General features: G+C 75.5%; 61 protein-coding genes, 1 pseudogene and 1 riboswitch (2 of these 63 cut by a window edge). Of the genes and pseudogenes, 25 read left to right on the top strand and 37 right to left on the bottom strand.

Going from position 1 to position 53,688, the window contains the following annotated elements; all coding sequences use genetic code 11:
* Positions 1-366 carry the final stretch of an oxidoreductase gene (locus AB0J00_RS01740; RefSeq protein WP_357739231.1) on the top strand. It extends 477 nt beyond the left edge of the window, so 366 of the gene's 843 nt are visible here — the last part of the coding sequence; its start codon lies off the left edge, out of view; it ends in the stop codon at positions 364-366.
* A gap of 81 nt (positions 367-447) precedes the next feature.
* A complete protein-coding gene (locus tag AB0J00_RS01735) occupies positions 448-1,410 on the top strand; it encodes a hypothetical protein (protein WP_357739229.1) in 963 nt (320 codons plus the stop codon).
* An 18-nt stretch (positions 1,411-1,428) separates the two neighbouring features.
* On the opposite strand, the gene AB0J00_RS01730 is transcribed toward AB0J00_RS01735, so the two are convergent.
* The 11 genes from AB0J00_RS01730 to AB0J00_RS01680 all read right to left on the bottom strand — a co-directional run bounded on the left by AB0J00_RS01730 (position 1,429) and on the right by AB0J00_RS01680 (position 11,820).
* Entirely contained in the window at positions 1,429-2,463 is a 1,035-nt protein-coding gene (locus tag AB0J00_RS01730; RefSeq protein WP_357739226.1) for an alpha/beta fold hydrolase, read from the bottom strand.
* Between the two features lie 143 nt (positions 2,464-2,606).
* Positions 2,607-3,668 carry a DNA polymerase domain-containing protein gene (locus AB0J00_RS01725; RefSeq protein ID WP_357739223.1) on the bottom strand — a complete coding sequence of 354 codons (1,062 nt, stop codon included), beginning with the start codon at positions 3,666-3,668 and terminating at the stop codon, positions 2,607-2,609.
* Positions 3,669-3,699: 31 nt separating this feature from the next.
* On the bottom strand, positions 3,700-5,241 hold the full coding sequence (locus AB0J00_RS01720; RefSeq protein WP_357739220.1) for an alpha/beta hydrolase: 1,542 nt from the start codon (positions 5,239-5,241) through the stop codon (positions 3,700-3,702).
* A gap of 67 nt (positions 5,242-5,308) precedes the next feature.
* The gene (locus tag AB0J00_RS01715) at positions 5,309-6,394 is read right to left on the bottom strand and encodes an ATP-dependent DNA ligase (RefSeq protein ID WP_357739217.1); all 1,086 of its coding nucleotides are present in this window, start codon (positions 6,392-6,394) and stop codon (positions 5,309-5,311) included.
* Positions 6,395-6,696: 302 nt separating this feature from the next.
* On the bottom strand, positions 6,697-8,208 hold the full coding sequence (locus AB0J00_RS01710) for a DUF222 domain-containing protein (RefSeq protein ID WP_357739214.1): 1,512 nt from the start codon (positions 8,206-8,208) through the stop codon (positions 6,697-6,699).
* Positions 8,209-8,267: 59 nt separating this feature from the next.
* Positions 8,268-8,426, bottom strand: coding sequence for a hypothetical protein (locus tag AB0J00_RS01705; protein ID WP_357739211.1), 159 nt, complete (start codon positions 8,424-8,426; stop codon positions 8,268-8,270).
* Positions 8,427-8,453: 27 nt separating this feature from the next.
* Positions 8,454-9,278 (bottom strand): class E sortase, encoded by an 825-nt coding sequence (locus tag AB0J00_RS01700; RefSeq protein ID WP_357739209.1) that lies wholly within the window; start codon positions 9,276-9,278, stop codon positions 8,454-8,456.
* Positions 9,279-9,363: 85 nt separating this feature from the next.
* Positions 9,364-9,738, bottom strand: a complete 375-nt coding sequence (locus AB0J00_RS01695; protein ID WP_357740121.1) for an FBP domain-containing protein — start codon at positions 9,736-9,738, stop codon at positions 9,364-9,366.
* Between the two features lie 180 nt (positions 9,739-9,918).
* Complete coding sequence (locus tag AB0J00_RS01690; RefSeq protein ID WP_357739206.1) at positions 9,919-10,161, bottom strand: acyl carrier protein; 243 nt, start codon at positions 10,159-10,161, stop codon at positions 9,919-9,921.
* Positions 10,162-10,271: 110 nt separating this feature from the next.
* Positions 10,272-10,541 carry a hypothetical protein gene (locus AB0J00_RS01685; RefSeq protein WP_357739203.1) on the bottom strand — a complete coding sequence of 90 codons (270 nt, stop codon included), beginning with the start codon at positions 10,539-10,541 and terminating at the stop codon, positions 10,272-10,274.
* 91 nt (positions 10,542-10,632) lie between these two features.
* Positions 10,633-11,820, bottom strand: coding sequence for an NADH:flavin oxidoreductase/NADH oxidase (locus AB0J00_RS01680; RefSeq protein ID WP_357739200.1), 1,188 nt, complete (start codon positions 11,818-11,820; stop codon positions 10,633-10,635).
* Between the two features lie 152 nt (positions 11,821-11,972).
* Here AB0J00_RS01680 and AB0J00_RS01675 point away from each other — a divergent pair, with 152 nt between their 5' ends.
* The 6 genes from AB0J00_RS01675 (at position 11,973) to AB0J00_RS01650 (ending at position 18,306) form a co-directional block, all read left to right on the top strand.
* Positions 11,973-13,799 (top strand): phosphoenolpyruvate carboxykinase (GTP), encoded by a 1,827-nt coding sequence (locus AB0J00_RS01675; RefSeq protein WP_357739198.1) that lies wholly within the window; start codon positions 11,973-11,975, stop codon positions 13,797-13,799.
* A 169-nt stretch (positions 13,800-13,968) separates the two neighbouring features.
* A complete protein-coding gene (locus AB0J00_RS01670) occupies positions 13,969-15,183 on the top strand; it encodes an MFS transporter (protein WP_357739195.1) in 1,215 nt (404 codons plus the stop codon).
* On the top strand, positions 15,180-16,433 hold the full coding sequence (locus AB0J00_RS01665; RefSeq protein WP_357739192.1) for an alpha/beta fold hydrolase: 1,254 nt from the start codon (positions 15,180-15,182) through the stop codon (positions 16,431-16,433). The genes AB0J00_RS01670 and AB0J00_RS01665 overlap by 4 nt, the downstream gene beginning before the upstream one ends.
* Positions 16,434-16,661: 228 nt before the next feature.
* On the top strand, positions 16,662-17,219 hold the full coding sequence (locus AB0J00_RS01660) for a cysteine dioxygenase family protein (protein WP_357739189.1): 558 nt from the start codon (positions 16,662-16,664) through the stop codon (positions 17,217-17,219).
* On the top strand, positions 17,216-17,641 hold the full coding sequence (locus AB0J00_RS01655) for a rhodanese-like domain-containing protein (protein ID WP_357739187.1): 426 nt from the start codon (positions 17,216-17,218) through the stop codon (positions 17,639-17,641). The genes AB0J00_RS01660 and AB0J00_RS01655 overlap by 4 nt, the downstream gene beginning before the upstream one ends.
* On the top strand, positions 17,638-18,306 hold the full coding sequence (locus tag AB0J00_RS01650) for an acVLRF1 family peptidyl-tRNA hydrolase (RefSeq protein WP_357739184.1): 669 nt from the start codon (positions 17,638-17,640) through the stop codon (positions 18,304-18,306). Before AB0J00_RS01655 ends, AB0J00_RS01650 begins: the two co-directional genes overlap by 4 nt.
* Before the next feature lie 2 nt (positions 18,307-18,308).
* Here the strand turns inward: AB0J00_RS01650 and AB0J00_RS01645 are convergent, their stop codons facing one another.
* The 3 genes from AB0J00_RS01645 to AB0J00_RS01635 all read right to left on the bottom strand — a co-directional run bounded on the left by AB0J00_RS01645 (position 18,309) and on the right by AB0J00_RS01635 (position 20,210).
* Positions 18,309-18,635 (bottom strand): hypothetical protein, encoded by a 327-nt coding sequence (locus AB0J00_RS01645; protein WP_357739181.1) that lies wholly within the window; start codon positions 18,633-18,635, stop codon positions 18,309-18,311.
* Positions 18,636-18,723: 88 nt separating this feature from the next.
* Entirely contained in the window at positions 18,724-19,602 is an 879-nt protein-coding gene (locus AB0J00_RS01640) for a leucine-rich repeat domain-containing protein (RefSeq protein ID WP_357739179.1), read from the bottom strand.
* Positions 19,599-20,210 carry a TetR/AcrR family transcriptional regulator gene (locus AB0J00_RS01635; protein ID WP_357739176.1) on the bottom strand — a complete coding sequence of 204 codons (612 nt, stop codon included), beginning with the start codon at positions 20,208-20,210 and terminating at the stop codon, positions 19,599-19,601. The genes AB0J00_RS01640 and AB0J00_RS01635 overlap by 4 nt, the downstream gene beginning before the upstream one ends.
* A gap of 81 nt (positions 20,211-20,291) precedes the next feature.
* On the opposite strand from AB0J00_RS01635, the gene AB0J00_RS01630 reads away from it, so the two are divergent.
* Positions 20,292-21,185 (top strand): chlorophyllase, encoded by an 894-nt coding sequence (locus AB0J00_RS01630; RefSeq protein ID WP_357739173.1) that lies wholly within the window; start codon positions 20,292-20,294, stop codon positions 21,183-21,185.
* A 15-nt stretch (positions 21,186-21,200) separates the two neighbouring features.
* On the opposite strand, the gene AB0J00_RS01625 is transcribed toward AB0J00_RS01630, so the two are convergent.
* Positions 21,201-22,250: a nitronate monooxygenase gene (locus AB0J00_RS01625; RefSeq protein WP_357739170.1), complete on the bottom strand. Its 1,050-nt coding sequence runs from the start codon at positions 22,248-22,250 to the stop codon at positions 21,201-21,203.
* Positions 22,251-22,276: 26 nt separating this feature from the next.
* On the bottom strand, positions 22,277-23,029 hold the full coding sequence (locus AB0J00_RS01620; RefSeq protein WP_357739167.1) for a YsnF/AvaK domain-containing protein: 753 nt from the start codon (positions 23,027-23,029) through the stop codon (positions 22,277-22,279).
* A 90-nt stretch (positions 23,030-23,119) separates the two neighbouring features.
* Between AB0J00_RS01620 and AB0J00_RS01615 the strand changes: the two genes are divergently transcribed.
* Complete coding sequence (locus tag AB0J00_RS01615; protein WP_357739164.1) at positions 23,120-25,177, top strand: UvrD-helicase domain-containing protein; 2,058 nt, start codon at positions 23,120-23,122, stop codon at positions 25,175-25,177.
* 9 nt (positions 25,178-25,186) lie between these two features.
* The gene (locus AB0J00_RS01610; RefSeq protein WP_357739161.1) at positions 25,187-26,038 is read left to right on the top strand and encodes a PPK2 family polyphosphate kinase; all 852 of its coding nucleotides are present in this window, start codon (positions 25,187-25,189) and stop codon (positions 26,036-26,038) included.
* A gap of 3 nt (positions 26,039-26,041) precedes the next feature.
* Here the strand turns inward: AB0J00_RS01610 and AB0J00_RS01605 are convergent, their stop codons facing one another.
* Genes AB0J00_RS01605 through AB0J00_RS01590 form a run of 4 tightly spaced genes read right to left on the bottom strand, consistent with a single transcriptional unit; the run spans position 26,042 to position 29,487 of the window.
* Positions 26,042-26,878 (bottom strand): YhjD/YihY/BrkB family envelope integrity protein, encoded by an 837-nt coding sequence (locus tag AB0J00_RS01605; RefSeq protein WP_357739158.1) that lies wholly within the window; start codon positions 26,876-26,878, stop codon positions 26,042-26,044.
* A gap of 47 nt (positions 26,879-26,925) precedes the next feature.
* On the bottom strand, positions 26,926-28,485 hold the full coding sequence (locus tag AB0J00_RS01600; RefSeq protein ID WP_357739155.1) for an NAD(P)/FAD-dependent oxidoreductase: 1,560 nt from the start codon (positions 28,483-28,485) through the stop codon (positions 26,926-26,928).
* A complete protein-coding gene (locus tag AB0J00_RS01595; protein ID WP_357739153.1) occupies positions 28,482-28,937 on the bottom strand; it encodes a GNAT family N-acetyltransferase in 456 nt (151 codons plus the stop codon). The genes AB0J00_RS01600 and AB0J00_RS01595 overlap by 4 nt, the downstream gene beginning before the upstream one ends.
* A gap of 4 nt (positions 28,938-28,941) precedes the next feature.
* Positions 28,942-29,487 carry a hypothetical protein gene (locus AB0J00_RS01590; RefSeq protein ID WP_357739150.1) on the bottom strand — a complete coding sequence of 182 codons (546 nt, stop codon included), beginning with the start codon at positions 29,485-29,487 and terminating at the stop codon, positions 28,942-28,944.
* Positions 29,488-29,664: 177 nt separating this feature from the next.
* A riboswitch (cyclic di-AMP (ydaO/yuaA leader) is annotated at positions 29,665-29,822 on the top strand.
* 16 nt (positions 29,823-29,838) lie between these two features.
* On the opposite strand from AB0J00_RS01590, the gene AB0J00_RS01585 reads away from it, so the two are divergent.
* The 3 genes from AB0J00_RS01585 to AB0J00_RS01575 all read left to right on the top strand — a co-directional run bounded on the left by AB0J00_RS01585 (position 29,839) and on the right by AB0J00_RS01575 (position 32,776).
* Positions 29,839-30,969, top strand: coding sequence for a C40 family peptidase (locus tag AB0J00_RS01585; protein WP_357739146.1), 1,131 nt, complete (start codon positions 29,839-29,841; stop codon positions 30,967-30,969).
* A gap of 126 nt (positions 30,970-31,095) precedes the next feature.
* Positions 31,096-31,437: a DUF3817 domain-containing protein gene (locus tag AB0J00_RS01580; RefSeq protein WP_357739143.1), complete on the top strand. Its 342-nt coding sequence runs from the start codon at positions 31,096-31,098 to the stop codon at positions 31,435-31,437.
* A 13-nt stretch (positions 31,438-31,450) separates the two neighbouring features.
* Positions 31,451-32,776: a serine hydrolase domain-containing protein gene (locus AB0J00_RS01575; RefSeq protein ID WP_357739140.1), complete on the top strand. Its 1,326-nt coding sequence runs from the start codon at positions 31,451-31,453 to the stop codon at positions 32,774-32,776.
* A 46-nt stretch (positions 32,777-32,822) separates the two neighbouring features.
* On the opposite strand, the gene AB0J00_RS01570 is transcribed toward AB0J00_RS01575, so the two are convergent.
* The gene (locus AB0J00_RS01570; protein ID WP_357739137.1) at positions 32,823-33,341 is read right to left on the bottom strand and encodes a hypothetical protein; all 519 of its coding nucleotides are present in this window, start codon (positions 33,339-33,341) and stop codon (positions 32,823-32,825) included.
* A gap of 54 nt (positions 33,342-33,395) precedes the next feature.
* On the opposite strand from AB0J00_RS01570, the gene AB0J00_RS01565 reads away from it, so the two are divergent.
* Positions 33,396-33,644: a DUF3253 domain-containing protein gene (locus AB0J00_RS01565; RefSeq protein WP_357739134.1), complete on the top strand. Its 249-nt coding sequence runs from the start codon at positions 33,396-33,398 to the stop codon at positions 33,642-33,644.
* Positions 33,645-33,689: 45 nt separating this feature from the next.
* Here the strand turns inward: AB0J00_RS01565 and AB0J00_RS01560 are convergent, their stop codons facing one another.
* Positions 33,690-34,196: an Lrp/AsnC family transcriptional regulator gene (locus AB0J00_RS01560; protein WP_357739131.1), complete on the bottom strand. Its 507-nt coding sequence runs from the start codon at positions 34,194-34,196 to the stop codon at positions 33,690-33,692.
* 213 nt (positions 34,197-34,409) lie between these two features.
* On the opposite strand from AB0J00_RS01560, the gene pdhA reads away from it, so the two are divergent.
* The 3 genes from pdhA to AB0J00_RS01545 are packed head-to-tail and all read left to right on the top strand — an operon-like array spanning position 34,410 to position 37,950.
* Complete coding sequence (gene pdhA, locus AB0J00_RS01555; protein ID WP_357739129.1) at positions 34,410-35,549, top strand: pyruvate dehydrogenase (acetyl-transferring) E1 component subunit alpha; 1,140 nt, start codon at positions 34,410-34,412, stop codon at positions 35,547-35,549.
* Positions 35,549-36,526, top strand: coding sequence for an alpha-ketoacid dehydrogenase subunit beta (locus AB0J00_RS01550; RefSeq protein WP_357739127.1), 978 nt, complete (start codon positions 35,549-35,551; stop codon positions 36,524-36,526). Before pdhA ends, AB0J00_RS01550 begins: the two co-directional genes overlap by 1 nt.
* A complete protein-coding gene (locus tag AB0J00_RS01545; protein WP_357739124.1) occupies positions 36,526-37,950 on the top strand; it encodes a dihydrolipoamide acetyltransferase family protein in 1,425 nt (474 codons plus the stop codon). Before AB0J00_RS01550 ends, AB0J00_RS01545 begins: the two co-directional genes overlap by 1 nt.
* A 102-nt stretch (positions 37,951-38,052) precedes the next feature.
* On the opposite strand, the pseudogene AB0J00_RS01540 reads toward AB0J00_RS01545, so the two are convergent.
* A pseudogene (locus tag AB0J00_RS01540) lies at positions 38,053-38,394 on the bottom strand (SDR family oxidoreductase); the annotation flags it as partial.
* Positions 38,395-38,417: 23 nt separating this feature from the next.
* On the bottom strand, positions 38,418-38,591 hold the full coding sequence (locus AB0J00_RS01535; protein ID WP_357739121.1) for a hypothetical protein: 174 nt from the start codon (positions 38,589-38,591) through the stop codon (positions 38,418-38,420).
* 158 nt (positions 38,592-38,749) lie between these two features.
* On the opposite strand from AB0J00_RS01535, the gene AB0J00_RS01530 reads away from it, so the two are divergent.
* Positions 38,750-39,208 carry an SRPBCC family protein gene (locus AB0J00_RS01530; protein WP_357739117.1) on the top strand — a complete coding sequence of 153 codons (459 nt, stop codon included), beginning with the start codon at positions 38,750-38,752 and terminating at the stop codon, positions 39,206-39,208.
* A gap of 78 nt (positions 39,209-39,286) precedes the next feature.
* On the opposite strand, the gene AB0J00_RS01525 is transcribed toward AB0J00_RS01530, so the two are convergent.
* The 4 genes from AB0J00_RS01525 to AB0J00_RS01510 are packed head-to-tail and all read right to left on the bottom strand — an operon-like array spanning position 39,287 to position 43,497.
* Positions 39,287-39,547 (bottom strand): HPr family phosphocarrier protein, encoded by a 261-nt coding sequence (locus tag AB0J00_RS01525; protein ID WP_357739114.1) that lies wholly within the window; start codon positions 39,545-39,547, stop codon positions 39,287-39,289.
* A gap of 47 nt (positions 39,548-39,594) precedes the next feature.
* Positions 39,595-41,682 (bottom strand): fructose-specific PTS transporter subunit EIIC, encoded by a 2,088-nt coding sequence (locus AB0J00_RS01520; protein ID WP_357739111.1) that lies wholly within the window; start codon positions 41,680-41,682, stop codon positions 39,595-39,597.
* Positions 41,683-41,737: 55 nt separating this feature from the next.
* Positions 41,738-42,733, bottom strand: coding sequence for a 1-phosphofructokinase family hexose kinase (locus AB0J00_RS01515; protein WP_357739108.1), 996 nt, complete (start codon positions 42,731-42,733; stop codon positions 41,738-41,740).
* Positions 42,730-43,497 (bottom strand): DeoR/GlpR family DNA-binding transcription regulator, encoded by a 768-nt coding sequence (locus AB0J00_RS01510; RefSeq protein WP_357739105.1) that lies wholly within the window; start codon positions 43,495-43,497, stop codon positions 42,730-42,732. Before AB0J00_RS01510 ends, AB0J00_RS01515 begins: the two co-directional genes overlap by 4 nt.
* A gap of 207 nt (positions 43,498-43,704) precedes the next feature.
* Between AB0J00_RS01510 and AB0J00_RS01505 the strand changes: the two genes are divergently transcribed.
* Positions 43,705-45,420, top strand: a complete 1,716-nt coding sequence (locus tag AB0J00_RS01505) for a putative PEP-binding protein (protein WP_357739103.1) — start codon at positions 43,705-43,707, stop codon at positions 45,418-45,420.
* A gap of 316 nt (positions 45,421-45,736) precedes the next feature.
* Positions 45,737-45,886 carry a hypothetical protein gene (locus tag AB0J00_RS01500; protein ID WP_357739100.1) on the top strand — a complete coding sequence of 50 codons (150 nt, stop codon included), beginning with the start codon at positions 45,737-45,739 and terminating at the stop codon, positions 45,884-45,886.
* Between the two features lie 121 nt (positions 45,887-46,007).
* Here AB0J00_RS01500 and AB0J00_RS01495 read toward each other — a convergent pair whose 3' ends face one another.
* Entirely contained in the window at positions 46,008-46,841 is an 834-nt protein-coding gene (locus AB0J00_RS01495) for a tyrosine-protein phosphatase (protein ID WP_357739096.1), read from the bottom strand.
* Complete coding sequence (locus AB0J00_RS01490; RefSeq protein ID WP_357739093.1) at positions 46,838-47,776, bottom strand: 3-methyladenine DNA glycosylase; 939 nt, start codon at positions 47,774-47,776, stop codon at positions 46,838-46,840. Before AB0J00_RS01490 ends, AB0J00_RS01495 begins: the two co-directional genes overlap by 4 nt.
* Positions 47,777-47,837: 61 nt before the next feature.
* On the opposite strand from AB0J00_RS01490, the gene AB0J00_RS01485 reads away from it, so the two are divergent.
* Positions 47,838-48,512, top strand: coding sequence for a DUF881 domain-containing protein (locus tag AB0J00_RS01485; protein ID WP_357739090.1), 675 nt, complete (start codon positions 47,838-47,840; stop codon positions 48,510-48,512).
* A gap of 18 nt (positions 48,513-48,530) precedes the next feature.
* On the opposite strand, the gene AB0J00_RS01480 is transcribed toward AB0J00_RS01485, so the two are convergent.
* The 4 genes from AB0J00_RS01480 to AB0J00_RS01465 all read right to left on the bottom strand — a co-directional run bounded on the left by AB0J00_RS01480 (position 48,531) and on the right by AB0J00_RS01465 (position 50,167).
* The gene (locus tag AB0J00_RS01480) at positions 48,531-48,716 is read right to left on the bottom strand and encodes a hypothetical protein (protein WP_357739087.1); all 186 of its coding nucleotides are present in this window, start codon (positions 48,714-48,716) and stop codon (positions 48,531-48,533) included.
* A 70-nt stretch (positions 48,717-48,786) separates the two neighbouring features.
* Positions 48,787-49,218, bottom strand: coding sequence for a hypothetical protein (locus tag AB0J00_RS01475; RefSeq protein ID WP_357739084.1), 432 nt, complete (start codon positions 49,216-49,218; stop codon positions 48,787-48,789).
* A gap of 40 nt (positions 49,219-49,258) precedes the next feature.
* On the bottom strand, positions 49,259-49,888 hold the full coding sequence (locus AB0J00_RS01470) for a TetR/AcrR family transcriptional regulator (RefSeq protein ID WP_357739081.1): 630 nt from the start codon (positions 49,886-49,888) through the stop codon (positions 49,259-49,261).
* 153 nt (positions 49,889-50,041) lie between these two features.
* A complete protein-coding gene (locus tag AB0J00_RS01465; protein WP_357739079.1) occupies positions 50,042-50,167 on the bottom strand; it encodes a hypothetical protein in 126 nt (41 codons plus the stop codon).
* A gap of 207 nt (positions 50,168-50,374) precedes the next feature.
* On the opposite strand from AB0J00_RS01465, the gene AB0J00_RS01460 reads away from it, so the two are divergent.
* The gene (locus tag AB0J00_RS01460) at positions 50,375-51,175 is read left to right on the top strand and encodes an ABC transporter ATP-binding protein (RefSeq protein WP_357739076.1); all 801 of its coding nucleotides are present in this window, start codon (positions 50,375-50,377) and stop codon (positions 51,173-51,175) included.
* Positions 51,175-52,056 (top strand): metal ABC transporter permease, encoded by an 882-nt coding sequence (locus AB0J00_RS01455; protein ID WP_357739073.1) that lies wholly within the window; start codon positions 51,175-51,177, stop codon positions 52,054-52,056. The genes AB0J00_RS01460 and AB0J00_RS01455 overlap by 1 nt, the downstream gene beginning before the upstream one ends.
* A gap of 4 nt (positions 52,057-52,060) precedes the next feature.
* Here the strand turns inward: AB0J00_RS01455 and AB0J00_RS01450 are convergent, their stop codons facing one another.
* A complete protein-coding gene (locus tag AB0J00_RS01450) occupies positions 52,061-53,077 on the bottom strand; it encodes a TIGR03617 family F420-dependent LLM class oxidoreductase (protein ID WP_357739070.1) in 1,017 nt (338 codons plus the stop codon).
* A gap of 58 nt (positions 53,078-53,135) precedes the next feature.
* Here AB0J00_RS01450 and AB0J00_RS01445 point away from each other — a divergent pair, with 58 nt between their 5' ends.
* Positions 53,136-53,303, top strand: coding sequence for a hypothetical protein (locus AB0J00_RS01445; RefSeq protein WP_357739067.1), 168 nt, complete (start codon positions 53,136-53,138; stop codon positions 53,301-53,303).
* Positions 53,304-53,306: 3 nt separating this feature from the next.
* On the opposite strand, the gene AB0J00_RS01440 is transcribed toward AB0J00_RS01445, so the two are convergent.
* On the bottom strand, positions 53,307-53,468 hold the full coding sequence (locus AB0J00_RS01440; RefSeq protein WP_357739064.1) for a hypothetical protein: 162 nt from the start codon (positions 53,466-53,468) through the stop codon (positions 53,307-53,309).
* Between the two features lie 36 nt (positions 53,469-53,504).
* Positions 53,505-53,688, bottom strand: the 3' end of a protein-coding gene (locus AB0J00_RS01435; protein ID WP_357739061.1) for a ribokinase. 737 nt of this gene lie beyond the right edge of the window; 184 of the gene's 921 nt are visible here — the last part of the coding sequence; the start codon falls outside the window, past its right edge; its stop codon occupies positions 53,505-53,507.

The following is a 53,688-nucleotide window of genomic DNA, read 5'->3' as shown; positions in this document are numbered from 1 at the left end:
GAGGGCATGTCCGGCTCGCTGCGCGGGGAGCTGCAACCGCTGGGGATCAGCGTGGTCGTGGTCGAGCCGGGGGCGTTCCGCACCGACTTCGCCGGCCGCTCGCTCACCCAGTCGGCCACCCCGATCGCCGACTACGCCGACACCGCGGGCCGCCGCCGCAAGGAGCACGACACGGTGCACGGCACCCAGCCCGGCGACCCCGCGAAGGCCGGGCAGGCGATCATCGCCGCCGTCGGGTCGCCGGAGCCGCCGGCGCTGCTGCTGCTCGGCACGGACGCGCTCACCAGCTACCGCGGGGTGCTCGACGCCCGGCGGGCGGAGGCGGACGCCTGGGCCGAGGTGAGCACCGGCACCGACTTCGGCTGAGCACCGGGAGCGCGCCGGATAAGGAGGCGATAAGCGGGACCCTGACGGCCGGCAGAGGTCCGCTTCCCGACCCTGACCGGCGTGACTGACCCGCAGCCGACCCGCACGCCCCGGTTCCCCCGCCCGCTGCCCGCCCTGCTGGCGGTCCTGCTCGCCGGCTCCGTGATCGCCGGTTCCGCGGTCCTGGTCCGCCCGGCGGCGAACCAGGACCGCGCCGCCGACCGGGTCGCCGCCCCGGCCCCCGCCGCGCGGGTGCCGTCGGTCGACTGGCCGGCGCAGGGGCAGGCCGCCTACACGACCTCGGCCACCGGGGTGCTGCGGCGCAGCGGACCCGAGCAGCCGGTGCCGATCGCCAGCGTGACCAAGGTGATGACCGCCCACGTCGTGCTGCGGGCCGCGCCGCTGCGGCCGGGGGAGTCCGGGCCCGTCATCCGGCTGACCGCGGCGGACGTCGCGGACACCGAACGGCGCCGGGCGGCCGGTGAGTCGGTGGTCCGCGTCGAGGCGGGCGAGGAGCTCACCGAGCTGCAGGCCCTGCAGGCGCTGCTGCTGCCCTCGGCGAACAACATCGCGGTGGTGCTGGCCCGGCACACCGCCGGCTCGGTCGAGGCGTTCGTGCGCCGGATGAACGAGGCCGCGCGGGAGCTGGGCATGTCCGGCACCACCTACCGCGACCCGAGCGGGATCGACGCCGGGACGGTGTCGACGGCGGCCGACCAGGTGCGGCTGTTCGACGCGGCGATGGCCGACCCGGTGTTCGCGGCGGTCGCCGGCAGCCGGACCGCGGAGCTGCCGGTGGCGGGCACGGTGCGCTCCACCAACACCCTGCTGGGGCAGGACGGCTTCGTGGCCGGCAAGACCGGCTCGCACGACGCGGCCGGTGGGTGCCTGGTGTTCCGGGTCGTCCGCGAGGTCGACGGGCGCCGGGTCACCGTCACCGGTGCGGTGCTCGGCCAGCGCGGCGGACCGCTGGTGCCGGCCGCCCTGGCCGCCGCCCGCGACCTCGCCGCGCAGGTGGTGACGGGGCCCGACGCCGCGGGCTGACGGCGGGCGGCGGCCGGCTCAGGCCGGGCGGGCGAGCAGGTCCTTGAGCGCCCGGTCGACGAACTCGTTGTCGGCGGGGTTGTTGCCCAGCCCCGCGAAGTGGCCGTAGATGCTCGGGATGACCCGCACCTCGCCGTCCGCGATGAACTGCGAGGCCCACTCCTCGTCCTCGGGCGGGAAGTACAGGTCGGTCTTCCCGGGCAGGGCGAGCAGCGGGCAGCGGATGGACCGGAGCGCGGCCTCGGTGTCGCCGTCGAAGCCCGGGGTCTGCCCCACGTCGCCGTGCTCCCACGTCCAGAGCATGGCCAGCAGGTTGTTGGGATCGCGGTCGTCGAGCCAGAAGCCCTCCCAGAACCCGACGATGAAGTCCTCGAGGGAGGAGTAGCCGATGTCCCGGTACTCCCGCTGCCGGTAGAAGGCCTGGGACAGGCCCCAGCCGGCGTAGATGCGGGCGAAGGCGCGCAGCCCGACGGTGGGCAGGGCGGTGGGCGAGTAGCGCCCGCTGTCGAAGACGGGGTCGGCGGTCAGGGCGGCCCGGAGGCTCTTCAGGAAGACCTGGTTGTGCTCGCTGGTGATCGACGCGCCGACGATCGGTGCCGCCCGCTTCACCATCTCCGGGTGGCTGACCGCCCACTGGTAGGTCTGCGCGGCACCCATCGAGGAGCCCAGGACGAGCTCGACCGACTCGATGCCCCACTTCTCCGTGAGCAGCCGGTGTTGCACCTCCACCTGGTCGTAGAAGGTGACCGGCGGGAAGTTCGGGCCGTCGTAGGGCGGTGGGGTGTTGCTGGGTGAGGTGGACAGGCCGTTGTTGAGCTGGTTCGGGACGACGATGAAGTACTCGTCCGGATCGCAGGCCATGCCCCGGCCGATCGTCCACTCGTTGGCGTCGTGCCAGGCGCCGAACCAGGTCGGGTGGACGATCACGTTGGACTTGTCCGCGTTCAGCGTCCCGTACGTCTTGTAGGCCAGCGTGGCCCCGCGCAGCGTCGCGCCCCGTTGCAGGACGACGTCGCCGAGGTCGAACACGTCGTGGTCGGTGGGCATCGGCATGTCGGCTCCGGGAGCTCGGGGACGCACGGTCCCGGGGAGCGTCCAGCGGACGCCGCGACGGTCACAGACCGCCGCGCGGGCCGGCGCGTCGTCACCGGCACCGGACGGCGAGCCGTCACGCAGGGCGTGCAGCTGCTCCGCGATCAGCCGGTGGGCGTCTTCTTCGCCCGGCTGGGCTGCACGCGCATCGGCTCGCCGGGCATCTTCGGGTAGTCCGGCGGATAGGGCATCTCGCCGAGCCCCTCGTCGCGCTCCTGCTTGTCGGCGAGCTCGACCAGCGGGGTGAGGTCGAAGGCGTGGTCGGCCAGGCCGGCGTGCTTGTCACCGACCTCGGCGAACCGCTTGGGCATGGTCAGCACGTCGAAGTCGAAGGGGGAGACGTCGGGCAGCTCGTCCCAGTCGACCGGGGCGCTCACCGGGGCGTGCGGCTTGGGCCGGATCGAGTAGGCGCTGGCGATGGTGCGGTCCCGGGCCATCTGGTTGTAGTCGATGAAGATCTTCTCGCCGCGCTCCTCCTTCCACCAGTTCATCGTCACGCGGTCGGGGATGCGCCGCTCCAGCTCGCGGCCGAAGGCGATGACCGCGCGGCGCACCTCGGGGAAGGTCCACCGCGGGAGGATCGGCACGTAGATGTGCACGCCGCGGCCGCCGGAGGTCTTCGGCCAGCCCTCCATGCCGAACTCGTGCAGCAGCTCGCGGACGTGCGGGGCGACCCACACGGCGTCGGAGAAGTCGGTGCCCGGCTGCGGGTCGAGGTCGATGCGGATCTGGTCGGGCTGCTCGACGTCCCCCTTGCTCACCGGCCACGGGTGGAAGGTGAGCGTGCCGAGGTTGGCGCACCAGGCGACCACCGCCACCGAGTCGGGGGCGATCTCGTCCGCCGTCCGCCCGCTGGGGAAGGTGATGTGCGCGGTCTGCACCCACTCGGGCGCGTTCTTGGGCACCCGCTTCTGGTAGAACGCGTCGCCCGTGTTGTCGACCCGGGTGGAGAGCCGGGCGCCCTCGAACACCCCGCCCGGCCACCGCTCCAGGGTGGTGGGGCGGTCCCGCAGGGCGAACAGGATGCCCTCGCCGACGGAGACGAAGTAGTTGACGACGTCGATCTTGCGGACGCCCTTGTCGGCGAAGTACGGCTTCTCCGGGCTGCTCACCCGGACCTCGTGCCCGTCGAGCTCCAGGACGACGGCGTCCTTGCTGCTGGCCACGACGGGCTCCTTCCGGGGTGGGTGGGCGGGCTCAGGCCGCCGGGCAGGTGAGCCCGTCGGTCGGCACGGTCAGGTCGACCAGGTAGGCGTCGACCGCCCGCGTCACGCAGTCGGTCTTGGGGTAGGCAGTGTGCCCGCTGCCCTGCCAGGTCAGCAGCACGCCGCTGCTCAGTTCCTCGGCCATGTCGACCGCGCCGGGCAGCGGGGTGACCGGGTCGCCCTGGGTGCCGATCACCAGCACGGGGGCCGCGCCGGCGGCGTCCTCGTGCGGGAGGGCGGTCTTCGGCGCCTTCCACGAGGTGCAGGTGTAGAGGGACAGCGCGGCGTTGGCGCCGAACAGCGGGTACTTCTGGTTCCAGTCGGTGGCCAGCGCGCTGACCTGCGCGCGGGTGTAGCGGTCCTTGGTGTCGGCGCAGTTGATCGCGGCGTTGGCGTCGGTGATGTTGGTGTAGCTGCCGTCGTCGTTGCGGCCGGAGAAGGTGTCGGCGAGCGTCAGGATGCCGGCGGAGTCGCCGCGCTGGGCGGCGGCCAGCGACTGGGCCAGCTGCGGCCAGGCGTCGGGCTGGTACAGCGCCGCCTGGACGCCGCCGAGGACCAGCCCCGCCGTCGCCGTCCGGGTCTCGCCGGCCTTGCTGCTCGGGATCGGGGTGGCGTCGGCCTGGTCGAGCAGCGCGGTGAGGAAGCCGCGCGGGTCGCCGCCGACCGGGCAGCCGCCGACGAGGGCGGTGCAGTTGGCCGCGAACGCGTCGTAGGCCTGCTCGAAGCCCTGCGCCTGGGTCTCGGCGGACTCCTGCGGGGTGCCGTCGGGGTCGACGGCGCCGTCGAGCACCAGGGCGCGCACCTGCTCCGGGAACAGCTGGGCGTAGGTGGAGCCGAGGGTGGTGCCGTAGCTGTAGCCGAGGTAGGTCAGCTGGTCCTCGCCGAGGGCCTGGCGCACCCGGTCCATGTCGCGGGCGGTGGCCACGGTGTTGAAGGCGCCCAGCGCCGCGCCGTACTTCTTGGTGCAGGCCTTGCCGATCTCGTCGGCGAGGTCGAAGGCCTGGGTCAGCGACGCCTCGTCGACGGCGCGCGGGTCGGCGGCGGCGAAGGCGTCCTTCTGCTGGTCGCTGATGCACTCGACCGGGGTGGACAGGCCGACGCCGCGGGGGTCGACACCGACGATGTCGAACCGGTTGACCACGTCGGCGGGCAGGGTGAGCGCCGACTGGATGGCGGCGTCGGTGGCGGCGCCGCCGGGGCCGCCGGGGTTAACCAGCAGCGAGCCGATGCGGTTGGTCTGGTTGCCGAGCGCGGCGCGCACCATGAACAGCTGCATCGTGTCGCCGCCCGGGTCGGCGTAGCTGACCGGCACCTCCGTCGTGCCGCAGGAGAAGGTGAAGCCGCGGTCGGAGCCGGGCCGGCCGGCGATGATCGGCTGGATCTTCTGCGTGCAGTCCTGCCAGTCGATGGCCGGCTTCGGCGCGCTGCTGCTCGCTGCGGCGGAGTTGCTGCCGCCGTCCTCCGCGTCGCCGGACGTGCAGCCGGTGAGGACGACGAGCAGGGCGAGCAGCAGGCCGCCGAGGACGGACGGCATGCGGTGGTGGTGCGGGCGCATGATCACCCAGGGTAGGGGACGCCGGCCGTCTCGGCAGGCCCGCAGGTCAGCGGGGGCGTTCGCCGCTGAGCACCTCGGCGAGGTCGTAGTGCACCGGGACGTCGAGCTGGTCGTAGGTGCAGGAGCGGGCGTCGCGGTCCGGGCGCCAGCGGAGGAACTGGCCGGTGTGCCGCAGCCGGCTGCCCTCGAGCTGGTCGTACTTGATCTCGACGACGAGCTCCGGGCGCAGCGGGACCCACGAGAGGTCCTTGCCGGCGTTCCACCGGCTGGTTGCGCCGGGCATCCGGTGCTCACCCTCCGTGTCCGTCTGCGCGTTGGCCCAGTCCTGCCACGGGTGGCCGGTGAGGGCGTCGGCGCGGTAGGGGGCCAGCTCCTCGACGAGCTCCGCGCGGCGCTTCATGGTGAAGCTCGCGGCGACGCCGATGTGCTGGAGCGTGCCGGTGTCGTCGTGGAGGCCGAGCAGCAGCGAGCCGACGATGGGGCCGCTCTTGTGCCAGCGGAAGCCCGCCACGACGCAGTCCGCCGTGCGGACGTGCTTGACCTTGGTCATCACCCGCTGGTCGGGGGAGTAGGGCTGGTCGCCGCGCTTGGCGACGACGCCGTCGAGGCCGGCGCCCTCGAACTCGCTGAACCAGCGCTGGGCCAGGTCCGCGTCGGCGGTGAGGGTGGTGACGTAGACCGGGGCCTGCGCGGGGGCGAGGGCGTCGCGGAGCACCTGCTGCCGCTGGGCGAAGGGCTGGTCGACCAGGGACTCGTCGCCGAGGGCGAGCAGGTCGAAGGCGACGAAGGAGGCGGGGGTCTGCTCGGCGAGCATCGCCACCCGGGAGGCGGCCGGGTGGATCCGCTGGAGGAGTGCCTCGAAGTCGAGCCGGTCACCGCGGGGGACGACGATCTCGCCGTCGACGACGCAGCGCTCGGGGAGCTGGGCCTTGACCGCCTCGACGACCTCGGGGAAGTAGCGGGTGAGCGGGCGCTCGTTGCGGCTGCCCAGCTCGACCTCGTCGCCGTCGCGGAAGACGATGCAGCGGAAGCCGTCCCACTTGGGCTCGTAGAACCAGCCGTCGCCGGTGGGGAGCTTCGCCGCGGGCTTGGCGAGCATCGGCTTGACCGGGGGGTTCACGGGCAGGTCCATGCGGTGCAGTCAAGCAGCAGCCGGGCTCCCGCGCCGGGGCTCGACGATCTTCCGGCAGGAGTCCGTGCGGCGGGTGCGCCCGTCGGGGGCCAGGTCGGACAGGTCGCAGCCGCGGACGCGCACCTCCTCGCCGGCGCCGCGGCCCTGCTCCGGCGAGGAGCTGGCCCGCTGACCCGCTGACCCGCTGACCCGCGCCGCGGCGGTCGGTGCGGATGTCGTCCTGTCGCCATGGGGACACAGCGACCTGGCGACACAGCGACATGGCGACACGACGACATCGCGACCTCTCGGCGGGTCAACGGTCAGAACGGTGGTGATTCGTCGTTCGGGTCCGGGACTCTCGGTGGCGGCGGGCCCGGTGCCGCCGACTCGGGTGGTGGGTCGGGTGCCCGGACCCGCATGCCCGGTGGCCGGGTCGTCCGCGTCACCCCGCTCGGGGTCGTCACGGTGAGCGTCCCGTCGGTTGTCATGGTGAACCGCCAGCCGCGGGCGAAGGTCTTCAACCGGTGATGCGACCGGCACAGGCAGCACAGGTTGGTGCAGTCGGTCTTGCCGCCGCAGGAGTGCGCGAGGACGTGGTCCAGGTCCGCCCAGCCGACGCGTTGCCCGCAGTTGGGGAACCGGCACCGGCGGTCGCGGGTGGTGACGAACGCCCGCTGCTTCGCGGTCGGCGCGTAGGCGCTGGTCTCCGGCGGCGGCCCGAGCACCGCGCACCCACAGGCGGCGTCGGGGTGGGTGGCGCATCCTCGCCTGACCAGCCGCTCCAGCTCCGCCGCGGTGACGGTGGCCAGGAGCTCCCCGTTGGGGCCGGTGATGGCGAAGCTCAGGGACCCACCGTCGGGCGCGGTCAGTCCCAGCGCACCCACCCGGGCGAGGAGTTCCCGCAGGTGGGCGGCGGTGATCACCAGGCCGTTCACCTCACCCGGTGCACTGCTGCGGTCCTCCAGGGACGCGAGGTCGACGGTGATGGTGAGGTGCGCGCACACCGGGACCAGCCCGTCGGTGCCCGGGCGCAGCAGCAGCGCGGCGGCGATCTCGGCGCGGATCACCCCGATCGGCCGGTCGTCCCCGGCCCGTTTGGCGGTCTTCGCGAGTTCGTCGATGAAGCTGAACGCGATCGTGGCCTGGTCGCTGGGCAGGTCGATGACGATCGCGGTGTGCCCGGTCAACGCCGAGGGGTAGAGCGTCACGTCCGCGGCCTGCGCGGCCTTCGCGCGCAGTTCCTCCGCCGCGGCCGGGTCGAAGGCCAGCAGCAGCGCGAGGGCCCGCGTCTTGAGCCGGGTCACCGACAGCTGCTCCGCCTGCGGCAGCAGCGCGGCCTCCACCCGCCCGGCGACCTCCGGGCCGGCGGCCTTGAGCACGTCGGCGAGGGCGTCGGCGCGGCGTTCGTCGATCGCGCCGCGGTGCAGCAGCGCGAACGTCGCCGGCAGCTTGTCCCGCCAGGTCAGCGCCCGGGTCAAGCGCACCGCGGCGGTGCCCCGGCCGAGGTTGAGGATCATCGACAGCTCGGCGGGGAAGAACTCGCTGACCTGCTCCCACGCCTCCTCCCGGGTCCAGCCGGGCCGGCGGGCCCCGGCGTGCTCCGGAGGCGGGTCCAGGGCGGCGGCCCGCTGAGCCGCCAGCGCCAGGATCAGGTCCGCTTCCTCCGCGGCGTCGACCGCTCGGCGCCGCTGCGTGCGCTGGATCCGCTCGGCCAGCACCTCACCCGGCGACGCCGACAGCGGCACCCCGCGCCACCGGTCGATCTCCCACGCCAGATCGACCTCCACCCGCGACCCACCCGCAGAACCGGGGAGCGCAGCGGTCGAGGTCATGCCCGCAACCTACGAGCAGGGTCTGACAGTTCCCGCAGCTCAGATGGGTGCTTCGCGGACTACTGGTCGACGGTCACGTCGCTGAACGGCAGGTGCGGCTCGGCCCACGGGAACACGACGAAGAACAGCAGTGCCACGACGGCCAGCACGAGCACCAGCGTCTCGAACGACTTCACGGCGGTGTTGCCCGGCAGGTGCCGCCAGATCCAGGTGTACATCGGGTCTCCTCGACTCTCGGGGCGGGATCAGCGGCCGTCGAGGGCCGGGGGCCCGTCGGGGGAGTCGGCCTTGCTCAGCGGTGCCCCGTCGAGGCGGGCGTGCACCACGAGCCGCTGCCGCGCCGAGTACTTCGGGTGGCAGGTCGTGATCGTCAGGTACGAGCCGGACGCCGCCGCGTCGGCGGGCTGGCCGGGCGTGGGCGAGATGACGTCGACGTTGCTCGGCGTCACGATCTGCTGGCCGGGGATGCCGCTCGGGTCGGTGTCGAAGTTGCCCGTGGCCGCGTCGCCGAGCACCCGGTAGGTGAACCAGGCGTCCGCGGTCTCCAGCACGATGGCGTCGCCGGGGCGCATCTTGTCCAGGTCCAGGAACGGCGAGCCGCGGCCCACCCGGTGCCCGGCGATGCCGACGTTGCCGGGCTGGCCGGGCATCGCGGTGCCGACGTAGTGGCCCGGCCCCTGCTCCAGCTCCTCCTGCCCGGTGCCCTGGACGACGGCGCGGTTCCACTCCTCGCCCAGCCGCGGGATGTGCAGGAAGGCCACGCCGGCCCCGATCTCGGGCTCGGCGACGCCGGCGGTGCCGGGCGCGGCGTTGACGGTGGAGTCGTCCCACGACGTGCGCAGGTCGTCGGCGAGCGCGTGCTGCTCGCGGCCGCTGAGGAAGTCGGTGACGTAGAGCTCGTAGACGACGAACAGCAGCAGCACGAGGCCGAGGGTGACCAGCAGCTGGCCGAAGCCCCGGACGCCGGTGCGCACGACGTCACCGGCGGTCCGCCGCGGCGGGCCGGCGGTGCGGCGGGGGCCGGGTGCACCCGCCATGTCGATCGGCATCGTGTCGCCGCTCAGGGTCATCTGTCCTACTCCAGCCTGTCGGCGTCCGCGGTCCGCCGGTGGCGGGCCCGGCTTCGTCGAGCCGGGACGATGATGCCCCGCCGGATCACCTGGCCGCGGGTGCGCCGCTCCGGAGCCGCCCGTCGGGCACGTCGCCGGAGAATGCGACCAGCCGCTGGCGCAACCCCGCCGCCTGCTCCACCACGGCGAGTTCCTGCAGGTCATCGGGCAGGTGGCGAGCAGCGGCCGGCACCTCCCGCACCCGGCCGGCGCACCGCAGGTCCGCGCAGACGTACGTCCCGATCGTGTTCCCGTTCCGTCCCGCCTCACCCACGCGTCGCGCGGTGAACAACGACACCGCGTCGGCCGGTTGCACCGCGTGGCAGAGCAGGCACGTCGTCGTCCGTCGTCCGGACACCCGCGTCCCGGCCGCGCGGAGGGCGATCCCGACCGGTCCGCCGGTCGGCAGCAGCTCGTGCACCAGGTGGCCGCGCAGCTCCACCCTCGGGTCGCGCCGGCCCAGCACGTCCGCCCCGCCCGGTCGAACCCGACGATGTCGCGGGGCGGCACCATCGCGGCGGCCTCGCTGCGCGAGCAGTTGACCGACGAGCTCCGGACGGCGGCGACCCGTGTCCGGCCGGCCGCCGTCCGGAGCGGGCGGTCAGCTGGTGGCCGGACCGCCGTGCTCGGTGCCGGACAGCTGCCGCAGCATGTCGTGGCAGCGCTGGGCCCGCTGCGAGTCCTGCTCCATCACCTCGCGGAAGAAGGACGCGACGTCGTCCAGGCCGGCGTTCTCGGCGTCCCGGACGTACTGGCCGTACTCGTGCCCGGCCTTGAGCGAGTGGTACTGGACGGAGATGAGGTCGAACGTGACGTCGGCGAAGCCGGTCTCACCGGTGGCCATGGCGAGCTCCTCACGGACAGCCGGCGCCCCTGCGGCCTCGGCTCGGCCCCCGGGCGCGGGCGGGATCGACGTTCCCGCCCGCGGGCCCGGGGAAACAGCCCCGGGATGGCTCAGGTGCGGTCGGCGGTGGGCGCCTCGGCCGGTTCGCCGAACCCGTCGTCGGTCGGCGGCAGCACGCTGACCGGGTCGTTGTCGGGGGTTGCGAAGGCACCGCCGGTCACGTCGCCCCCACCGGCGTCGGCGAGCTCGTCCTCGCCGGTGCTGGTCGCGTCGTCGGCGGTCGAGGCGAGGTCCTCGCCCTCGGCGACGGCGCCGGGGTCGGCCTGCCGGGTGCGGGGGTCGTTGAGCGGGTCGGGGACGTCGGGGTCGGTGACGGTCATGCCCCTGCCCTGCCCCGTGGGCGGCCGGACGACGCATCAGGCCCTGGACGGTTCCCCGTGATCACCGGTGCACCGGTCCCGGCTGCGGCCCTCAGGCCTGGGCGGGCGCCTCCGTCTGCACCGGGTCGGGGCCGGTCCACGGGCCGAGCCGCTCCAGCAGCCGGTCCCGGGCGGCCAGCCGCGGGCCCGCCTGCACCGGGTAGGTCTCGTAGGAGCCCTTGGTCAGCGTGCGGGCGGCGTGCAGCGCGAAGTTCGGGTCGTCCTGCGCCTCGCGGGCGAACGCGACCAGGTCGGCCTGCCCCTCGGCCACCACGGCGTCGGCCTGCTCGGCGTCCACGACGAGGCCCACGGCGATGGTGGGGATGCCGACCTCGGCCTTGATCCGGGCGGCGAAGGGCACCTGGTAGCCGTAGCCGATCGGGTGCTCCCAGCCCGCGCCGATCCCGCCCCCGGACACGTGCACCGCGTCCACCCCGGCGGCCTGCAGCTCGCGGGCGAGGACGACCGTGTCGTCGAGGGCGGTGCCCTCGCGCGACGCGTCGACGGCGGACACCCGGACGACGAGCGGCGCGTCCTCGGGCAGCGCGGCCCGCACCGCGCGGACCACCTCGAGCGGGAAGCGCATCCGGTTCTCCAGCGAGCCGCCGTAGGAGTCGGTGCGCCGGTTGGTCAGCGGGGAGAGGAACTGGTTGAGCAGGTAGCCGTGCGCGGCGTGCACCTCGACCAGCCGGAACCCGGCGGCCACGGCGCGCCGGGTGGCGGCGACGAAGGCGTCCCGGACACCGGCCATCTCCTCGACGGTCAGCACGTGCGGCTCGGGCCAGCCGTCGCCCATCGGCACGCCGCTGGGCGACACCGTCTGCCAGGGCTCGTCGCCGGGGCGCGCGTTCTCCGCGGTCACCGGGCCGTGGCCGTCCCACGGCCGCAGCGTGCTCGCCTTGCCGCCGGCGTGGCCGAGCTGGATGCCGGGGACGCTGCCGTGCTCGGCGAGGAAGGCGGCGACCCGGGCCAGGCCGGGGATCTGGTCGTCCTCCCACAGCCCGACGTCCCCGGGGCTGATCCGCCCGTCGGCGGTCACGCCGGTGGCCTCGACGACGACCAGCCCGAAGCCGCCCAGCGCGAACCGGCCCAGGTGCGCCAGGTGGTAGTCGCCGACGACGCCGTCGCTGACGCAGTACTGGCACATGGGCGCCACCACCATCCGGTTGGCGAAGGTGGTGCCGCGCAGCGTGAACGGCTGGAGGAGGGCGGGGCGGTCGGCGTCCGGGAGCGTGCTCATGCACGGGGCAACCGGTGCGCGCCGGCGTCCCATCCCGCGGGCGCACGACGTCACAGCCCGGGACGTCGGACATCTCACATTCCGGTAAGACGTCTGATACGTCTCCCCGTTGTCCGTTAACCTCGGCCGACCACCCACAGGACGGAGACGCCGTGACTTCCGTGGCCACCCCTGGTCTCGACCACCTCGATGGCACCGCCCCCACCACCCACGCCCGCCTGCTGGCCTGGGTGCGGGAGATGGCGGAGCTGACCACGCCGGACCGGGTGGTGTGGGTGGACGGCAGTGAGGCGGAGCGGGAGCGGCTCACCCAGCAGCTCGTGGACGCGGGCACCTTCACCCGGCTGGAGAAGAAGCCCAACTCCTTCTGGTGCGCCTCGGACCCCTCGGACGTCGCCCGGGTGGAGGACCGCACCTTCATCTGCTCGGTCGACGAGGCCGACGCCGGCCCGACCAACAACTGGATGGAACCCGCCGAGATGAAGGCGGTGATGACGGAGCTGTACCGCGGCTGCATGCGCGGCCGCACGATGTACGTCATCCCGTTCTGCATGGGCCCGGTCGAGGCCGAGAACCCGATGTTCGGCGTCGAGCTGACCGACTCCGAGTACGTCGTCGTCTCGATGCGCGTGATGGCCCGGATCGGCTCGCGCGTGCTGCAGGCGATGGGCGAGGACCGGCCCTTCGTGCCGGCGCTGCACTCCCTCGGGGCGCCGCTCGAGCCCGGGCAGGCCGACGTCCCGTGGCCGTGCAGCCAGACCAAGTACATCGTCCACTTCCCCGAGGAGCGGATGATCTGGTCCTACGGCTCGGGCTACGGCGGCAACGCGCTGCTGGGCAAGAAGTGCTACGCGCTGCGGATCGCCTCGGTGATGGCCCGCGACGAGGGCTGGCTCGCCGAGCACATGCTGATCCTCAAGCTGACCAGCCCCCAGCAGAGGACCTACTACGTCGCGGCCGCGTTCCCCAGCGCCTGCGGCAAGACCAACCTGGCGATGCTCGAGCCGACCATCCCCGGGTGGCGGGTCGAGACCCTCGGCGACGACATCGCCTGGATGCGCTTCGGTGCCGACGGCCGGCTCTACGCGGTCAACCCCGAGTACGGCCTGTTCGGCGTCGCCCCGGGCACCGGCTGGGACACCAACCCGAACGCGATGCGCACCATCGAGGCGGGCAACTCGGTGTTCACCAACGTCGCGCTCACCGACGACGGCGACGTCTGGTGGGAGGGCATGACCGACGAGCCGCCGGCCCACCTGACCAGCTGGAAGGGCCACGACTGGACGCCGGACTCCGACGAGCCCTCCAGCCACCCGAACAGCCGGTTCTGCACCCCGATCGACCAGTGCCCGATCCTGGCGCCGGAGTACGAGGACCCGCAGGGCGTGCCGATCTCGGCGATCCTGTTCGGCGGCCGCCGGAAGACCACGATCCCGCTGGTCACCGAGGCGCGGGACTGGAACCACGGCGTGTTCATGGGCGCGACGCTCTCCTCGGAGACCACTGCCGCGGCCACCGGCCAGGTGGGCGTCGTCCGCCGCGACCCGTTCGCGATGCTGCCGTTCATCGGCTACCACGCCGGGGACTACTTCCGGCACTGGGTGGAGACCGGCAAGCAGCACGACGCCTCGAAGCTGCCGCGCATCTTCTACGTCAACTGGTTCCGCCGGGACGCCGACGGCGGCTTCCTGTGGCCGGGCTTCGGGGAGAACAGCCGGGTGCTCAAGTGGGTGGTCGAGCGCCTCGAGGGCACCGCGGCCGCCGTGGAGACGCCGATCGGCCACGTCCCGACCCCGGACGCGCTCGACGTCTCCGGCCTGGGCATGACGCGCGAGCAGGTCGAGGCCGCGCTCGCGGTCCGGCCGGAGGAGTGGCGCGAGGAGGTCCCGCAGGTCACCGAGTGGTTCGAGAAGTTCGGCGACAAGCTGCCGAGCACCCTCTGGGACGAGCTCGCGATCCTCGAGAGCCGCCTCTCCTGAGACCCCGACGGACCCCGGGCAACGGCGCCCGGGGTCCGCTCGCGGACGAGGTCCCGCCCCCGACAGCGTCGTCGGGAGCGGGACCTCCCTGGTTCGGGCCGCGGCTCCCAGGGAGCTCGGTTAGCGTGGCGAGGGCACATCCACCCCCTTGACGGAGGCAGTCCCGGCCGTGCCCAACCACTACCTGCACGTGCTGCGGACCCCGCACGCCGTGCCGATGGTCGTAGCGGCCTTCATCGGCCGCCTGCCGCTGTCGATGATGGGGCTGGGCAGCGTCCTGCTCGTGCAGGACCAGACCGGCTCCTACGGCCTGGGCGGCGCCGTGGCGGCGGTCGGCGCGGTCACCACCGCCATCTCCGGGCCGCTCATCGGCCGGTACGCCGACACCCACGGGCAGCGGCGCACCCTGCTGCGGCTGGTGGTGCTCTTCGCGGTCGCGGGCGGGCTGTTCGTGGCCTCGGTCCGCGGGGAGTGGCCGCGCTGGACGATGTTCGCCACCGCGGCGATCGCCGGCGGGGCCATCCCGCCGGTCGCCTCGATGATCCGGGTGCGCTGGACCCACCTGCTGCGCGGCACCCCGAGGCTGCCCGCGGCGCTGGCGATGGAGTCGGTGCTCGACGAGTTCGTGTTCATCGTCGGCCCGGTGCTGGTGACCTTCCTGTCCACCACCGGGCACACCACCTCCGGCGTGGTCACCGCGTTCGCCCTGGCGGTCGTGGGGAGCGTGCTGTTCGTCGGCCAGCGGCACACCGAGCCGCCGCTGATGCCGCACGAGCACCGCAACGGGCCCTCGGCCATGCGGGTGCGCGGGCTGCGGGTGCTGTTCGTGGTCGGCGCGGCGGTCGGCACCATCCTCGGCACGCTGGAGATCAGCCTCGTCGCGTTCGCCGACGAGGTCGGCCACAAGGCGCTGTCCGGGCTGCTCATCGCCGGACTCGCCGCCGGGTCGATGGCCTCGGGCATCGGCTGGGGCACCGTCCACTGGCGGCAGCCGCTGCGGCACCGGCTGGTCGCCGTCCTCGCCGTGCTGACGCTCCTCACCGTGCCGCTGATGCTCATCGACGGCTACTGGCTGATGCTGCCGTTCGTCGTTCTCGCCGGGGTGGCTGTGTCCCCGTCGCTGATCAGCTCCTTCACCCTCGCCGAGCTGCTGGTGCCCCGCGCCGCCGTGACCGAGGCGTTCACCTGGATCGGCACGGCGCTGGCCGTCGGCGTGGCGCTCGGCGCCTCCCTCGCCGGCCGCATCGTCGACTCGGTGGGCGCGAACGCGAGCTTCGCCGTCGCGACGGCGGCCGCCGGGATCGGCGCGGTCGCCGTGGGCCTGGGGCAGCGGCTCCTGCACGTCCCGGCCGAGCGCGCCCCGCTGGCGGTGCTCGCCCGGTGACCGCCGGGTACGGGATCCCCGGCGCGCTGGTGCGGGAGCACGAGGTGCCCGTGCCGCTGCACTGGGACGCCCCGGACGCCGGCACGATCACCGTCTTCGCCCGGGAGCTGGTGGCCCCGGCCCGCCGGGACGACGACCTGCCGCTGCTGCTGTTCCTGCAGGGCGGCCCGGGCGGCAAGTCGCCGCGGCCCACCCGCGGCGGCTGGGTCGAGCGGGCGCTGCGCGACTTCCGGGTGGTGCTGCTCGACCAGCGCGGCACCGGCCGCAGCTCGCGGGTGACCGCCCGCTCGATCGCCCGGTTCCCCGATCCGGTGGACGCCGCCCACCACCTGCTGGCCTTCCGCGCCGACTCGGTCGTCCGGGACGCCGAGCACCTGCGGACGACGGTCTTCGGCGGCCGCCGCTGGACGACGCTGGGCCAGAGCTACGGCGGCTTCCTGACCCTCACCTACCTGTCGCTGGCCCCGGCGGCGCTCGACCGCTGCCTGGTCACCGGCGGGCTCGCCGGCCTCACCGCCGACGCCCGCGAGGGGTACCGGCGGACCTGGCCCCGGGTGGCCGCGAAGACCCGCGACCTCTACGCCCGCTACCCGCAGGACGTCGAGCGGGTGGCCGCCGTCGCCGACCTGCTCGCGGCCGGCGACGTCCGGCTGCCCGACGGCGACCGGCTGACCGTGCACCGGCTGCAGACCCTCGGCCACGCACTGGGCACGAAGTCCGGCGCCGAAGAGCTGCACTGGCTGTTCGACGAGGCGCTCGACGACGACGGTGGCCTGTCCGACGGCTTCCTCGACGCGGTCGCCCGGCGCACCTCGTACTGGGACAACCCGCTGTACTGTGCGCTGCACGAGAGCATCTACGCCGGCGGGCCCGGGTCTCCCGGATGGGCGGCGCAGGCCGAGCGCGGTCCGCAGTTCGACCCCGCCGTCCGGCCGCTGCCGTTCACCGGGGAGATGGTCTTCCCCTGGATGTTCGACGAGATCACCTCGCTGCGCGCCTTCGGCCCGGCGGCGCACGCGCTGGCCGAGGTCGCGGAGTTCGGCCCGCTGTACGACCCGGCCCGGCTGGCGGCCAACGAGGTCCCGGTCGACGCCGCGGTCTACTTCGACGACATGTACGTCGACGCCGGGCTGTCGCTGGAGACCGCTGCCGCGGTGGGCAACGTGCGCACCTGGGTGACCAACGAGTTCGAGCACGACGGCCTGCGCACCGGCGACGTCCTCGACCGGCTGCTGCGCCTCCGCGACTGAGCGCAACACGCAAAGTGCACCAAGCCGGTGCACTTGACCGGGAATGCCCGGGCTGGTCTGATCGTCGCGTGTCGTACTCGCTCGCGCTGCACCGCCGGTGCGCCGTCGACCTGCTCCGGGTCGCCAGCGCACTGTGTCCGGTCCGCTGAGCGCCTCTCCTCCCCGACACCCCTCCGCAGCCCCGCCGCCCGCGGGTGAGCTGCGCCGAGCACCTGGAAGACCGACCCCATGACCTCGCTCGCCCCTGCTCCGACCCACGCTGCCCCGACCACCCCGCCGGCCGCACTGCCCAGCCGGGCCGCCGCGCTCGCGGTCGCGCTCACCCTCCACCCCGACCTGTGGGCCCCGCTCGTCGAGTACCGGGCCGAGGAGCGGTGGACCTCCCTGCTCGACCCGGCCGCGGCCGCCGGCGTCCTCGCCCCTGAGCTGCACGGCGACCTCGCCGGCGCGCAGGTGTGGCTGCTCTCCTGGTTGCCCGGCCAGGGCACCGTGCTGCACGACCACGGCGCCTCCGCCGGGGCGTTCGCCGTCGCCGGCGGCACGCTCACCGAGCGCGTCGTCGCCACCCGCACCGACGGCACCGCCTCCGAGACCCGCGCCGACCTCGCCGCCGGCCGGGTGCGGTACTTCGGCGACCACTACGTGCACCAGGTGACCAACCCCCATGACGAGCCGGCGGTGAGCGTGCACGTCTACACCCCTGGCCTGCGCTGGATGAACTCCTACGAGGTGGCCGGCGGCCGGCTGGTGCGCACCGGCACCGAGCGGGCGGGGGTCGACTGGTGAGCACCCCGACCCTGACCCGCCCCGCCGGGGCCCGCACGGTCGACGAGCTGCTCGCCGAGGCCCGCGCCCGGCTGCAGCGGGTGACCCCGCTGGAGGCCGCCGCCCGGGTGGCCGCCGGCGCGGTGCTGGTCGACATCCGGCCCGCCGCCCAGCGCGCCGCCGAGGGCGAGGTGCCCGGCGCGCTGCTGGTGGAGCGCAACGTGCTCGAGTGGCGGTTCGACCCGGCGTCCGACGCCCGGCTGCCGCAGGCCACCGGCTACGACGTCGACGTGGTCGTGCTCTGCCAGGAGGGCTACACCTCCAGCCTCGCCGCCGACGCGCTGCGGTCGCTGGGCCTGCACCGGGCCACCGACGTGATCGGCGGGTTCCGCGACTGGCGGGTGGCCGGGCTCCCGGCCACCCCTGGCATCCTCGCGGGGTGACGCGTCCCCGGCCTGCCCCTGGTGGCGGCCGGGTGCTGGGGGTCGCGCCCGAGCGGCTGGGCCGCTGGCTGGACGGCGTGGCCGACCGGCACGGGGCGTTCGACGTCCGGCCGGACGACGGCGCGCTGGCGCTGACCTGCGCCGACGGCACCACCGTGCGGCTGACCGCCCCGCCCGGCTGGACGCCGGCGCCGCCGCTGCTGACGTCGTTCACCGCCGCCGCCCGGGAGCCCCGGCGCACGGCCGTGCTGCTGGTGCGCCGCGGCCGCTGGGCGGTCGGCGTGTTCGCCGGGGCCGAGCTCGAGGCGTCGAAGGTCGACGCCCGGCAGGTGCAGGGCCGCACGGCGGCGGGTGGCTGGTCGCAGCAGCGGTTCGCCCGCCGCCGGGCCAACCAGACCGACGCGGTGGTGGGCGCGGCCGCCGACACCGCGGCCCGGGTGCTGCTGCCGCACCTCCCCGGGCTCGACGCGCTGGCCACCGGCGGGGACCGCGGGCTGGTCGACGAGGTGCTGGCAGATCCGCGGCTGCGCCCGCTCGCCGGGCTGCCCCGCACGGCGCCGCTGGACGTCGGCGAGCCGACCAAGGCGGTGCTGCTGGAGACCCCGGCCCAGTTCCGCGCCGTCCGGGTGCACATCGTCGAGCCGGGGGACGCGGCCGCCCGCTGAGCTCAGCCGACGTCGAGCCGCGTGCCGCCGGTGGCCAGCCGGCCGGCCAGCGCGTCGAGGGCCGCTGCCGCACCGGCATCCACCCCGGTCGTCCGGCTGAGGTCGACCGTGACCGTCCGGTGGCCGCGCTCGACGAGGACCTCGACCAGCCCGGACACCAGCTCGGCGCCGCGCCGGTCGAGCCGGCCGCGGACGGTGACCACGCCGCGGGCGTGGTCGGTCCGGGTGGTGAACACCGGGCTCAGGGGCGCGCCGGCGGCTCCGGACGGGCCGCCCGGGGAGCGGTCGTCCAGGGACGTGACGGGGCGGGAGGCCGGGTCCTGGGTCACCCGGACCACTGTCACCGCGCGGTTCGGGAACGGCAAGGGCCGGAAGTCACTGGACGCGCTGCCCGCCGCTCCGCCCGGTGTCCTGAGGTCAGGCCAGCCCGTTGACGCTCACGCCGGCGGCCCGCAGCTCCGGGATGCCGGTGACCCCGCGGGTGTCCGTCTCGTCCAGCCCCAGGTCGACCAGCGACCGGACCTGCACCAGGGGCGTGAGGTCGGTGACGGGGTTGGCGCCCAGCTGCAGCTCCTGCAGCAGCGGCGCGGCGGCGAGCCCGCGGACGTCGCTGATCCGGTTGCCGAAGACGTCCAGCACCAGCAGCGTCGGGACGGTGCCCAGCGGCGCCGGGTCGACGACCTGGTTCCGCGACAGCCGCAGCGTGTCGAGGGAGGGCAGCCCGGCCAGCGGCGCCACGTCGGTGATCGCGTTGCCGGAGAGGTCCAGCGTGCGCAGCCCGTCGTGCCCGGCCAGCGGGCCGATGTCGGTGAGCTGCGCGCCGGCGACCCCCAGCGCGGTCAGCGTCGTCGTGCCGGCGAGCGGCGAGAGGTCGCTGACCGGGTTCTGCGACAGCCCCAGGTCGAACAGCTCGAGGCCGGCCAGCGGCGACAGGTCGCCGACCGCGTTGCCGGTCAGCGTCAGCGTGCTCAGGTGCGCCAGCCCGGCGAGCGGGGCGAGGTCGCTGATCTCGTTGTGCGGCGCGTCGAGCTCGGTCAGCCCGGTCAGCCGCTGCAGACCGGCCAGCGAGCGCACCGGCTCCTCCGGGTGCGCCTGCCCGGCGCACTCCAGCCGGGTGATCCGGGCGAGCGCGCCGGGGGAGACGGTGGCGGAGGCGTCGGGCAGCCCGGCGGCGGTGGCCACGCAGGCGGCCAGCGCCGGGTCGGGGACGAGCTCGGCCACCGGCCGGGCCGGGCCGTCGTCCCCGCCGCCGGCCGGCGCGCACCCGGCGAGCAGGACGGCGGCGGCCAGGGTCACGAGCCGGCGGATGGCGGGACCTCCTCCGGGCGGGTGCGCAGGCCGGCCAGCAGCAGCTGCACCAGGCGGCGCGCGTCGTACCCGGGGTCGTGCTCGGCGCCGATGCACAGGTTGCCGACCCCGCGCATGAGCAGCACCGGCGCGACGTCGGTGCGGACCTCGCCGGCCGCGGCCGCGGCGTCCAGGAGCTGGGCGCAGACCGGGACCAGCCGGTCGAGGAACCAGGCGTGCAGCGTCTCGAAGCCCGCGGCGTCCGAGCGCATCGCGGCGGCCAGGCCGTGCTTGGTCACCAGGAAGTCCACGAACAGGTCGATCCACTGCGCCAGCGCGGCGAACGGGCCGGGTGCGTCGGCGAGCAGGGCCGGTCCGGCGTCGGCGCAGGCGTCGACCTGGTGCCGGTAGACCGCGACCACCAGGTCGGCGCGGGTGGGGAAGTGCCGGTAGATCGTGCCGACCCCGACGCCGGCGCGGGCGGCGATGTCGCGCACCGGCGCCTCGACCCCGGAGGTCACGAAGACGGCGGCGGCGGCGTCCAGCAGCGCGTCGCTGTTGCGCTGCGCGTCCGCCCGCCGGCGCGGCCCGGCCGCCCCCGTCTCCACGGCGGCCATCCTGCCACCTCCTCGACAACCGGAACAACGTTCCGTACGGTGTGCGGAGCAACGTTCCGTTTCTCCGTCCGGAGGCCCGTCATGAGCTCCACCCCCGTCGTCTCCGTCGCCCCGGTCGTGCTCCCGCCCGCCGGGCGCGGCACCGACCTGCAGGTCCGCGTCTCGGCACCGGTCACCGGCGCCGACCTGCCGGTCGTCGTCCTCTCGCACGGCTTCGGCTGGTCGATGGACGGCTACCGCCCGCTGGCCGACGCCTGGGCCGCCGCCGGGCTGGTCGTCGTGCAGCCCACCCACCTCGACTCCCGCACGCTCGGCGTGGGGCACGACGACCCGCGGTTCCCCGGCATCTGGCGGACCCGGGTGCAGGACGTCGTGACCGTCCTGGACTGCCTCGACGCGGTGACGGCGGCGCTGCCCGGCCTGGCCGGGCGGGTCGACCGCGGCCGGATCGCCGTGGCCGGGCACTCCTGGGGCGGGCAGACCGTGGGCATGCTGCTCGGCGCCCGGGTGCTGGACGCCGACGGCGTGCCGGGCGAGGACCTGTCCGACCCGCGGGTGACCGCCGGCGTGCTGCTGTCGACCACCGGCACCGGCGAGGACCTCACCCCGTTCGCCGCCGAGCACCTGCCGTTCATGCGGCCGGACTTCTCCGGCCTGAGCACCCCGACCCTCGTCGTCGCCGGGGACGCCGACCGGTCGGCGCTGTCGACCCGCGGGCCGGACTGGTTCACCGACCCCTACGTGCACAGCCCCGGCGCCCGGGCGCTGGTCACGCTGGCCGGCGGGGAGCACGGGCTGGGCGGCATCGTCGGCCCGGGCGCCGCCGAGACCACCGACGAGGACCCCGCCCGGGTCGCCGTCGTCCAGCGGGTCACCGCGGCCTGGCTGCGCGCCGCCCTCGGGGTCGACGACACCGGCTGGGCGGGCGTGCTGGCCGACGGCATCGGCGCCGCGGGCCGGATCGAGACGAGGTGACCCCGGCGGCCGGGGTCAGCCGATCCGGCGGGCCGCGGCGGCCAGCGCGTCCCGCGCCCCGGCGCCCAGCCGCCGCACCAGCTCACCGGCCGGCAGCGGCTCGGCCAGCGCGTGCGCCTGCCCGGACCACAGGTGCATGCCCTCGGCATCGCCGGCCGCCCGCGCCGCGGCCCGGACCGGCGCGGTCAGGAAGTGCACCTCCGGGTAGGCGGCCGGGGCCTCGTCGCCCAGCTCGGTGCTCGCCCCGTTGACCAGCGCGCGGGCCTGCCGGCCGGTGAACGCGCGCGTCACGGTGGTCGGCCGGCCGGGCTCGGCCAGGGTCGCGGCGTGCGCGGGGTGCGTGCCGGCCTCGGGGCAGCGCAGGAACGCCGTCCCGAGCTGAGCGAGCGACGCGCCGGCCGCCAGCACCGCGGCCACGCCGGCGCCGTCGGCGATCCCGCCGGCGGCGACCAGCGGCAGGTCGGTGACCCGGCGCACCAGCGCCAGCAGCGGCAGCAGCGCCAGCCGCGCGGGCTCCTCGTCGGACAGCCCGCCCCGGTGCCCGCCGGCCTCCCAGCCCTGCACCACCAGCGCGTCCGCGCCGGCGGCGGTGGCCGCGGCGGCGTCGTCCGGGCTCGTCACCGTCACCCAGACCGCCGAGCCGGCGGCGTGCAGCCGGTCGACCGCGCCCGCCGGCGGCAGCCCGAAGGTGAACGAGACGACCTCCGGGGCGAGCCCGGTGAGCAGGTCGACCTTTGCGGCGATCGCGTCGTCGTCCCACCGGGCCGGACCGGGCGCCGCGTCGTGGCGGCGGGCCCACGCCGCGACGCGGGCCGCGTACCCGGTCAGGACGGCGGGGTCGGCGGCCGGCCCCGGGACGAACAGGTTCACCCCGAACGGGGCGTCGCCGGCCGCCCGCAGCTCGGCCACGTCCGCGGCCGTCTGCTCGGGCGTCCGGTAGCCGGCGGCGAGGAAGCCCAGGCCACCGGCGGCGCCCACCGCGGCGGCCAGCGCCACGGTCGAGGGGCCGCCGGCCATCGGTGCGGCGACCACGGGGACGGCGAGCGGGGGGAGCGGCCGGGGCATGCCCCACCCCACCACGGCCGCGGCGCTCAGGTGGTCGGCGGGGCGGCGGCGCGGGTGCCGTCGTCGCCCTCCAGGGTCAGCTCCTCGCGGCGCAGCGTGCCGGAGACGGCGTGCTCCTCGGTGGTCCAGGCGGTCGCCAGCCGCACCCGCTCGACCGGCCGGCGCTCGACGGTGACCACCGGCTCCTCGCCGTAGAGCGTCACCCAGCCGCTCTGCTGGGGCGTGCCGGGCTCCACCGGGCCGCTGTCGCCGGGGCGCAGCGGCAGGTACTCGATGCGGGCCCGCTGCCGGGTCACCGTCACCGGCACCATCACCTCCTCGGTGACCTCCTCGATCCGCAGCACCGCCCGGGCCCACGGCTGCACGTCGGTGGAGACCGCGAACCGCTCCTCGGAGCGGGTCATCGCGGCATCCCTGCCGGTGCCGGTGCCGGTGCCGGTGCCGGTGCCCGCGTCCCCGCCCGCGTAGTGCCGGCGCAGCAGCTGCTCGTCGTCCGGGCCGAGCCGGTCGCCGACCCCCAGCCGGGGTGCCGTGCGGACGGCGTCCGCCGGGACCTGCAGGCGCAGCCGGCCGTCGGCGAACTCGGCGCCGGTGATCGGCGCGAGCACCGCCGCCGCGGCGTCGTCCGCGGCGGCGTGCAGTCCGTCGGTGAGCCCGACCCAGGTGGGCTGGGCGGTCTGGTCGTCGAGGAACACGGCGGTCACGGTGCCGAGGGCATCGCCTTCGCGGGAGTCGGCGACGGCTCCGATGACCGGGGGCAGGTCGGGGTGTGTGGCCATGCCTGAGGATGGCCGGACGGCGGCCGGTCCACACCTCGTCCGGGCAAGTCGGTTGAACGGCGGCGGCGCCGCGCGTAGCGTCCTCCGACCGTGTCTCACGCGCTGACCGACCCCGAGACCACCTCCGCCCCCGACCCCGTGCTCGCCGCCGAGCGGGCCCACCTGGCGCTGGCCGCCGACTGCCTGGCGCACATGCGCACGGCCGCGGTCGCGGTCGCCGACGCCGGTGTCGACGCCTGGGCCTCCGAGCGCCTCGGCGCCGCCCGCGCCGAGCGGCTCGCCTCGCTCGCCGCCGACCCCGGCGTGCCGGCCTTCTTCGGCCGCACCGACGGCAGCCCCGACGGCGCGCCCGAGACCTTCCACATCGGCCGCCGGCACGTCCGCGACGCCGCCGGCGACCCGGTGGTCATCGACTGGCGGGCGCCGATGAGCCGGCCGTTCTACCAGGCCAGCGCCGCCGATCCGCAGGGCGTCGAGCGCCGCCGCCGCTTCGGGTTCGCCGCCGGCGAGCTCACCAGCTACGAGGACGAGCTGCTCGCCGCCGGGCAGGAGGGCACCGGGGAGCTGCTGCGCGCCGAGATCGAGCGGCCCCGCAGCGGCCCGATGCGCGACATCGTCGCCACCATCCAGCCCGACCAGGACGACATCGTCCGCGCGCCGCTGGGCGAGTCGATCTGCGTGCAGGGCGCCCCCGGCACCGGCAAGACCGCGGTCGGCCTGCACCGCGCGGCCTACCTGCTCTACACGCACGGCGCCCAGCTGGCCCGCTCCGGCGTGCTGGTCGTCGGGCCGAACAGGGCGTTCCTGCGCTACATCGAGCAGGTGCTCCCGGCGCTGGGCGAGGTCCAGGTCGGCCAGGCCACGGTGGGCGACCTGACCGCCCGGGTCCCCGTCCGCGCGCAGGACACCCCCGCGGCCGCCGTCCTCAAGGGCGACGCCCGGATGGCCGACGTGCTGCGCAGGGCGCTGTGGAGCGGCATCAGCAAGCCCACCGACTCGATCCAGGTGTCGCTGAGCGGGCGGAAGTACCGGATCGCCCCCGAGCGGCTCAAGCGCTTCGTCGACGACGTGCGCCGCGCCGCCACCGCGCCGGCCGACCCGCAGCAGCGGGTGCACTACACCGCCGGCCGGGAGCGGCTGGCGATGAGCCTGGCCGAGTACGCCCGGCGGCTGAAGGAGGCCGGCGGCGGCAGCCCCACGGACGCCGAGACCCGCCGCACCGCGCGCAGCGCCGAGGTGAAGGCATTCTGCGACGCCCACTGGCCCGCGGTGGACGCCGCCGCGCTGGTGTTCGCCCTCTACACCGAGCCCGACCGGCTGGCCCGCGCCGCCGCCGGCGTGCTCACCGACCAGGAGCAGGCGCTGCTGCGCTGGGAGCGGACGCCGCGCACGGTCAAGGGCGCGCCGTGGACGGCGGCCGACACGGTGCTGGTCGACGAGGTCGCCGGGATGCTCGAGCGCACCGAGGGCCACGGCCACGTCGTCGTCGACGAGGCCCAGGACCTCTCCCCGATGGAGTGCCGCGCGGTGGCCCGCCGGCTCGCCGCCGGTTCGCTCACCGTGCTGGGCGACCTGGCCCAGGCCACCAGCCCGTGGGCGGCGGAGAGCTGGGCCCGGACGCTGGCCGACCTCGGCCGGCCCGACGCCACCGTCCGCCCGCTCACCCGCGGCTACCGGGTGCCCGGCGAGGTGCTCGAGTTCGCCAACCGGCTGCTGCCGGTGATCGCCCCGGGGCTGGCGCCGGCCACCGCCGCCCGCCGCGAGGCCGGCGCGCTGCGGCTGCGGCCGGTGGCGACCCTGGCCGGGCCGCTGGCCGACGTGGTGGCGGAGCTCGCTGCCGCCGAGGGGTCGACCGGCGTGGTCTGCGCCGACGCCTCCGTGGGCGAGGTCGTGGAGCTGCTGCGCGCCGCCGGGCTGGACGCCGCCGCGCTCGCCGACGACGGGACCGAGCCGTCCCGGCTGGCCGTCGTGCCGGCGACCCTGGTCAAGGGGCTGGAGTTCGACCACGTGGTGGTGGTCGAGCCCGCCGCGATCGCCGCCGCGGAGCCGCGCGGGCTGCACCGGCTCTACGTCGTCCTGACCCGCGCGGTGAGCAGCCTGGTCGTGCTGCACCACCAGGACCTGCCGACCGAGCTGGTGGGTCCCTAGGCTGCGGCCATGGCCGACCTCCGCTCCGCGCTGCGCGTTCCGGCCGGGCCGGTCCGGCTCGCCGACCTCGACCCGCGGGCCACCCCGCACGCCCCCGGCGACAAGGCGGCCACCAGGGCGGCGCTGGAGGCCGAGGGGGCGCGGCTGGCGGACCTGCAGCAGGTGCTGTGGGCCGAGGGCGTCACCGGCGGGCGGCGGCGGGTGCTGCTGGTGCTGCAGGGCATGGACACCAGCGGCAAGGGCGGGGTCGTCAAGCACGTCGCCGGGTACGTCGAGCCGCACGGGCTGGCGGTGGCTGCCTTCGGCCGCCCCACCCCGGAGGAGCTGCGGCACTCGTTCCTCTGGCGGATCCGGCGGGCGCTGCCCCGGCCCGGCCAGCTCGGCGTCTTCGACCGCTCGCACTACGAGGACGTGCTGATCGGCAAGGTGCGGCAGCTGGCCCCGCCGGAGACCATCGAGCGCCGCTACCGGGAGATCAACCGGTTCGAGTCCCAGCTGGTCGCCGACGGCGTCACGGTGCTCAAGTGCTTCCTGCACATCTCGCCCTGGGAGCAGAAGCAGCGGCTGCTCGCCCGGCTGGACGACGCCACCAAGCAGTGGAAGTTCAACCCCGGCGACATCGACGAGCGGCAGCTGTGGCCCGCCTACCAGCAGGCCTACGAGACGGTGCTCGAGCGCACCGACAGCCACACCGCGCCCTGGTACGTCGTCCCGGCCGACCGCAAGTGGTACCGCAACTGGGCGGTGGGCCGGCTGCTGCTGGAGACGCTCACCGACCTGCACCCCGCGCTGCCGGCACCCGGCTACGACGTGGAGGAGCAGCGGCTGCGGCTGATCGACGAGTCGCCGCTGCCCGGCTGAGGCTCACCCGGCGGGAACGGGGCTGCCCCGGCGGAGCCGGTCGTCGACCGCCTCGGTGAACAGCCAGCCGGCGATGACCACGAACTGCAGCAGCCACAGCCAGAACGCCACGGCCAGCGCGCTGCCGACCCCGGTCAGGCCGCCGAACGGGGCGCCGAGGTCCAGCGGCAGGTCGAGGAAGAGCGTGAAGCCCTGCAGGAAGCCCGAGAGGCTGGCCGCGGTGATGAAGGCGCCCACCAGCAGGGCGCGGCGCCGCAACCGGCCGGCGGCCACCACGCCGAACCCCCAGGCCAGCGGCAGCAGCAGCACGCCCAGCAACGAGTAGTAGGCGACGAGGAAGCCGCCGAGCCACGGCCCGACCCCGCCCTGGTCGGTCAGCGCCAGCACGGCCCGGCCGGCGTACAGCAGCACCAGCAGCAGGAACGGCGCGACGACCAGCAGCGGCAGCGCGAGCAGCCGCCCCCGCCAGGCGGTGTAGCGGTCCGGTGCGGGGCTGTAGCGCAGCAGCGCGCGGCGCAGCCCCTCGCCGTACAGCGAGACGGGGACCAGCGCCAGGACGGCCTGCCAGCCGGACATCCCGGTGCCGGCGTCCACCAGCCGTCGCACCGCCAGCGGTGCACCGAGCGAGGGGGGCAGCAGGTCGGCCAGGTCGGCGCCGAGGTCCCGGACGGCGGCATCGCCGACGAGCAGGCTGGCCAGCCACAGCGAGAGCACCAGCACCGGCACGACCGCGAACGCGGCGTAGAACGTGAGTCCTGCGGCGATCAGCGCGGTGTCCCGGCCGCGGACGCGGGCGTGCACGGAGGCCGCCAGCCCCCGCACCTCCGCCCGCACCCCCACCGGCACATGCCACCAGGAGCGGGCACGTCGCGCCTCTCGGGTGGTGGTCAGCGGGGTGCCCCGGTCAGCAGGTGCTGGGCGGCCGCGAAGCCGCCCAGGCCGCTGACCCCGCCCCCGCGGACGGTGCCCCCGGACGACGCCGCGACCACCCGCGGGTGCGGGGTGCCGACACCCCAGGTGCCCACCTGGTCCGGCTCGGCGGCCACCGGCCAGGACAGGTCGCCGTGGAAGATGTGCCCGCCCGGCATCGCCAGCGAGGCCTCGACGTCCAGCGGTGAGGCCGCCTGCAGGCAGGGCCGGCCCTCCGCGTCGACCGCCAGGCAGCCGGCCAGCGGCTCGGCCAGGTGCGCGTCCAGCTGCAGCAGCACCCGCCGCACCGCCTCGGCGCGGGTGCCCACCGGGTCCTCGGCGAACAGCTCCGCGGGGGTGTGCAGCCCGAACGCGGTCAGCGTGTGCAGCCCGGAGCCGCCGGCGATCGACGGGTCGGTGAGCGAGTGGCAGTACAGCTCGAAGGGGATCCGCTCGGGCAGCCGCCCCGCGACCGCGGCCGCGTGCGCCGCATCGAGCTGGGCGGCCGACTCGTCGACGTGGAAGGTGCCGGCGAACGCCCGCGCCGGGTCGTCACCGGACCGCAGCCGCGGCAGCCGGGTGAGCACCATGTTCAGCTTCAGCTGCGAGCCCGACGGCCGGGCCCCGGGCTCCCGGCCGAGCAGCTCGTCGAGCACGGCCGGGGCCGCGCCGCAGACCAGGTGCCCGGCGTCGACCGCGCGCACCGCGCCGTCGTGGTCCGTCCAGTGCACCGTGACGCCGTCGGCGCCGGTCTCCACCGCGGTGACCGTCGCGCCGGTCACCAGCTGCGCGCCGGCCGCCCGGGCGGCGGTCGCCAGCGCGCCGCTCACCGCGCCCATGCCGCCCACCGGCACCCGCCAGCGGCCGGTGCCGTTGCCGACCACGTGGTAGAGGAAGCAGCGGCCGGCTGCGCTGCCGGCGTTGTGCAGGTCGGCGGAGGTGCCGATCAGCCCGTCGGTGAGCGCGATCCCGCGGACGACGTCGTCGCCGAGGTGCTCGGCGACCACGTCGGCCAGCGGGCGCTCGCGCAGCTCGTGCCACAGCTCGGCGTCGCGCAGCCGGGCCGCGAGCTCCCCGGCGTCCAGCAGCGGCTCGGTGAGCGTGGGCGCGAGGTCCTCGGCGAGCGTCGCGACCCGGCCGTAGAAGCGCTGCCAGCCGGCGAACTCGGCGTCCGAGCCGGTCAGCGCGCGGAACCCGGCCGCGGTGGGGGGGCCCTCGTCGCGCTCGACCAGCAGCCCGGACGCCGTCCCGCCGCGCTCGACCGGCGTGTAGGAGGAGACCGCGCGGTCCACCAGCGTGACCGGCAGCGCCAGGTCCGCGACGATCCGGTCGGGCAGCAGGCTGACCAGGTAGGAGTACGCCGACAGCCGGACGTCGACCCCGGGGAACACCTGCCGGCTGACGGCGGCGCCGCCGAGCACGGGCAGCCGCTCGAGCACCAGCACCGACCAGCCGGCCCGCGCCAGGTAGGCGGCCGCGACCAGCCCGTTGTGGCCGCCGCCGACGACCACCGCGTCGTAGTGCGCCTGGGTGGTCACACCAGCTCCCGGGCGAAGAACAGCGAGTCGTCGTCGAGCCCCGCGTAGTGCCCGAACGCCTCGACCGGCCGGTACCCGGCGGAGGTGTACAGCGCGATCGCCTCCGGCTGCCGCGGCCCGGTCTCCAGCCGCAGCGTGCCCCACCCGCGCCGGCGCGCCTCGTCCTCCAGGCCGCGCAGCACCAGCCGGGAGACGCCCCGGCCGCGCGCCGCGGGGACGACGTACATGCGCTTGACCTCGGCCGCGCCGGGCTCCAGCGGCCGCAGCGCCCCGCAGCCGACCGGCGTCCCGTCGTCGTCGTGCGCGACCAGCACGACCGCGACGTCGTCGGCCGACGGGGGCACCCCCGGCTCCGACTTGCCGTCGTAGCGGGCCCGCACCTCCTCCTGCTGGGCGGCGCTCAGCGCCGCGACGACCGGGTCGTCCCAGGTGGTGGCGCGCAGGGTGGGCACCCGCTCAGTCTCGCGGTCCGGGGTCCACCTGCTGCAGCAGCCCCCAGACGAAGCGGGCGCGCACCCCGCCGGGCAGGTGCACCTCCCAGCGCGGCGCGGTGCCGGGGTCGACCTCCACCGCCCCCGGCAGCACCGCGACGTCCTCGACCACGTGCTCCCACACGCGCAGGTCCCCGGGGCGGGCCGGGGTCACCGGCGAACCGGGCGCGCGGACCAGCTGCTCGCGCAGCACCTCACCGCCGGGCGCGGCCACGACCTCCCACCGCAGGTGCGGCCACAGCGGCAGCGGCCACCGGTGCACCGCGAGCTCCAGGTCGCCGAACGGACGCCGCTCGAGCACCTCCGGCGGGCCCAGCACGGCGGTGCGACGTGCGACACCCTGCGGCCCTCGCGGAGAGTGAGCGAGCGCCTGCCAGCGGGCGTGCGCGGCGCGCGCCGCGGCCCGGTCGGCACCCAGCCGCGGGAGCGCGGAGGCGACCAGGTCAGGTCGCGTGTCGGCCATCCGGCGCAGCAGCACGAGGCAGAACTCCCGCCGCCCGAGCTCACGCACCCGGCGAGCCTGTCACCGACCGTGAGCGTGTCGACGCACACGCCAGGAGTTTCTCCACAAATTCGACGCAGGGGTTTGTCACGAGCACATAACGCCCCTATGGTCGACCGCGGTCCGGACGGGTCGTTCCGTCACCCCTCCCGGGTGACGACCGGCTGGACCGCCGCCGAACTGCCGGCGTCCGCATCGCCTCATCGGAGGCGCTCGCGGGTCCGGCGGACCGGGGACCCACCGCAGCACTGGGGTGAAGCTGCGGACCCTCTCCAGGGTCTGCAGCCGGGTGACTTCCCACCCGAACCCGTCAGCTAACTCGGTAGGCGGCAGGTGGAAGAAAGGACACACCCGCCGAACATGGCGAGTTCGCACCAGCCTGCCCGTCGTCGACTCCTGACCGGTCGCCGGCTGATCGTCTCCCTGGTCGTCGCTGCCGGCGCCGTGGCCGTCGCGCCGCTGCCGGCCTCCGCGGCCCCGTCCTCCCCGGCCGAGGCCCAGGCCCTCATCGACCAGAAGGGCCACGAGCTCGAGGTCGTCACCGAGGAGTTCAACTCCGCCCGCGACCAGCTCGCCGCCTCGCAGCAGGCCGAGCAGGACACCGCGGCGCAGGCCGACGCAGCCGAGGCCGCCGTCGCCGACGCCCGCGAGAAGGTCCGCGAGGTCGCCCGCAGCGCCTACACCGGCAACAAGCTGGGCTCGCTGCAGGCCATGCTGACCAGCGGTTCCGCCGACGAGCTGATGGACCGCCTCGGCACGCTCGACACGATCGCCCAGCACAACACCGGCATCCTCAGCGCCGCCCAGGACGCCGACGCCGAGGCCGACCAGGCCAAGGCCGACGCGGTCGAGGCCGCGAAGAGCGCGCAGCAGCAGCTCGACGACGTGACCGCCAAGCAGAAGGACCTGCAGGCGCAGATCGCCGACTTCCAGGCGCAGAAGGACCGGCTCGTCGCCGAGGCCGACCGCGCCGACCGCGAGCGCGCCGCCGCGGCCCAGGCCGCTGCCGCCGCGCAGGCCGCCGCTGCTCCGGCTGCGGCTCCGGCCCGCGCTGCCGCCGCCCCGGCCGCGAAGGCCGCGAAGGCCGCCGCCCCGGCTGCCGCCGCTGCCCCGGCGCCGGCCGCTGCTGCGCCGGCCGGCGGGGCCGCCCAGGTCGCCGTCAGCACCGCGCTCGCCCAGCAGGGCAAGCCGTACGTGTGGGCCGCCTCCGGTCCGGGCTCGTTCGACTGCTCGGGTCTGGTGCAGTACGCCTACGCCGCCGCCGGCATCTCGCTGCCGCACTCCAGCGCCGGCCAGGCCAAGCTGGGCCGGGCCGTCAGCCGGGCCGACCTGCAGCCGGGCGACCTGATCGCCTTCTACTCGCCGGTCAGCCACATCGGCATCTACATCGGCAACGGCCAGATGGTGCACGCCCCGACGTCCGGTGACGTCGTCAAGGTCGCGTCCATCGACGTGATGGGCAGCATCACCGCGATGCGCCGCCTCGGCTGACGAAGGACCCCGTCCTCGGTCCGGAGCCCCGGTCACCTTCGGGTGACCGGGGCTCCGGCGCGTCCGGGGCCGGGACGTCGGTCACACCCGGGAGACCCCGGGCCCGGCCGCTCGTTGTGCCCGGTCGTGGCCACCCGACTGACCGATCCCGTCTCCGTCGCCCGGCTGTTCCGCGTCGTCGCGGTCGCCGAGGCGGTGTCCTGGCTCCTGCTCCTCGGCGGCATGTTCGTCAAGTGGGTGCTGCGCACCTCCGAGGTCGGCGTCCAGGTGTTCGGACCGGTGCACGGCGGCGTGTTCGTCGCCTACGTGCTGGTCACGTTCCTCGCCTGGCGGGTGCTCCGCTGGACGCCGGCCACCGCGTTCGTCGCCCTGGTGGCCTCGGTGCCGCCGTTCTGCACCGTCTGGTTCGAGCGCTGGGCCGGCCGCACCGGCCGCCTGCCGCACGCAGCGGTGGTCCCCGCCGCCTGACTACGGTCCGGGTGTGACCGAACCGCTGCTGCCGTCCACCGCACGCACGCTGCTCGCCCGCACCGCCCGGGCGCAGCGCGACGGACGTGCGCCCAGCCTGGTCGCCGGCGTCGTCCGGGACGGCGCGCTGGTCTGGTCGGCCGGCCGCGGGGACGTCGCAGAGCCGCACACCGACGTCCAGTACCGGCTGGGCTCGATCAGCAAGACGGTCACCGCGGTGGCCGTGCTGCGGCTGCGGGACGAGGGCCGCCTCGGCCTGGACGACCCGCTGGAGGCGCACCTGCCGGGCACGCCGCTCGGCGACCGCACAGTCGGCCAGCTGCTGTCGCACCTGGCCGGCGCCACGTCGGAGAGCCCGGGCGGCTGGTGGGAGCGCGTGCCGGGCGGGAGCCTGGCCGACCTGCGGCTCACCGGCGACGACGTGGTGCTCGGCGCCGCCCGCCGGTTCCACTACTCCAACCTCGGCTACGGGCTGCTCGGTGAGCTGGTGGCCCGGCAGCGCGGGCGGGACTGGGCGGACGTCGTCCGCGACGAGGTGCTCGCCCCGCTGGGCATGACCCGGACGACGCCCCGCCCCACCGGCCGCGCGGCGCAGGGGTCGGCGGTGCACCCGTGGGCCGACGTCGTGCTGCCCGAGCCCGAGCACGACGCCGGGGTGATGGCCGCGGCCGGGCAGCTGTGGGCGACGCTGGCCGACCTCGGCCGGTTCGCCGCCTTCCTGCTCGGCGACACCGCCGACGTGCTGTCGCCGGCGACGCTCGAGGAGATGACCGTGCCGGCCGGGGTGGACTCCTCCGCCGCCGGCTGGTCGGCCTACGGGCTGGGTGTGCAGGTGGTCCGGGTGGACGGCGCGACGCTGGTCGGCCACGGCGGCTCGATGCCGGGCTTCGTCGCCGGGGTCTACGTCGACCGCGCGGAGGGCACCGGCGGCGTGATGCTCACCAACAGCACCAGCGGCGTCGACGCCCTCGTGCCGGGGCTGCTGGCCGACGTCCGGGCCGCCGAACCGCGGGTGCTGGAGGCGTGGACGCCGTCCGAGCCGGCGCTGCCGCTGGACCTGCTGGGCGTCTGGTTCTGGGGGCCGACGCCGCACGTGCTGCGGGCGCAGGCCGGTGGGCTGCTGCACCTCGGCCCGCTGCCCGGCCGCCCGGGGCGCGCCAGCCGCTTCGCCGCTCGCCCCGACGGCACCTGGGTCGGCCTGGACGGCTACTACGCCGGGGAGACGCTGCGGATCGCGCCGGACCACCTCGACCTGGCGACGTTCGTGTTCACCCGCACGCCCTACGACCCCGACGCCCCGGTGCCCGGCGGCGTCGACCCCCGCGGCTGGCAGGTCTGAGCGGAGTGGAGTCCCAGCGCTCGGGGAACGATGCGCTGGGACTCCGTCAGGGGCGGTCGAAGGCGTCCATCGTCGTCTTGACCACCACCGCGTAGGCCAGGTGCGGGACGACGTCGCTGAGCCAGTCGGTGCGCGACCAGGTGCGCGGGTCGGTGATGCCCAGCGCGGTCATCGGCCCGTTCGCGGCGACCAGCACGCCGGCGGTGATGAGCCCGGTGCCCACCGCCGGCTGCGAGCGGAACCCGGCCGCGCGGGCCAGCGCGGTGAGCACCCCGACGCCGATGCCGGCGGCGATCCCGGTGATCGGGCCGAGGCCCTGCAGCCGGTTCTGCCGCTTCTCCTCGTCGCCGGGGATGGAGACGTGCACCTTGTCGGCCAGCGCCTCGACCGTGTCCTCCGGCGTCGAGCTGGTGCCCCGGCCGCGCACCGCCATGTCGAGGTACGTGACGGCGTTGAGCGCCGTGGTCCCGGCCGCCCCCGCGGCCGCTCCGCGCAGCACCCAGCCGAACGTGCTGATGCCGCGCTTGCCCTTGCCGATGGTCCCGAGGGGGGTCCGCTTCGCCATGATCGCGGGCTACCCGGGTGGCGGCGGCGGCGAAACCGGCCGCACGCTGTCCCGGTGGACGTCGACGGCGCGCTGGAGCAGGCGATCGACCGGCTGCTCGACCAGCGCCGGCCGGACGCGACGATCTGCCCCAGCGAGGCCGCCCGCGCCGTCGACCCGGCGGGGTGGCGGGAGCTGATGCCGGCGGCCCGGGCCGCGGCGGGCCGGCTGGCCGCGGCCGGGGAGGTGGAGGTCACCCAGCGCGGCGAGGTGGTCGACGTGGCGACCGCCCGCGGGCCGGTGCGGGTGCGCCGACGGCGGTGACGAGCAGGCGGTGACGGGCAGGCGGTGACGAGCGGGCGGTGAGGGTCAGTCCTCGCCGGGCTCGTCGCGGCCGTTGCGCGCGGCGCGCTCCAGCAGCGGGGTGACCCGGTGGTCGACGAACCGGCGCAGCGCCAGGTTGGTGTCGGTGCGCTGCACGCCGGGGATGGCCAGCACCTGCTCGGTGATCCGCCAGAGGTCGTCGGCGTCGACGGCGACCACCTGCACCAGCAGGTCGGCCACGCCGGACAGGCCGACCACCTCGAGCACCTCGGGGATCAGCGCAAGCGCGTCGCTGACCTCGGTGAGGCTGCGCTGCACCACCTGCACGGTGATGTAGGCGCCCAGCCGGTAGCCCAGGGCGGCCGGGAGCACCCGGCGCTCGAAGGCGTCCAGCGCGCCGCCGGACTCCAGCCGGGTCAGCCGGGCCTGCACGGTGTTGCGGGCGAGCCCCAGCTGCTGGGCGAGGGAGAGCACGCTGGCCCGCGGGTCGGCCGACAGGGCGAGCAGCAGCCGGGCGTCGGTCGCGTCCAGCCGGTCGGGGGTCGCGGGCATGTTGCTCAGTCTGACATGTGTGGACGTCCTACTACCTCGCATCGTGCGCAATCGCAAGTCGGGATGTTGCGCAGATCGGCAACCGGATGGTCTATTGATCCGCGACCCGGCGTGCCACCATCTGTGAGCGGTGCCACACCCCGGCGCCGGAGGACGTCCCGAGTGGGCGGCCGGAGACCCCGGCGCGCCCCAGCGACGGCGAGGAGACCGACCATGACGGCGCTGCCGCCGACCACCGAGGTGGTCGACCCCGTACCCGGGGCCGGCGCCCCGCACCTGCCGGAGCAACCGGACCTGGTGCAGCTGCTCACGCCCGAGGGCGACCGGGTCGAGCACCCCGACTACCCCCTCGACGTCAGCGACGAGGAGCTGCGCGGTCTGTACCGCGACCTGGTCCTGGTCCGGCGCTGGGACGCCGAGGCGACCGCGCTGCAGCGGCAGGGCGAGCTGGGGCTGTGGGCCTCGCTGCTGGGCCAGGAGGCCGCGCAGGTCGGCGCCGGCCGGGCGATGGCCGCGGAGGACATGGCCTTCCCCACCTACCGCGAGCACGGCGTGGCCTGGACCCGCGGGGTCGACCCGCTGCACGTGATGGGCCTGTTCCGCGGCGTCGACAACGGCGGCTGGGACCCCGTGGCCCGGCGGTTCAACCTGTACACGATCGTCATCGGCGCGCAGACGCTGCACGCGACCGGGTACGCGATGGGCGTCCAGCGCGACGGCGCGGACGAGGCGGTGCTGGCCTTCCTCGGCGACGGCGCCACCAGCCAGGGCGAGGTCAACGAGGCGATGATCTGGGCCTCGACCTTCTCCGCCCCGGTCGTGTTCTTCTGCCAGAACAACCAGTACGCGATCAGCGTGCCGATCGAGCGGCAGTCGCGGGTGCCGCTGTTCCACCGCGCGGCCGGCTTCGGCTTCCCCGGCGTCCGCGTCGACGGCAACGACGTGCTCGCCGTCCTGGCCGTGACCCGGGCCGCGCTCACCGCCGCCCGCGAGGGCCAGGGCCCCACCTTCATCGAGGCGTTCACCTACCGGATGGGTGCGCACACCACCTCCGACGACCCCAGCCGCTACCGGCTGGCCAGCGAGCTGGAGGAGTGGAAGCTGCGCGACCCGATCGCCCGGCTCAAGGCGCACCTGTCGCGCAGCGGCGCCGCCGACGCCGACTTCTTCGCCTCGGTCGAGGCCGACGGTGACGAGCTCGCCGCCCGCATCCGCCGCGGCACGCTCGAGCTGGCCGAGCCCGCCGGGCCGTCGATGTTCGACCACGTCTACGCCGACCCGCCGGCCGAGCTGCTCCGCCAGCGCGACGAGTTCCTGGCGTACCACGCGTCCTTCGAGGGGGAGGGCTCCTGATGGCCCAGACGCTCACCATCGGCAAGGCGCTCAACCTCGGCCTGCGCAAGGCGCTGGAGGACGACGCCAAGGTCGTGCTCATGGGCGAGGACATCGGCAAGCTCGGCGGTGTCTTCCGGATCACCGACGGCCTGCAGAAGGACTTCGGCGACGACCGGGTCGTCGACACCCCGCTGGCCGAGGCCGGCATCCTGGGCACCGCCGTGGGCCTGGCGATGCGCGGCTACCGGCCGGTCTGCGAGATCCAGTTCGACGGGTTCGTCTACCCCGCCTACAACCAGATCGTCACCCAGGTGGCCAAGCTGCACGCCCGCTCGCGCGGCCGGTTCCCGATGCCGATCGTCATCCGCATCCCGTTCGGCGGCGGCATCGGCGCGGTCGAGCACCACAGCGAGAGCCCCGAGGCCTACTTCGCGCACACCGCCGGGCTGAAGGTCGTCGCGGTGAGCAACCCGGCCGACGCGTACTGGGGCATCCAGCAGGCGATCGCCCACCCCGACCCGATCGTGTTCCTCGAGCCCAAGCGCCGGTACTGGGACAAGGGCGAGGTCGACGTCGACGCGACGCCGGACCCGCTGTTCAGCAGCCGGGTGGTCCGCGGCGGCGACGACGTCACCGTGCTGGCCTACGGCCCGATGGTGAAGACGGCGCTGCAGGCCGCGGCCGCCGCTGCCGAGGAGGGCCGCTCGCTGGAGGTCGTCGACCTGCGCACCGTCTCCCCGCTGGACCTCGACCCGGTGTACGCCTCGGTGCGCCGCACCGGCCGCTGCGTGGTCGTGCACGAGGCGCCGACCAACCTGGGGCTGGGGGCCGAGGTCGCCGCCCGGGTCACCGAGGAGTGCTTCCACTCCCTGGAGGCCCCGGTGCTGCGGGTCGGCGGGTACGACACCCCGTACCCGCCGGCGAAGATCGAGGAGGAGTACCTCCCCGACCTGGACCGGGTGCTCGACGCCGTCGACCGCGCGATGGGGTTCTGATGGCCGACCTGCGCCAGTTCAAGCTGCCCGACGTCGGCGAGGGGCTCACCGAGGGCGAGATCCTGTCCTGGCTGGTCGCCGTCGGCGACACGGTCACGGTGAACCAGCCGCTGTGCGAGGTCGAGACGGCGAAGGCCGCCGTCGAGCTGCCCAGCCCGTTCGCCGGCACGGTCGTGGAGCTGCTGCACGAGGCCGGGACGACGGTCGACGTGGGCTCCCCGATCATCACCATCGACCTCGGTGGGGAGGGGAGCAGCCCGGCGCCCGCCCCGGCGGGCGAGCGGACGGCGGTGCTGGTGGGCTACGGCCCGCGCAGCGGGGACAGCCGCCGGCGGCCGCGCCGCGCCGCGCCGGTGCCCGTCGAGGCCGACTACGGCTCCGGCTCCGACCACCCGCCGCTGCTGGCCACCGCCCCCGACGCCACGGTGAAGCCGGTCCGCCACGGCGGCCTGGAGACCGGCCGCGCCGCGGAGGCGCACGCCGTCCCCGCGACGGCCGCGCCGGCGACCCCCGCGGCGCCCGGGCACGGGCAGCTGCGGCCGCTGGCCAAGCCGCCGGTGCGCAAGTACGCCAAGGACCTCGGCATCGACCTGGCCACGGTCACCGGCACCGGCACCGGCGGGGTGATCACCCGTGCGGACGTCGACGCGGTGCGGATCGCCGCCGAGACCCCGGCCGGCAGCGCCCGGGTGCGCACCGAGTCGGTGCTCGCCGAGACCCGGATCCCGATCAAGGGCGTGCGCAAGCACACCGCCGCGGCCATGGTGGCCAGCGCGTTCACCGCGCCGCACGTCACCGAGTTCCTCACCGTCGACGTGACCCGGATGATGAAGCTCCGGCAGCGGCTGGCGGCGCGTCCGGAGCTCGCCGGGGTGAAGGTCAGCCCGCTGCTGTTCGTGGCCAAGGCGCTGCTGCTCGCGGCGAAGCGGCACCCGATGGTCAACAGCTCCTGGGACGAGGCGGCGCAGGAGATCGTCGTCCACGGCCAGGTGAACCTGGGCATCGCCGCCGCGACGCCCCGCGGCCTCGTCGTCCCCAACGTCAAGGACGCCGGGAGCCTGTCGCTGGCCGAGCTGGCGCAGGCGCTGGGCGACCTGACTGCCACCGCGCGCGCCGGGCGCACCTCGCCGGCGGACATGGCCGGCGGCACGATCACGATCACCAACGTGGGCGTGTTCGGCGTCGACACCGGCACCCCGATCCTCAACCCGGGGGAGTCGGCGATCCTGGCGTTCGGGGCGATCCGCGAGATGCCCTGGGTCGTCGAGGGCGGGAAGGGCGGGAAGAAGAGCGTCAAGGTCCGGCAGGTGACGCAGCTGGCGCTGTCGTTCGACCACCGGATCGTCGACGGCGAGCTGGGCAGCCGGTTCCTCGCCGACGTCGGCGCCCTGCTCGAGGACCCCGCGACCGCGCTGCTGTTCTGAGCCGGCTCGGCGCTCCTCGGGGTCGGCGCCACGGGCGGCGCGGCCGCCGTCCACCGGGAGGACGGCGCCGCTGATCCAGGCGGCGTCGTCCGACAGCAGGAAGCGCACGGCCCCGGCCACGTCCGCCGGGCGGCCGATCCGGCCGAGCGGGTGCAGCGCGGCCAGCTGGTCCTCGACGGCGGTGCGTCGCGCCGGCGGGAGGCCGGCGGGGAACGCCGTGTGCCGCTCGGTCCCCACCGAGCCGAGCGCCACGGTGTTCACCCGGACGCCGGCCGGTCCGTGGTCGACGGCGGCGGCCCGGGTGAGCCCCTCGACGGCGGCCTTGGCCGTCGCGTAGGGCAGCGCGCCGCGGACCGCGCGCTGTGCCTGGTGGCTCGAGACGTTGACGATGCTGCCCCCGCCGTGGCCGGTCATCCGGCGGACGGCGGTGGCGCAGCCGACCACCGCCGGCGCCAGGTTGGCGGTGATCAGCTCGACCGCCTCGGCCGGCGGGGCGCTGTCGAGGGCGGCGTCCCGCAAAGGGCTGCGTTGTCCACCCAGCCGCGCAGCGGGCCCAGCGACTCCCCGGCGTCCGCGGCGCGCTCCGCCGCCGCCGGGTCGGCGGCGTCCCCGGTGACCGCGATCGACCGCTCGCTGCGCATGGTCCCCATCGTCGGGCGGGGAGGGTGCGCGGCGGGCCGTGCCCGGCGGCGTCCACCCCGGGACGGGCCGTTCCGTCACCTGGGGTGTTCGAGCGTGCGCGACCGGGTAGGCCACTGCCCGAACGCGACACCACCGAGCACAGGAGGACGAGTTCTCAATGGCCACCGTGGAGAAGTCCATCGACGTCGACGCCCCGATCCGCCAGGTCTACGACCAGTGGACGCAGTTCGAGTCGTTCCCGGAGTTCATGGGCGGGGTGGAGCGCATCACCCAGACCGACGACCGGCACACCCACTGGGTCACGAACGTCGACGGCGTCAAGCGCGAGTTCGACGCGGAGATCACCGAGCAGCACCCCGAGGAGCGGGTGGCCTGGAAGAGCACCGACGGCAAGTCGCACGCCGGCGTCGTGACCTTCCACAAGCTCGACGACACGACCACCCGGGTCATGGTCCAGATCGACTGGGCGCCCGAGGGGATCGTCGAGAAGGTCGGCGCGGCCACCGGCTTCGACGACCGGCAGGTCAAGGGCGACCTCGACCGCTTCAAGACCTTCATCGAGAGCCGCGGGTCGGCCACCGGCTCGTGGCGCGGTGAGGTCCCGCGCGAGGGCTGAGCCCAGCAGACGACGACGGCGCCCGTCTCCCCGGAGGGAGGCGGGCGCCGTCGCGCGTGCGGGTTGCTCGGCGGCTGGTTACTCGGCGTCGAGGTCGGTGGCCACCATGCCGGCTATCCGGTCCAGCACCGCCTCGTCGTCGCTGCTGACGACGACGTCCGTGCCGTGCTTGGCGCCGAGCGTCATGATCATCAGCGGCGAGCCGGCGTCGACCGGGTTGCCGCCGGGCGTGGCCAGCGTGACCGGCACCCCGGACTTGGTGACGGCCTCGGCGATGAGGGCCGCCGGGCGGGCGTGCAGACCGACGGCGGACCCGACGGTGACGGTCTTGGTGGGCATCTGTCCCTGCTTCCTGGGGTCGAACTGTCTGGTGTCAGCTTGCCTGGTCAGACGGCGGCAGAACGAATCGGCGTCGCCCCGGCCGCGGCCGGCACGTGCGCCAGGTCGGTGGCGTCGGCCGGGACGGCGTCCGCCTTCGGCCGGCCGATGCTCTTGGCGATCGTGACGGCGGCCGCGCCGACCACCGTGCCCGCGAGCAGCCCGACCAGCCACATGAGCAGACCGCTGATGGCGAAGAAGACGAAGACGCCGCCGTGGGGGGCGCGCAGCTCCACGCCGCTGGTGGCGACGATCGCGCCGGTGGTCGCCCCGCCCAGCATCATCGACGGGATCACGCGCAGCGGGTCAGCCGCCGCGAACGGGATGGCGCCCTCGGAGATGAACGAGGCCCCCAGCAGCCAGGCCGCCTTGCCGTTGTCCCGCTCGGCCGCCGTGTAGAGCCGCGGGCGGACCGCCGTGCTCAGCGCCATCGCCAGCGGCGGGACCATGCCGGCGGTCATCACCGTCGCCATGATCACCAGCGAGCCGCGGCTGGCGTCCGCGGTGAGGCCGGTGGTCGCGAAGACGTAGGCGGCCTTGTTGACCGGGCCACCCAGGTCGAAGCACATCATCAGGCCCAGGACGATGCCCAGCACGATCGCCGAGCTGCCGGTCAGCCCGTTGAGCCAGTCGGTCAGGCCGGACAGCGCCTTGGCCAGCGGCCGCCCGAGCAGCACGAGCATGATCCCGCTGGAGATGAACGTGGCCAGCAGCGGGATGATCACCACCGGCTGGAGGCCGCGTGCGAAGGCCGGCAGCTTCCAGCGGCTGATCCACAGGGCCGCGAACCCGGCGATGATGCCGCCGACCAGGCCGCCGAGGAAGCCGGCGCCCACGGTCAGCGAGACCGCGCCGACGACGAAGCCCGGCACGATGCCCGGCCGGTCCGCGATCGCGTAGGCGATGTACCCGGCCAGCGCGGGCACCAGGAAGCCGAACGCCGCCTGCCCCAGCACGGTGCACACGGCGCCGAGGTAGCCCCAGAAGCCGTCGTTGAGGTGGTCGACCCCCGCGGCGCTGGGCAGGTTGAACAGGGTGTTGTTCAGCGCCCAGTTGGTCGCGTAGCTGAGGCCGTCCGCCGACGGGTCGGCGTTGACGATCTTGTAACCGCCGAAGAGGAAGCCGAGCGCGATCAGCAGGCCGCCCGCGGCGACGAACGGGATCATGTAGCTGACGCCGGTGAGCAGCCAGCGGCGGACCTCGGCCGCCGGGTGGGGCCGGTCACCGGCCGCCGTCCCGGGGGTGGCCGCCGCGGCGCCGTCGCCGGGCACCCGGCGGGCGTTCGGGTCGTCCGCGGCGGCCAGCGCCTCCCGGATCATCACCTGCGGCTCGTTCATCGCCCGCTTGGTGCCCGACTGGACGACGGGCTTGCCGGCGAACCGCTCGCGGTCCTTGACGCCGACGTCGACGGCGAAGATGACCGCCTCCGCCTTGCTGATCACCGCCGGGTCGAGCGGGGTGGAGCCGGACGAGCCCTGGGTCTCCACGTGCAGATCGACGCCCATCTCGCGGGCGGCGGCGGCGAGCTTGTCGGCGGCCATGTAGGTGTGCGCGATGCCGGTCGGGCAGGCGCTCACCGCCACCAGCGTCCGGGTCGCGGGGGTCGGCGCCGGCGCGGCCGGGGGAGCGGCGGCCGGCGTCTCGGCGGGGGAGACGACCTCCTGCACGAGGTCGACCACCTCGGCCGGCGTGCGGGCGGCGCGGAGGGCGGCCACGAACTCCGGCCGCACCAGTGCCCGGGCGAGCGCCGTCAGCAGCGTCAGGTGGTCGGCGTCGCCGTGCTCCGGCGCGGCGATGAGGAAGGCGAGGTCGGCCGGGCCGTCGGGCGCGCCGAAGTCGACGCCGGGGCTGAGCCGGGCGAACGCCAGCGACGCCTGGGTGACGGCGGCCGACCGGCAGTGCGGGATGGCGATCCCGCCGGGCAGCCCGGTCGCGGCCTTCGCCTCGCGGGCCAGCGCGTCGGCGGCCAGCGCCTCCGCGCCGGTGGCCCGGCCGGCCGCGGCGACCAGCCCGGCGAGCCGGTGCACGACCGTGGCCTTGTCGGCGCCGAGGTCGGCGTCGAGCGCCACCAGCTCGGGCGTGATGAGGATGGACATGGGGATCTCCAGGAGAGCTCGGCGGTGCCGGGATCGGGGGTGCGGTGCGAGTGGGTCAGCGGTCGCCCGCGGCGACGGTGGCGCCGGGGCGGTCGGGGTCGACGTGGACCCCGGCCAGGTCGACCTGCCCGGGGTCCGGGACGGCCGAGCCGGGCAGGGCGGCGCTCGCGGCGCCGTAGGCCACCGCCGTGCGCAGGCGGTGCGCCGGGTCGGCGCCGGCCAGGTCGGCCAGCACGTACCCGGCGAGGCTGGAGTCGCCGGCGCCCACGGTGCTGCGCACGGTGACCCGCGGCGGGCGGGCCCGCCACCGGCCGGTGGGCGTCGACAGCAGCGCGCCGTCCGCCCCCAGCGTCAGGAGCACCTCGCCGACACCGCGCTGGTGCAGGCCGGCGACGGCGTTCCCGACCGCCTCCGGGTCGGCGAGCAGCTCCTCCTCCGGGACGCCGGCCAGCTGGGCCAGCTCCTCGGTGTTGGGCTTGAGCAGGTCGGGCGCGGCCTCCGGGCCGGCCGCCAGCAGCGCCAGCAGCGGCGCCTCCGACGTGTCGACGGCGATGCGCGCGCCGGTGCCGCGCAGCTCCCGCACCAGCGTGGCGTACCAGCCGGCCGGGGTGCCCGGGGGCAGCGAGCCGGACAGCACGACCCAGCGGGCGCCGGTCGCGTGCTGCTGGAGCGCGGCGCCGAGCTCGGCGCGGACGCCGGCGTCCAGCGGGGCGCCGGGCTCGTTGAGCTTCGTCGTCGTCCCGTCGGGCTCGGTGAGCGTGTAGTTGGTGCGCACGGGCGCGGTCACCGGGACGGCGGCCAGCCGCAGCCCCAGCGCGGTCAGCGCCCGGACCAGCGGGTCCAGCGGTCCGGCGGGCAGCACCGGGACGACGTCCACACCGGCTGCGGCCACCGCGCGGGCCACGTTGACGCCCTTGCCGCCGGGCTCGGTGGCGCTGGCGCCCAGCCGGGCCACGGTGCCGCGCTCCAGCGGGCCGGGCAGCGCGAGGGTGCGGTCGAGGCTCGGGTTGGCGGTCAGCGTGACCACCGCCGGCCGGCTGGTGACGGTCATGCCGTGAGCACCTCGATCCCCTGGGACTCCAGGTCGGCGACGACGTCGGGGTCGGCCTCGTCGTCGGTGACCAGGACGTCGACGTCCTCGACGGCCGCGAAGCGGACCAGGTGCTCGCGGCCGAGCTTGCTGCTGTCGGCGAGGACGACCACCCGCTGACCGGCGCGGGCCATCGCCCGCTTGACCGCGGCCTCCGCCTCGTCGGGGGTGGAGAAGCCGTGCCCGGCGCTGATCCCGTTGGTGCCGAGGAAGACGACGTCGGCGCGCAGGTCGCGCAGCGCCTGCACGGTGGTCTCCCCGACGGCGGACTGGGTCACGCCGCGCACCCGGCCGCCGAGCAGGTGCAGCGAGATGCCCGCGACGCCGGCCAGCCGGGCGGCGATCGGCACCGAGTTGGTGGCCGCCAGCAGCGCCCGGTCGCCGGGCAGCAGCTCGGCCAGCGCGGCGGTGGTGCTGCCGCCGTCGAGGATCAGGCTGCCGTCGGTACCGGGCACCAGGTCCAGCGCGCAGGCGGCGATCCGCCGCTTTGCGTCGGTCCGCGTACCGCGCCGCTCGCCGAGCCCGGGCTCGACGACCGTGAGCGCCCCCACCGGGACGGCGCCACCGTGGACGCGGCGTAGCATCCCCGCACGCTCGAGGACGGCGAGGTCCCGGCGCACCGTCTCCGTGGTCACACCGAAGTGCTCGGCGACGGCGGTCACGGCCACCCGGCCGCGCTGGGTCACCAGCCCGGCGATGGCCTGCTGGCGCTCTTCTGCGTACACCTGCACCTCCTCGGGCGGCATTGCTCGGGCGGACAGCCGGAGCGGCTGCGGAGCCATGCCCGTTTGTGTGGGATTCGAGCTTGGCTTGTGTTGTTTTATCTGTGTCTGGTTGACAAGTCAAGGCCTGTCCGTGACTCTGATCACCAGCACCGACCCGGGCGCACCGATCCGGGTGCCCCGATCCGAGCGGAACGCGAGGTCCCCGCCATGCCGTCCACCCCCACCGGCGCCGTCGATGCCGCGGCCGCCCTCGGCGGCACCACCGTCCTGGCCGGCACCCCCGTGGTGCCCGGCTGCGCGTTCGGCCCCGTGGTGCGACCGGTCGGCCGGGTGGAGCTGCCGGAGGGCCCGGGCACCCCCGTCCCCGAGGCGGAGCGCACCGCGGAGAAGGAGCGGTTCACCGCCGCCGCCGAGGCCGTCGCCGAGCGGCTCGCCGGCCGGGCCGGCGCCGCGACCGGGGTGAGCGCCGAGGTGCTCAACACGACCGCCCAGCTCGCCCGCGACCGCGGCCTGCTCTCGGCCGTCGAGCAGCGGATCGGGGACGGCGCGAGCGCCGCCGTGGCCACGGTCGCCGCCGCCGAGCAGTTCGTGGAGCTGTTCAGCAGCCTCGGTGGCGTGATGGCCGAGCGGGTCACCGACATCCGCGACATCCGCGACCGCATCGTCGCCGAGCTGACCGGCCAGGGCGAGCCGGGCGTGCCGGCGCCGGACACCCCGTCGGTGCTGCTCGCCGACGACCTGGCGCCCGCCGACACCGCCGGCCTCGACACCGCGCGCATCGTCGCGCTGGCCACCCGGCTGGGCGGGGCCACCAGCCACACCGCGATCATCGCCCGCCAGCTCGGCCTGCCCTGCGTCGTCGCGGTGGGCGGGCTGGACGACGTCCCGACCGGCGCCCTGGTGCTCATCGACGGTGAGCACGGCACGGTGACCGTCGATCCCGACCCGGCCGAGGCCGAGCGCCAGGTGGCCGAGGCGAAGGCGAGCGCCGCTGCGCTGGCCGGCTACCAGGGGCCCGGTGCCACCCGCGACGGCCACCCGGTGCAGGTGCTCGCCAACGTGCAGGACGGGCCCGGCGCCCGGGCGGCCGCCGCCGCGCACGCCGAGGGCGTCGGGCTGCTGCGCACCGAGCTCGCCTTCTTCGGCCGCACCGAGGAGCCCTCGATCGAGGAGCAGGCCGGCATCTACGCCGGCGTGCTCGAGGCCTTCCCCGGCGGCAAGGTCGTGATCCGCACCCTGGACGCCGGCTCGGACAAGCCGCTGCCCTTCGCCACCCCGCCGAACGAGGCCAACCCGGCGCTGGGCGTGCGCGGCGTCCGCACCGCCCGCCGCGATCCCGGCCTGCTCACCCGCCAGCTCGACGCGATCTCGCTGGCCGCCGAGCGGACCGGCACCAGCCCCTGGGTGATGGCCCCGATGGTCGCCACCGTGCAGGAGGCCGCCGAGTTCGCCGCGCTCGTCCGCGAGCGCGGCCTGGTGCCCGGCGTGATGGTGGAGGTCCCGTCGGTGGCGGTGCTGGCCGACCGGTTCCTCGAGCACCTGGACTTCCTGTCGCTGGGCACCAACGACCTGTCGCAGTACACGCTGGCCGCCGACCGGCTCTCCGCCGACCTGGCCGACCTCACCGACCCGTGGCAGCCGGCCCTGCTCGCCCTGGTGCAGGCCACCGCGGCCGCCGGTCAGCGGGCGGGCAAGCGGGTGGGCGTGTGCGGCGAGGCGGCGGCCGACCCGCTGCTGGCCTGCGTGCTGGTCGGCATGGGCATCTCCTCGCTGTCCTGCGCGGCCTCGTCGGTCGCCGGCGTGGGCGCCCGGCTGGCCACCGTCGACCTCGACACCTGCCGGCGCGCGGCCGAGGCCGCCCTCGCCGCGGCCGACCCGCACGCGGCGCGCGCCGCCGCGCGGGCGGTGGTCAGCGGCGCCTGAGCCGCCCGCCCGGCCGCTGCGGCCGGGCCCTCGAGCAGGTCGCCGGGACAGCGTGGTCCCGTCGGCCGCGGGACAGCGTCGTCTCGTGCGGAGCCCCGCCGGTCACCGACCGGCGGGGCTCCGTCGCGTTCCGGGGGGCGGCAGGAGGTGTGGCCTGGGCGACACATCGTCGGCAGCTATCCCCATCGGGTGATACATCCGTCGGCAACTTCAGCGACACACCCTATGAACCGATGGAAGAAATTGGCGCCCGCCTGGTTTACTACGGGTACACCACCACATCGGAACTCCGGAAGAAGGCAACACCATGAGCAGCGTGACCTCCAGCTGGCGACGGCGTCGGCAGGCGGCGCGTAACCGTCGGGCCCTCATCTCCGCGATCGACGGCGCCAACACGCCGGCGATGCGCCACGAGCTGATGGGGCTCTCCGGCAGCAGCAGCCAGTTCCTCAACGCCCTCCGCTGAGGGAGGACCCCCTCGCCCCCCACCGCTCGCGAGCTCGCGGCGGGCCCCTGCGAGGGGGCCGAGCAGCACCACGACCCCGGTCCTCGAACGTCGAGGCCGGGGTCGAACGCTGTCCGGGCCGCTACCCGCGCAGGCGGGCGCGCAGTGCGGCCTGCTCGTCGGCGTCGAAGCCGTGCGCGTCCAGCCAGCCCAGCGGCCCGCCCGCCCGCTCGTCGAGCAGGTCCAGCACCCGCCGCATCGTGGCCGCCCGCGGCGTATGGTCGGCGATGTCCCGGGCCACCGCGTCCTCGGCGTAGGTCGGGCTGGCGGCGAGCTTGGCCATCAGCGACTCGATGACCTCGGCGGTCTGCGCGTAGTCGGCGATCACCGCCTCGCGCTCCACCCCGGCCACCGCCAGCGCCAGCGCGCTGACCACGCCGGTGCGGTCCTTGCCCGCCGCGCAGTGCACGACCACCGCGCCCTCGGCGGCGGTCACGGCGCGCAGCGCGGCGAGCACGTTGTCCCGCCCGTCGGTCAGGTAGCCCAGGTAGGAGCGGACGGCGGCCGTCTCGCCGTCGTCCGCCCCGGCCTGGCGGGGCAGCACCGACTCCACCCAGTCCGCCGGCAGCTGCGCCCGCACCGCGTCCTCGTCGACCTCGGCGGCGAAGACGTCGGTGCGCAGGCCGCGCTCGGGCAGCAGGGTGAAGTGCCGGTGGGTGACCGTGCCGACGTCGCGCAGCGGCCCGCGGCCCTCCATCAGGATCTCCGCCGTCGTGCGCAGGTCGACCACGTCGGTCAGCCCGAGCTCGTCGACCAGCCGGGCGACGTCGGCCGCGCTGAGCGTCTGCAGGTTGTCGCTGCGCAGCACCCGCCCGCGCACCGTCTCGCCGCCGTCGGTGGTCGGCAGCCCGCCGAGGTCGCGGGTGTTGGTGGTCCCGTCGAGGTGCAGCCAGCGGTCGGTGCGGGTCGAGGTCACCCGCCGACCGTACGACGTCCCGCAGCGGCGAGCAGGCCGTCGCAGACGTCGAGCAGGCGCTGCCGCAGCGGCGCGGCCCGCTGGGCGAAGCCACGCTGGGCGGCGACGTACTCGGCCTTGCCCTCGGGCGTCTCGATGCGCACCGGGGGCCGGCCCAGCGTGCTCAGGTCGTAGGGCGAGGCGCGCATGTCCAGCTCGCGGACGTCGGCGGCCAGCGCGAAGCAGTCGGCCACCAGCTCACCGGGCACCGCCGGCGCGAGCTTGTACGCCCACTTGTAGAGGTCCATGTTCGCGTGGAGGCAGCCGGGCTGGTCCATCTCCCGCTGGGTCTCCCGGGTGGGCCGCAGCGTGTTGCGCGGCTCGCCGGCCCGGGTGAAGAAGCGGTGCGCGTCGATGTGGCTGCACTGCACCCGGTGCCCCTCGACCACCGCGTCGGTGCCCGCGGCGCCCAGCCGCAGCGGCAGCGGGTGCCGCACCTCGCCGTCGTCGGGCCGGTAGACCATCGCCCACTCGTGCAGCCCGAAGCAGCCGAACTGCCCCGGCCGGCCCGCGGTCGCCCGCAGCAGGGCGGCCGTCCACTCCACGGTCTGCAGCCGGCGGTCCAGGAACGCCCGGACGTCGAGACCCACGCCCCGGCCCGCCCGGCCGTCGGCGTCCACGGCGTCGACCTCGGCGGTGAACGGCCAGTCCAGCCGCTCGCGCGCGGTCTCGCCGGCCAGCGCCACGCCGACGCCCGGGTGCCAGCGGCGCAGCCGGCCCGGGGGCTGGGAGTAGTAGGTGAACAGGAAGTCCAGCACCGGGTGCACCTCGCCGCGCCGGCGCCGCTCCTGGTGCGGGCCGACCCACCGGTCGACGTCCGCGCGGTGGGCCGCGGCGCGCGCCTGCCACTCGTCCTCCGCCAGCAGCAGCGGGACGTCGGTCAGCACGGACGGCACCCCGCCAGGCTACGAGTGGACGTCCCCGGCGCGGGCCGCCGGCCTCGGTACCCTCGCTGGGGTGAGCGGAGGGCAGGCAGGGCGGCCGGTCCGGAGGCGGCTGGTCAACCAGGGGCTGACCGGGCTGCTGACGCTGCTGCTCGGGCTCGGGGCCACCGTGCAGATCCGGGAGAGCCGGGAGCCCGAGGCGCTGCCCGGGGCCAACCAGGAGGACCTGCTCCAGATCTTCGACACCCAGAAGGCGGAGGCCGACCGGCTCGCCCAGCAGGTCAGCGACGCACGGCAGCAGGTCGAGGCGCTCAGCGCGGCCTCCGGCGACTCCGACCAGGCGCTGGTCAACGCCACCCAGCGGGCGCAGGCCATCGCGATGCTCACCGGGTCGGTGCCGGCCAGCGGCCCGGGCGTGCGGGTGACGATCACCGACCCCGACGGCGACGTGGGGTCGGAGCTGCTGCTGGACGCCGTCCAGGAGCTGCGCGGCGCGGGGGCGGAGGCGATCCAGCTCAACGGTCTGCGGGTGATCGCCTCCACGGCCTTCACCGGCGGCGACCAGGTGGTCGTCGACGACGTCCCGCTGTCCTCGCCCTACCGGCTGCTGGCCATCGGCCCGGCCGATGACCTGCGCGCCGCGCTGACCGGCCCGGGCCTGCCGGCCAGCGACGTCGTCCGGGTCGGCGGGACGGCGGACGTCGCCGTCGAGGACCGCGTCGAGGTCACCGCCGTCACCAACCGCTAGCCCACCGCCGGCCGACCGCTAGTCGGCCTCGTTGCCCGGGCGGACGACGCCGTCGTCCCGCTGCGCCTCGTCGTCGGTGAGCAGGACGGTGTCCTTCTCGCCGCCGTCGCCCCGGTCGTGGCCGGGGGTGCCGTCGACCAGGTCGCCGTCCGGGTCGGACGTGGCCGGTGAGTCGTGGTAGCCGCTGCTGGCGGGCTCGGTCATCGGATCTCCTCTGCTCGGGCGGACGGGTGCCCTGACCCGTGCCCAGGGGGCGACGGCGGAAACGGGGAGCTCAGTCGTCGAGCGCGGGGCCGGCCTCGTGGGCGGGGTGCCCGTGGGTGCGCTCGCGCTGCTTCATCCGGGCCTCGTAGACGTGCCGGTCGCCGTCCGCGTACCGGTCGCGCGCCTGGGCGTCGAGCGCCCGGAAGGTGCCCCAGTAGTTCTCGTCGAAGTCCTCGACGATCTGGAAGGTCCACCGGTCGGCGATGACGTTGCGGCCGACGAGGTCGCGGTCGAGCAGGTCGGCGAAGTCGTCGTGGCCCGCGGCGCGGAACTTCTCCACGGCGTCCTGCAGCAGCAGGTCGGCGCGGCCGGTGAGCTGGTGCAGGCCGTAGAGGTGCCCGCGGGCTTGGTCGACGGTCTCCAGCGCCTCGGACAGCTTGCCGAGGGCCTCCACCGTCGCGTCGTCGAGGTCGGGGCGGGTGCGGTCGGTCACGAAGCCCATCTTGGGGCGGGGCGCGGCGCCCCGCCGTCCGAGCGGGAGGTCAGCGGCCGGCGACGGCCGCGTCGATGAGCTTCTCGGCGAGCGCGCGACCGTGCGAGGCCGGGCCGTCCGGGCCGAGGAGACCGCCGGAGAGGTACATGCCGTCGATGATCAGGTGCACCTGGGCGGCCAGGTCGTCGCCGGCGCCGGGCAGCAGCTCGCCGGCCAGCCGCTCGAGCCGGGCGTGCAGCTCGAACTTGTAGTCGGCCGCGGCGACCCGGGCGGGGTGCTGCGGGTCGTCGTACTCGCTGCTGACGTTGGTGAACGGGCAGCCCCGGAAGCCGGGCCGGGTGACCTCGTGCTCCACGTGGTCCACGACCGACAGCAGCGCCGCCCGCGGGTCGCCCTCCAGCCGGATGAGGTCGGCGTCGACGTAGGAGAGCACCGAGGCGGCCTTGCGGGCCAGGTAGGCGCCGACCAGCTCGTCCTTGCTCTTGAAGAGCCGGTACACCGTCATCTTGCCCAGGCCGGTCTCGCGGACCAGCTCGTCCATCCCGACGCTGCGCGAGCTGCGCTGCGAGAACAACCGCTCCGCGGTGTCCAGGACGATCTCCTGCCGCTCCGCGCGGGAGCGGCGGGCCGGTGCCGGCCCGTCGTCGGGCGTGTGCAGGGGGATGGCGGCGGCAGTCACGTCAGCGATGGTGCAGCAGATCGTGACGGAGCGGTTCGCGGCACGCCGACCTCCCGAGGCGCCCCCGTGGCGCCTGGTCAACCCCGGGGCGACGGGGGTCCGTGGTGCGGATGTGACGCTGTCCGGACCCCCTCGCGCAGGCCCGCCAGGGGGTCAGGCGCGGCGGATCCGCCGGGGGTTCGCGAGCATCCGGCGGACGGTCTGCTGGGCGGCGGTCTCCTCGGTCTGGGAGGCCTGGGCGCGGTCGTCCACCTGCTCGGTGCGGTCGTTGTCTGCCATGTCAGCCAGCATCCCCTTCGTCACGCTCCGGAAACCGATGTCGCCGAGGATGCACCTTTCCGGGTGGGTGAGACCTGCGCCACCGCGGCGTCGCGCACCCCACCTCGAGGGGGCAGCGCGCGGGGGCCGTCTCGTGCGAAACTGGGAACGATGACCAGTCCCTCTTCGCCGCCCGGTGCACCGGTCCTCAGACTCCAGGACGCCGGCATGTCGTTCGGTGCGCGGACGCTGTGGTCGGGGCTGGACCTGGACGTCCGTCCCGGTGAGTTCCTCGCCGTCCTGGGGCCCAACGGCGCCGGCAAGTCCACGCTGCTCAAGGCCGTGCTCGGGCAGCAGCCCCTGACGGCCGGCCGGCTGCTCGTCGGCGGCCGGCCACCGGGCCGCGGCGTGCGCGGGGTCGGTTACGTGCCGCAGCAGAAGTCCCTGGACGCCGCCACCCCGCTGCGCGCCCGCGACCTCGTCGGCCTCGGCATCGACGGGCACCGCTGGGGCATCGGCCGGCGCAGCGCCGCCGACCGGCGCCGGGTCGACGAGGCGCTGGCCGCGGTCGGCGCCACCGGCTACGCCGACGCCCCGATCGGGCTGCTGTCCGGCGGTGAGCAGCAGCGGGTGCGCATCGCCCAGGCGCTGGCCACCGACCCGCAGCTGCTGCTGTGCGACGAGCCGCTGCTCTCCCTGGACCTCCGCCACCAGCGGGCGGTCGCCCAGATGATCGACCGCCGCCGGCGCGAGCACGGCACCGCGGTCGTCTTCGTCACCCACGAGATCAACCCGGTGCTGGACCTGGTCGACCGGGTCCTCTACGTCGCCGGCGGCTCCTACCGGGTGGGCCCGCCGTCCGAGGTGCTCACCTCGGCCACGCTCAGCGAGCTGTACCGCACCCCGGTCGACGTGCTGCAGGTGCGCGGCCGGATCGTCGTGGTCGGGACGCCGGACGAGCCGGCCGGCTGCGACCACCACGACGCGGTGTCCGGGCTCGCCCCCGTGCCGCTGGAGGGCAGCCGCTGATGGACCGGCTGTTCGACTTCTCCGACTACGGCGCCCTGCTCGGCCTGGTCACCAACTCGCTCATCGCCGCCGCCCTGCTCGGCGTCGTCGGCGGGCTGGTCGGGGTGTTCGTGCAGATGCGCGACATGCAGTTCGCCGTGCACGGCATCAGCGAGCTCTCGTTCGCCGGCGCGGCCGGGGCCCTGCTGCTGGGCGGCAGCGTCGCCGTCGGGTCGGTGGTCGGCTCGGTGCTCGCCGCGGGGCTGATCGGCGCCCTCGGCGTCCGGGCCCGCGACCGCAACTCGGTGATCGGCGTCCTGATGCCGTTCGGGCTGGGTCTCGGCGTGCTGTTCCTCGCCCTCTACGAGGGCCGCGCGGCGAACAAGTTCGGCCTGCTCACCGGCCAGATCGTGGCCGTCGACACCGTCCGGCTGGGCTGGCTGACCGGCGTCTCGGTGGTCGTGCTGCTGGGCCTGGCGCTGATCTGGCGGCCGCTGCTGTTCGCCAGCGCCGACCCGGAGGTCGCCGTCGCCCGCGGCGTGCCGGTCGGGCTGGTATCGGTGGCGTTCACCCTGCTGCTGGGCCTGGCGGTCTCGCTGGCGGTGCAGGTGGTGGGCGCGCTGCTGGTGCTCTCGCTGCTGGTCACCCCCGCCGCGGCGGCCTTCCGGGTGACCGCCTCGCCGCTGCGGGCCACGCTGCTCAGCGTCGTGTTCGCGGTCGTCTCCGCCGTCGGCGGCATCCTGCTCGCGCTGGGCGGCACGGTGCCGATCAGCCCGTTCGTCACCACGATCAGCTTCCTGGTCTACCTGGTCTGCCGGGTGGTCTCCGCCCGCCGGGTGCGGTCGGGCTGGGGTGCCCGGGTCCCGGCCGCCGCGAGCCCGGAGCCCGTCGCCATCCCCTGAGGGCTCAGCGGAACGCCGCGGCCAGCGGGTCCCACAGCTCCAGCGGCGCGGGGTGGCTCGCGTACACGCTGAACCGGTCGACCAGGCCGCCGAACCGGGCGCGCACCGCCGCGGCGACGTCGTCCGGGTCCGCGACGACGGCGAACGTGTGCAGCACCTCGTCGTCGACCAGCGCGGCCATCGCCGTCCAGCGCTGCTCGTCGCGGCCCACCGACAGCCGGTGCAGCTCGGCGGCCAGGTCGCCCCAGCCGTGCAGGTCGAGCACCGGCCGGTAGGCGGGGGTGCTGCCGTAGAAGGCGATGGTCCGGCGGGCGGCGTCCGCCGCGCGGTCGGTCTCCTCGGCGGTGCGCCCGCTGACCACGAGACCGGGCAGGCTCACCGTCACCGCGGACCGGTCCCGGCCGGCCAGCGCCAGGCCCTCGCCCAGCGTCGGGAGGGTGTGCTCGCGCAGGTACCGCTCGGTGGTGAAGGCGTGCACCAGCAGCCCGTCGGCGACCTCCCCGGCAAGCCGGGTCATCAGCGGGCCGACCGCGGCCAGGTGCACCGGGGGCGCGCCCCACTCGTGCGGCTGCGGGGAGAACATCGGCGTCATCAGGGTGTGCGAGTAGAAGTCGCCGCGGAACCGCAGCGGGGTGCCGTCCTGCCAGGCCGACCAGATCGCCCGCAGCGCGGCCACGTACTCGCGCATCCGCGCGGCCGGCGCCGACCAGGGCATGGAGAACCGGCGCTCGACGTGCGCCTTCACCTGCGTGCCCAGGCCCAGCTGGAACCGGCCGCGGGTGTAGCGCTGCAGGTCGTGCGCGGTCATGGCCAGGGTCATGGGCGAACGGGCGAACGCGACGGCGATCGCCGTCCCGACCTGCAGCCGCTCGGTGGCCATCGCGGCGGCCAGCAGCGGGAGGAAGGGGTCGTGGTCGGCCTCGGCGGACCACACACCGGCGTAGCCGCGGGCTTCCAGGGCGCGGGCGGTCGCCGGCACGTCGTCGATGCCGGTGGTCAGGAGCGCAGCGTCGAGCAGCACGCCCCCGATGCTGCCGTACGGTCGGAAGCGGTCGTGCCCCGCGTCGCGAGGAGGAGCCGTGCCGGTCCAGCCCGGGCGGACGTCGGTCCGCCCGCCCACCGCCCCGCCGCGGCGTCCGCTGCCGTCGGACTCCCGGCCCGCCGACCCGCAGACCACCGACCCGCAGTGCGGGGAGGACCCGCCCGGTCAGCAGCCGTCGGACGACGACGCGCGGACCGGGCGGTGACGCTCAGGCGCCGCTGATGCGGTTGTCCGGGTCGACGCCCTCCGCGGCCGCCTCCTCCTTGCCCTCAGCGGGCTCGGTGGGGTGCGGCGTGCGGCCGCTCTCGTCCTGGCCGGGTTCGACAGCGCCCTCGGCGGGCTCGGTGGGGTGCGGGGTGCTCTCGGTCATGGGAGGGCACTGCCCGGCTGCGCGGGGCGGAAACCCTCAGCTCACGGCCTCGGCGGCGGGGGTGCGCGGCAGCAGCGCCCGCACCGCGTCGTCGTCCGGCAGCCCGCCGCGGGCGCCCGGGCCGGTGGTCGACAGCGCGGCCGCGGTCGCCGCGTAGCGCACCGCCGCAGGCAGGTCGTCGCCGCGGTCCAGCGCGCTGGCCAGGGCGCCGCAGAAGCAG

The organism is Modestobacter sp. NPDC049651, from assembly GCF_040659695.1.
Taxonomy (GTDB): Bacteria; Actinomycetota; Actinomycetes; order Mycobacteriales; family Geodermatophilaceae; genus Modestobacter.
Note: the sequence above shows the minus strand (reverse complement) of the source record. Positions and strands in the feature narration are given on the sequence as shown.

What these genes read in the sequence shown, in the direction of transcription:
- AB0J00_RS01730 (WP_357739226.1), bottom strand. Translation starts at nt 2,463, where the DNA reads ATGCCGATGCCCACCGACCACGACGTGTTCGACCTCGGCGACGTCGTC.
- AB0J00_RS01720 (WP_357739220.1), bottom strand. Translation starts at nt 5,241, where the DNA reads ATGCCGTCCGTCCTCGGCGGCCTGCTGCTCGCCCTGCTCGTCGTCCTC.
- AB0J00_RS01715 (WP_357739217.1), bottom strand. Translation starts at nt 6,394, where the DNA reads ATGGACCTGCCCGTGAACCCCCCGGTCAAGCCGATGCTCGCCAAGCCC.
- AB0J00_RS01710 (WP_357739214.1), bottom strand. Translation starts at nt 8,208, where the DNA reads ATGACCTCGACCGCTGCGCTCCCCGGTTCTGCGGGTGGGTCGCGGGTG.
- AB0J00_RS01705 (WP_357739211.1), bottom strand. Translation starts at nt 8,426, where the DNA reads ATGTACACCTGGATCTGGCGGCACCTGCCGGGCAACACCGCCGTGAAG.
- AB0J00_RS01700 (WP_357739209.1), bottom strand. Translation starts at nt 9,278, where the DNA reads ATGACCCTGAGCGGCGACACGATGCCGATCGACATGGCGGGTGCACCC.
- AB0J00_RS01690 (WP_357739206.1), bottom strand. Translation starts at nt 10,161, where the DNA reads ATGGCCACCGGTGAGACCGGCTTCGCCGACGTCACGTTCGACCTCATC.
- AB0J00_RS01685 (WP_357739203.1), bottom strand. Translation starts at nt 10,541, where the DNA reads ATGACCGTCACCGACCCCGACGTCCCCGACCCGCTCAACGACCCCCGC.
- AB0J00_RS01680 (WP_357739200.1), bottom strand. Translation starts at nt 11,820, where the DNA reads ATGAGCACGCTCCCGGACGCCGACCGCCCCGCCCTCCTCCAGCCGTTC.
- AB0J00_RS01660 (WP_357739189.1), top strand. Translation starts at nt 16,662, where the DNA reads ATGACCTCGCTCGCCCCTGCTCCGACCCACGCTGCCCCGACCACCCCG.
- AB0J00_RS01635 (WP_357739176.1), bottom strand. Translation starts at nt 20,210, where the DNA reads ATGGCCGCCGTGGAGACGGGGGCGGCCGGGCCGCGCCGGCGGGCGGAC.
- AB0J00_RS01630 (WP_357739173.1), top strand. Translation starts at nt 20,292, where the DNA reads ATGAGCTCCACCCCCGTCGTCTCCGTCGCCCCGGTCGTGCTCCCGCCC.
- AB0J00_RS01625 (WP_357739170.1), bottom strand. Translation starts at nt 22,250, where the DNA reads ATGCCCCGGCCGCTCCCCCCGCTCGCCGTCCCCGTGGTCGCCGCACCG.
- AB0J00_RS01620 (WP_357739167.1), bottom strand. Translation starts at nt 23,029, where the DNA reads ATGGCCACACACCCCGACCTGCCCCCGGTCATCGGAGCCGTCGCCGAC.
- AB0J00_RS01610 (WP_357739161.1), top strand. Translation starts at nt 25,187, where the DNA reads ATGGCCGACCTCCGCTCCGCGCTGCGCGTTCCGGCCGGGCCGGTCCGG.
- AB0J00_RS01585 (WP_357739146.1), top strand. Translation starts at nt 29,839, where the DNA reads ATGGCGAGTTCGCACCAGCCTGCCCGTCGTCGACTCCTGACCGGTCGC.
- AB0J00_RS01570 (WP_357739137.1), bottom strand. Translation starts at nt 33,341, where the DNA reads ATGGCGAAGCGGACCCCCCTCGGGACCATCGGCAAGGGCAAGCGCGGC.
- AB0J00_RS01560 (WP_357739131.1), bottom strand. Translation starts at nt 34,196, where the DNA reads ATGCCCGCGACCCCCGACCGGCTGGACGCGACCGACGCCCGGCTGCTG.
- pdhA (WP_357739129.1), top strand. Translation starts at nt 34,410, where the DNA reads ATGACGGCGCTGCCGCCGACCACCGAGGTGGTCGACCCCGTACCCGGG.
- AB0J00_RS01550 (WP_357739127.1), top strand. Translation starts at nt 35,549, where the DNA reads ATGGCCCAGACGCTCACCATCGGCAAGGCGCTCAACCTCGGCCTGCGC.
- AB0J00_RS01545 (WP_357739124.1), top strand. Translation starts at nt 36,526, where the DNA reads ATGGCCGACCTGCGCCAGTTCAAGCTGCCCGACGTCGGCGAGGGGCTC.
- AB0J00_RS01535 (WP_357739121.1), bottom strand. Translation starts at nt 38,591, where the DNA reads ATGCGCAGCGAGCGGTCGATCGCGGTCACCGGGGACGCCGCCGACCCG.
- AB0J00_RS01530 (WP_357739117.1), top strand. Translation starts at nt 38,750, where the DNA reads ATGGCCACCGTGGAGAAGTCCATCGACGTCGACGCCCCGATCCGCCAG.
- AB0J00_RS01525 (WP_357739114.1), bottom strand. Translation starts at nt 39,547, where the DNA reads ATGCCCACCAAGACCGTCACCGTCGGGTCCGCCGTCGGTCTGCACGCC.
- AB0J00_RS01520 (WP_357739111.1), bottom strand. Translation starts at nt 41,682, where the DNA reads ATGTCCATCCTCATCACGCCCGAGCTGGTGGCGCTCGACGCCGACCTC.
- AB0J00_RS01515 (WP_357739108.1), bottom strand. Translation starts at nt 42,733, where the DNA reads ATGACCGTCACCAGCCGGCCGGCGGTGGTCACGCTGACCGCCAACCCG.
- AB0J00_RS01505 (WP_357739103.1), top strand. Translation starts at nt 43,705, where the DNA reads ATGCCGTCCACCCCCACCGGCGCCGTCGATGCCGCGGCCGCCCTCGGC.
- AB0J00_RS01480 (WP_357739087.1), bottom strand. Translation starts at nt 48,716, where the DNA reads ATGACCGAGCCCGCCAGCAGCGGCTACCACGACTCACCGGCCACGTCC.
- AB0J00_RS01475 (WP_357739084.1), bottom strand. Translation starts at nt 49,218, where the DNA reads ATGGGCTTCGTGACCGACCGCACCCGCCCCGACCTCGACGACGCGACG.
- AB0J00_RS01465 (WP_357739079.1), bottom strand. Translation starts at nt 50,167, where the DNA reads ATGGCAGACAACGACCGCACCGAGCAGGTGGACGACCGCGCCCAGGCC.
- AB0J00_RS01460 (WP_357739076.1), top strand. Translation starts at nt 50,375, where the DNA reads ATGTCGTTCGGTGCGCGGACGCTGTGGTCGGGGCTGGACCTGGACGTC.
- AB0J00_RS01455 (WP_357739073.1), top strand. Translation starts at nt 51,175, where the DNA reads ATGGACCGGCTGTTCGACTTCTCCGACTACGGCGCCCTGCTCGGCCTG.
- AB0J00_RS01440 (WP_357739064.1), bottom strand. Translation starts at nt 53,468, where the DNA reads ATGACCGAGAGCACCCCGCACCCCACCGAGCCCGCCGAGGGCGCTGTC.